The organism is Pseudomonas sp. efr-133-TYG-23 (assembly GCF_030209215.1).
Taxonomy (GTDB): domain Bacteria; phylum Pseudomonadota; class Gammaproteobacteria; order Pseudomonadales; family Pseudomonadaceae; genus Aquipseudomonas; species Aquipseudomonas rhodesiae.
This window is the reverse complement of record NZ_JARVSL010000051.1, coordinates 1-57,671: the sequence shown is the minus strand read 5'-3', so window position 1 is coordinate 57,671 and position 57,671 is coordinate 1. Positions and strand designations below refer to the sequence as shown.

Annotated in this window: 44 protein-coding genes (1 of these 44 running past the window's edge); 22 read left to right on the top strand and 22 right to left on the bottom strand. The window is 62.2% G+C overall.

Annotated features, from left to right (window positions below):
• Positions 1-145, top strand: the 3' end of a protein-coding gene (locus QRN41_RS25690; protein ID WP_034138640.1) for a DUF2242 domain-containing protein. Its footprint begins 668 nt before the window's first position; 145 of the gene's 813 nt are visible here — the last part of the coding sequence; its start codon lies beyond the left edge, outside the window; it ends in the stop codon at positions 143-145.
• A 313-nt stretch (positions 146-458) separates the two neighbouring features.
• On the opposite strand, the gene QRN41_RS25685 is transcribed toward QRN41_RS25690, so the two are convergent.
• Positions 459-1,493, bottom strand: coding sequence for an AraC family transcriptional regulator (locus QRN41_RS25685; protein WP_123479680.1), 1,035 nt, complete (start codon positions 1,491-1,493; stop codon positions 459-461).
• 4 nt (positions 1,494-1,497) lie between these two features.
• Positions 1,498-2,628, bottom strand: coding sequence for a carbon-nitrogen hydrolase family protein (locus tag QRN41_RS25680; protein ID WP_285422271.1), 1,131 nt, complete (start codon positions 2,626-2,628; stop codon positions 1,498-1,500).
• Positions 2,629-2,839: 211 nt separating this feature from the next.
• Between QRN41_RS25680 and QRN41_RS25675 the strand changes: the two genes are divergently transcribed.
• Positions 2,840-4,879, top strand: coding sequence for an NADPH-dependent 2,4-dienoyl-CoA reductase (locus tag QRN41_RS25675; protein WP_167417730.1), 2,040 nt, complete (start codon positions 2,840-2,842; stop codon positions 4,877-4,879).
• A 57-nt stretch (positions 4,880-4,936) separates the two neighbouring features.
• The gene (locus QRN41_RS25670; RefSeq protein ID WP_285422270.1) at positions 4,937-5,827 is read left to right on the top strand and encodes a 1-aminocyclopropane-1-carboxylate deaminase/D-cysteine desulfhydrase; all 891 of its coding nucleotides are present in this window, start codon (positions 4,937-4,939) and stop codon (positions 5,825-5,827) included.
• Here QRN41_RS25670 and QRN41_RS25665 read toward each other — a convergent pair.
• The 3 genes from QRN41_RS25665 to QRN41_RS25655 form a co-directional block, all read right to left on the bottom strand.
• Entirely contained in the window at positions 5,817-6,374 is a 558-nt protein-coding gene (locus QRN41_RS25665) for a cytochrome b (protein ID WP_034098839.1), read from the bottom strand. The genes QRN41_RS25670 and QRN41_RS25665 overlap by 11 nt on opposite strands.
• A 114-nt stretch (positions 6,375-6,488) precedes the next feature.
• Positions 6,489-7,316, bottom strand: coding sequence for a phosphonoacetaldehyde hydrolase (gene phnX / locus QRN41_RS25660; RefSeq protein ID WP_285422269.1), 828 nt, complete (start codon positions 7,314-7,316; stop codon positions 6,489-6,491).
• Complete coding sequence (locus QRN41_RS25655; protein ID WP_285422268.1) at positions 7,313-8,443, bottom strand: 2-aminoethylphosphonate--pyruvate transaminase; 1,131 nt, start codon at positions 8,441-8,443, stop codon at positions 7,313-7,315. The genes phnX and QRN41_RS25655 overlap by 4 nt, the downstream gene beginning before the upstream one ends.
• A gap of 110 nt (positions 8,444-8,553) precedes the next feature.
• On the opposite strand from QRN41_RS25655, the gene QRN41_RS25650 reads away from it, so the two are divergent.
• Both QRN41_RS25650 and QRN41_RS25645 read left to right on the top strand, forming a co-directional pair.
• Positions 8,554-9,411 carry a LysR substrate-binding domain-containing protein gene (locus QRN41_RS25650; protein ID WP_034098836.1) on the top strand — a complete coding sequence of 286 codons (858 nt, stop codon included), beginning with the start codon at positions 8,554-8,556 and terminating at the stop codon, positions 9,409-9,411.
• Between the two features lie 100 nt (positions 9,412-9,511).
• On the top strand, positions 9,512-10,219 hold the full coding sequence (locus QRN41_RS25645; protein WP_034098834.1) for a YebC/PmpR family DNA-binding transcriptional regulator: 708 nt from the start codon (positions 9,512-9,514) through the stop codon (positions 10,217-10,219).
• Positions 10,220-10,388: 169 nt separating this feature from the next.
• Here QRN41_RS25645 and QRN41_RS25640 read toward each other — a convergent pair whose 3' ends face one another.
• The 4 genes from QRN41_RS25640 to QRN41_RS25625 form a co-directional block, all read right to left on the bottom strand.
• On the bottom strand, positions 10,389-11,696 hold the full coding sequence (locus tag QRN41_RS25640) for a protein kinase (protein ID WP_285422267.1): 1,308 nt from the start codon (positions 11,694-11,696) through the stop codon (positions 10,389-10,391).
• Between the two features lie 39 nt (positions 11,697-11,735).
• A complete protein-coding gene (zapE, locus tag QRN41_RS25635; RefSeq protein WP_285422266.1) occupies positions 11,736-12,830 on the bottom strand; it encodes a cell division protein ZapE in 1,095 nt (364 codons plus the stop codon).
• Positions 12,831-12,938: 108 nt separating this feature from the next.
• Positions 12,939-13,676, bottom strand: coding sequence for an anti-sigma factor family protein (locus tag QRN41_RS25630; RefSeq protein WP_034098830.1), 738 nt, complete (start codon positions 13,674-13,676; stop codon positions 12,939-12,941).
• On the bottom strand, positions 13,673-14,179 hold the full coding sequence (locus QRN41_RS25625) for a sigma-70 family RNA polymerase sigma factor (protein WP_285422265.1): 507 nt from the start codon (positions 14,177-14,179) through the stop codon (positions 13,673-13,675). Before QRN41_RS25625 ends, QRN41_RS25630 begins: the two co-directional genes overlap by 4 nt.
• A gap of 193 nt (positions 14,180-14,372) precedes the next feature.
• Between QRN41_RS25625 and QRN41_RS25620 the strand changes: the two genes are divergently transcribed.
• The 4 genes from QRN41_RS25620 to QRN41_RS25605 all read left to right on the top strand — a co-directional run bounded on the left by QRN41_RS25620 (position 14,373) and on the right by QRN41_RS25605 (position 18,957).
• Complete coding sequence (locus tag QRN41_RS25620) at positions 14,373-15,953, top strand: amino acid adenylation domain-containing protein (protein WP_285422264.1); 1,581 nt, start codon at positions 14,373-14,375, stop codon at positions 15,951-15,953.
• Positions 15,946-17,223, top strand: a complete 1,278-nt coding sequence (locus QRN41_RS25615) for an FNR domain-containing protein (RefSeq protein WP_167417738.1) — start codon at positions 15,946-15,948, stop codon at positions 17,221-17,223. The genes QRN41_RS25620 and QRN41_RS25615 overlap by 8 nt, the downstream gene beginning before the upstream one ends.
• Before the next feature lie 115 nt (positions 17,224-17,338).
• Positions 17,339-18,421 carry a catalase family peroxidase gene (locus QRN41_RS25610; RefSeq protein ID WP_167417739.1) on the top strand — a complete coding sequence of 361 codons (1,083 nt, stop codon included), beginning with the start codon at positions 17,339-17,341 and terminating at the stop codon, positions 18,419-18,421.
• Positions 18,418-18,957, top strand: coding sequence for a cytochrome b (locus QRN41_RS25605; RefSeq protein WP_167417740.1), 540 nt, complete (start codon positions 18,418-18,420; stop codon positions 18,955-18,957). The genes QRN41_RS25610 and QRN41_RS25605 overlap by 4 nt, the downstream gene beginning before the upstream one ends.
• Before the next feature lie 18 nt (positions 18,958-18,975).
• Here the strand turns inward: QRN41_RS25605 and QRN41_RS25600 are convergent, their stop codons facing one another.
• Together QRN41_RS25600 and QRN41_RS25595 are read right to left on the bottom strand one after the other, a co-directional pair.
• The gene (locus QRN41_RS25600) at positions 18,976-20,127 is read right to left on the bottom strand and encodes a M14 family metallopeptidase (protein WP_034138627.1); all 1,152 of its coding nucleotides are present in this window, start codon (positions 20,125-20,127) and stop codon (positions 18,976-18,978) included.
• A gap of 465 nt (positions 20,128-20,592) precedes the next feature.
• Complete coding sequence (locus tag QRN41_RS25595; RefSeq protein WP_034098818.1) at positions 20,593-20,943, bottom strand: DUF6124 family protein; 351 nt, start codon at positions 20,941-20,943, stop codon at positions 20,593-20,595.
• Between the two features lie 131 nt (positions 20,944-21,074).
• On the opposite strand from QRN41_RS25595, the gene QRN41_RS25590 reads away from it, so the two are divergent.
• Positions 21,075-21,710 carry a LexA family protein gene (locus QRN41_RS25590; protein WP_123479692.1) on the top strand — a complete coding sequence of 212 codons (636 nt, stop codon included), beginning with the start codon at positions 21,075-21,077 and terminating at the stop codon, positions 21,708-21,710.
• Here QRN41_RS25590 and QRN41_RS25585 read toward each other — a convergent pair.
• The 4 genes from QRN41_RS25585 to QRN41_RS25570 are packed head-to-tail and all read right to left on the bottom strand — an operon-like array spanning position 21,707 to position 27,233.
• On the bottom strand, positions 21,707-23,632 hold the full coding sequence (locus QRN41_RS25585) for an acetyl/propionyl/methylcrotonyl-CoA carboxylase subunit alpha (protein WP_167417741.1): 1,926 nt from the start codon (positions 23,630-23,632) through the stop codon (positions 21,707-21,709). The genes QRN41_RS25590 and QRN41_RS25585 overlap by 4 nt on opposite strands.
• Positions 23,629-24,435 carry a gamma-carboxygeranoyl-CoA hydratase gene (locus QRN41_RS25580; protein ID WP_034114241.1) on the bottom strand — a complete coding sequence of 269 codons (807 nt, stop codon included), beginning with the start codon at positions 24,433-24,435 and terminating at the stop codon, positions 23,629-23,631. The genes QRN41_RS25585 and QRN41_RS25580 overlap by 4 nt, the downstream gene beginning before the upstream one ends.
• A 15-nt stretch (positions 24,436-24,450) precedes the next feature.
• A complete protein-coding gene (locus QRN41_RS25575) occupies positions 24,451-26,058 on the bottom strand; it encodes a carboxyl transferase domain-containing protein (protein ID WP_167417742.1) in 1,608 nt (535 codons plus the stop codon).
• An 11-nt stretch (positions 26,059-26,069) separates the two neighbouring features.
• Positions 26,070-27,233, bottom strand: a complete 1,164-nt coding sequence (locus tag QRN41_RS25570) for an isovaleryl-CoA dehydrogenase (RefSeq protein ID WP_167417743.1) — start codon at positions 27,231-27,233, stop codon at positions 26,070-26,072.
• A gap of 150 nt (positions 27,234-27,383) precedes the next feature.
• Between QRN41_RS25570 and QRN41_RS25565 the strand changes: the two genes are divergently transcribed.
• Positions 27,384-29,018, top strand: a complete 1,635-nt coding sequence (locus QRN41_RS25565; protein WP_167417744.1) for an AMP-binding protein — start codon at positions 27,384-27,386, stop codon at positions 29,016-29,018.
• Positions 29,019-29,099: 81 nt separating this feature from the next.
• Complete coding sequence (locus QRN41_RS25560; RefSeq protein WP_285422262.1) at positions 29,100-34,283, top strand: NEL-type E3 ubiquitin ligase domain-containing protein; 5,184 nt, start codon at positions 29,100-29,102, stop codon at positions 34,281-34,283.
• Positions 34,284-34,832: 549 nt separating this feature from the next.
• Here the strand turns inward: QRN41_RS25560 and QRN41_RS25555 are convergent.
• The 3 genes from QRN41_RS25555 to QRN41_RS25545 form a co-directional block, all read right to left on the bottom strand.
• Positions 34,833-35,732, bottom strand: coding sequence for a hydroxymethylglutaryl-CoA lyase (locus QRN41_RS25555; protein ID WP_034098805.1), 900 nt, complete (start codon positions 35,730-35,732; stop codon positions 34,833-34,835).
• A 16-nt stretch (positions 35,733-35,748) separates the two neighbouring features.
• Complete coding sequence (locus tag QRN41_RS25550; protein WP_034098804.1) at positions 35,749-36,141, bottom strand: MerR family transcriptional regulator; 393 nt, start codon at positions 36,139-36,141, stop codon at positions 35,749-35,751.
• A 135-nt stretch (positions 36,142-36,276) separates the two neighbouring features.
• Positions 36,277-37,212 (bottom strand): LysR family transcriptional regulator, encoded by a 936-nt coding sequence (locus tag QRN41_RS25545; protein WP_034098802.1) that lies wholly within the window; start codon positions 37,210-37,212, stop codon positions 36,277-36,279.
• A 151-nt stretch (positions 37,213-37,363) separates the two neighbouring features.
• Between QRN41_RS25545 and QRN41_RS25540 the strand changes: the two genes are divergently transcribed.
• Positions 37,364-38,593 carry an acyl-CoA dehydrogenase gene (locus QRN41_RS25540; protein ID WP_034114234.1) on the top strand — a complete coding sequence of 410 codons (1,230 nt, stop codon included), beginning with the start codon at positions 37,364-37,366 and terminating at the stop codon, positions 38,591-38,593.
• A 118-nt stretch (positions 38,594-38,711) separates the two neighbouring features.
• Here QRN41_RS25540 and QRN41_RS25535 read toward each other — a convergent pair whose 3' ends face one another.
• Both QRN41_RS25535 and xthA read right to left on the bottom strand, forming a co-directional pair.
• Positions 38,712-40,046, bottom strand: a complete 1,335-nt coding sequence (locus tag QRN41_RS25535) for a substrate-binding domain-containing protein (RefSeq protein WP_167417747.1) — start codon at positions 40,044-40,046, stop codon at positions 38,712-38,714.
• A 110-nt stretch (positions 40,047-40,156) separates the two neighbouring features.
• Positions 40,157-40,969 (bottom strand): exodeoxyribonuclease III, encoded by an 813-nt coding sequence (xthA, locus tag QRN41_RS25530; protein ID WP_034138620.1) that lies wholly within the window; start codon positions 40,967-40,969, stop codon positions 40,157-40,159.
• A 170-nt stretch (positions 40,970-41,139) separates the two neighbouring features.
• Here xthA and QRN41_RS25525 point away from each other — a divergent pair, with 170 nt between their 5' ends.
• The 7 genes from QRN41_RS25525 (at position 41,140) to QRN41_RS25495 (ending at position 52,702) form a co-directional block, all read left to right on the top strand.
• A complete protein-coding gene (locus QRN41_RS25525; protein WP_034098795.1) occupies positions 41,140-41,790 on the top strand; it encodes a GNAT family N-acetyltransferase in 651 nt (216 codons plus the stop codon).
• Positions 41,791-41,854: 64 nt separating this feature from the next.
• Entirely contained in the window at positions 41,855-43,582 is a 1,728-nt protein-coding gene (locus QRN41_RS25520; protein WP_285422261.1) for an autotransporter assembly complex protein TamA, read from the top strand.
• Positions 43,582-47,253 carry a translocation/assembly module TamB domain-containing protein gene (locus QRN41_RS25515; RefSeq protein ID WP_285422260.1) on the top strand — a complete coding sequence of 1,224 codons (3,672 nt, stop codon included), beginning with the start codon at positions 43,582-43,584 and terminating at the stop codon, positions 47,251-47,253. The genes QRN41_RS25520 and QRN41_RS25515 overlap by 1 nt, the downstream gene beginning before the upstream one ends.
• Positions 47,254-48,033: 780 nt before the next feature.
• Positions 48,034-48,507, top strand: a complete 474-nt coding sequence (locus QRN41_RS25510) for a MarR family winged helix-turn-helix transcriptional regulator (protein WP_034138617.1) — start codon at positions 48,034-48,036, stop codon at positions 48,505-48,507.
• On the top strand, positions 48,504-49,955 hold the full coding sequence (locus QRN41_RS25505) for an efflux transporter outer membrane subunit (protein ID WP_034098788.1): 1,452 nt from the start codon (positions 48,504-48,506) through the stop codon (positions 49,953-49,955). The genes QRN41_RS25510 and QRN41_RS25505 overlap by 4 nt, the downstream gene beginning before the upstream one ends.
• Positions 49,956-49,970: 15 nt before the next feature.
• Entirely contained in the window at positions 49,971-51,173 is a 1,203-nt protein-coding gene (locus tag QRN41_RS25500; RefSeq protein ID WP_285422259.1) for an HlyD family secretion protein, read from the top strand.
• Positions 51,173-52,702 (top strand): DHA2 family efflux MFS transporter permease subunit, encoded by a 1,530-nt coding sequence (locus tag QRN41_RS25495; protein WP_034098778.1) that lies wholly within the window; start codon positions 51,173-51,175, stop codon positions 52,700-52,702. Before QRN41_RS25500 ends, QRN41_RS25495 begins: the two co-directional genes overlap by 1 nt.
• 83 nt (positions 52,703-52,785) lie before the next feature.
• Here QRN41_RS25495 and lpxH read toward each other — a convergent pair whose 3' ends face one another.
• Complete coding sequence (gene lpxH / locus QRN41_RS25490) at positions 52,786-53,535, bottom strand: UDP-2,3-diacylglucosamine diphosphatase (protein WP_034138614.1); 750 nt, start codon at positions 53,533-53,535, stop codon at positions 52,786-52,788.
• Complete coding sequence (locus tag QRN41_RS25485) at positions 53,532-54,035, bottom strand: peptidylprolyl isomerase (RefSeq protein ID WP_167417751.1); 504 nt, start codon at positions 54,033-54,035, stop codon at positions 53,532-53,534. Before QRN41_RS25485 ends, lpxH begins: the two co-directional genes overlap by 4 nt.
• Before the next feature lie 249 nt (positions 54,036-54,284).
• Here QRN41_RS25485 and QRN41_RS25480 point away from each other — a divergent pair, with 249 nt between their 5' ends.
• Both QRN41_RS25480 and cysS read left to right on the top strand, forming a co-directional pair.
• Entirely contained in the window at positions 54,285-55,985 is a 1,701-nt protein-coding gene (locus QRN41_RS25480; RefSeq protein ID WP_285422258.1) for a glutamine--tRNA ligase/YqeY domain fusion protein, read from the top strand.
• A gap of 18 nt (positions 55,986-56,003) precedes the next feature.
• A complete protein-coding gene (cysS, locus tag QRN41_RS25475; protein ID WP_167417752.1) occupies positions 56,004-57,392 on the top strand; it encodes a cysteine--tRNA ligase in 1,389 nt (462 codons plus the stop codon).
• Positions 57,393-57,671: the final 279 nt, after the last annotated feature.

Below are 57,671 nucleotides of genomic sequence, written 5' to 3'. Positions count from 1 at the left end.
ACCGGCAGAACCCGCGCCGATTGCGCCTCAGGCGGCGCCCGAAGCAGTCCCCGCGCCAGAACCTACGCCGGCTCCCGCGCCGACCAATCCCGACCTGCCCGCGCCGACAGAAGCCATTCCCCCGCTGCCTACGCCTGCACAGTAATCAACACGCTACGGGATCGACGCTGATCCCGTAGCGGCGAGTGCCTCCACTGCCTCCCTGGGCTAAATCACCGACGTGCTGCTACGTTTAATCCTCAAGTGCAGAAACGTCATGGCGCTGACTTTTTTTCGTCATCACGGCACTTTAGGCTGAGTATGCGGGTCATTTGCTAAGGCCGCTCTACACCGGCTTTTCTCATCCAAAACAGGGAGCACACCATGGACGATTATCAAGAAGAGCTGTTGGAGTATCAGGCGTTTGAACTGGACCCTTTGGATCCGGCCGACGATGCCACCGAGCTGTAACACCGACCTTAGGCGGAATGCCGCTGACTGCGGCGAAACTCCCCAGGGGTCTGGTTGTTCCATCGCCTGAACGCGCGTTGAAAGGCCTGGGCTGAGGCAAACCCGAGCAAGTAGGCGATTTCGCCGAAGGCCAGTTCCGTATCGCGGATATAGGTCATGGCCAGGTCGCGGCGAGTGTCATTGAGAATCGCGCGAAACTGGGTGCCTTCTTCCGCCAGTTTGCGTCGCAGGGTCCAGGTCGGCAGCTTCAAGCGTGCCGCCACTTCTTCCAGGTCGGGTTCCCGACCGCCATTGAGCATCGGCCCGAGCAAACGGGTAATGCGCTCGCTCAGGCTGCGAGTGCGGGTCAACTGCTCCAACTCCCGTTCGCACAATTGCAGCAACAGGTGCCAGGTACTTGGGCAATGTTGCGGGTTGCGCAGGGCCAGGGTGGCTTGGCTCAGACGCAGTTGGTTCAGATCAGCACCGAATTGCACAGGGCTATCGCCCAGCAGGCTATAGCGTTCGCTGTAGTCGGGGGCTTGAAATTCGATCTCGATCCGCTGGGCCTGCACCGGTTGCTGGGCCAGGCTAGACAATTGATGCAGCCAGCCAGCGATGATCGAGTCGACCACAAAGCGGTTGTAGGCGTTATATGGGCTGATGGAGTAGAAGCGCAGCCAAGCGCCTTGGGCGTCCTCGTGAAAGCTCGATTGCCCGCGGTAGTTGGAGCCGTACAGCGGCTCAAAGCGCGTCAACGTGCGTGCGGCCTCGCGCACGGTGGGCGCTTGCGCGGCGGTGACACCGGCGAGTCCAGCCTGGCTCAGACGGCTGAGCTGGCCCATGCGCAGGCCCAGGGCAGGGTCGCCGGTGAGCTGTATGGCGGCGTGGCCCAGTCGCATATAGCGGGGGATCGACAACCGCGCGCCGGCTTCGGCCAATCGCGCCGGGTCGAGGCCGTATTGCAGCAGCAGGGGTTGCGGGTCCAGGCCATGGCTGTGCACCGCGTCGGCCAAGGTGTGCACGAAGCCCACCGACAAGTCCCCCAGACGCACTGGTTTCACAGCGTTACAGCCAGATATTCAGCATGCGCGCGCCACGGGCGTCGCCATCGGCGCTGATCTGCCCGTTGCTGCTGAGGAAGCTGTGCCCCGCAGTGCCCAGGTCCCAGAACTGCCCGCGTAGAAACACGCTCATGCCGGCGCTGGCCTGGCTGACGGGTTGCTGGCTGATCAGCGTGAGCCGGCGCCAAGCCTCGCCCTCACTGAGTTCCTCGGGCTTGAGGCTGACTTCCGGCGGCGTGGAAACGCTCTTGAAGCCGCGCCATGGCCGGTCCCAGGTCTCGCGGCCGAGCACGAATGCCGGCACGGCGATCAACTGGGCGCCACTGTCATTGAGTTTGCGGTAATTGTCCGGGTACCAGCTGTCGCTGCCCACCAATATGCCCAGGCGACCCGCCGGCGTGTCCACCACACTGACTACGTTTTCGTCACCTGGCTGGATAAATTCGCGCTCGTCGTAGATCGGGTAGAGCTGACGCTGGGGATCGCCGATGGGCAAGCCGTCGGCAGCGAATACCACGCTGGCGTTGTACAGGGCGCCGTGGCCGATCTGCAGTTGCCGTTGGCTGATGCTCGGGTTGGGTAGGGTGATGGAGCCGGCCACCAGGGTCACGCCGAACTCTTTGGCCAGCCCGCCGAACAGTACCTGATAGTCGCGAGCCATGGCGGGCGCTTTCATGCGCAGGTAGGCGTCGTCCATGCGGTCGGCGCCGGTGGCGCTGATCCAGGCGCGCAGGAACTGCACCGGGTTGCTGATCGACAGCCAGTTCATAGCCTCCTTGAGGTGCAGCGCTTGATAGACCTCGTTCTTTTCGCCGGTGAGCATCAGCCAGGTGCCGATGTGTTCGGGCAGCACCACAATGGTCTTGTCGTTGATCAAGCCTTGGTCGCGGGCGTTTTGCAGATACGCGGCGAGTTTCAGGTGCAGGCGTTCCAGGCTCTGGTAGTCGGCGGGAAACAACTCCGGCTGGATGCCTAGTAGGTTGCCTCGGTCGGCTGGTACGCCTTCGTTGACGGCCAGGGTGATGCGCAGGTCCGACAGGTAATGCGCCACAGGGCGCTCCTGGGTCCAGACCAGATACGCGGTGACGGCGGCAACCAGGGCCAGGGTGACGGTGAACGCTAGAAGTTTACGCATGGGCAACAGACAACAGACCGGGTGCTGGGTTCGGCGTCTAGGGTAGGGCCCATGCCTTGGCTTGCCAAGGGGCGCTGTACATTTGGATCAATAACTTGTCAGTTTCAGTCATTGAGCAGTCGGTAACCGCCTCTTAGTCTGTGGGACATAAACCGATGGTTGGCCATTCGAGCCGGCCACGTCCCGTGATGACCTGCCGTGGAGCTGTACCATGACCGCCGCTGCTTACCCGCACCTGCTGGCCCCGTTGGACCTGGGCTTTACCACCTTGCGCAACCGTACCCTGATGGGATCGATGCACACCGGCCTGGAAGAAAAACCCGGCGGTTTCGAGCGCATGGCCGCCTATTTCGCCGAGCGCGCCCGGGGTGGCGTAGGTTTGATGGTCACCGGCGGTATTGGCCCCAACGATGAGGGTGGTGTGTACGCCGGCGCGGCCAAGTTGACTACCGAGGAAGAAGCGCAGAAGCATAAAATCGTGACCCAAGCGGTGCATGCGGCGGGCGGTAAAATCTGCATGCAGATCCTCCACGCCGGGCGGTATGCCTACAGTCCCAAGCAAGTGGCACCGAGCGCGATCCAGGCGCCGATCAACCCGTTCAAGCCCAAGGAGTTGGACGAGGAAGGCATCGAAAAACAGATCCAGGATTTCGTCACTTGCTCGCGGCTGGCTCAGGTCGCCGAGTACGATGGCGTAGAAATCATGGGCTCTGAAGGCTACTTCATTAACCAGTTCCTCGCCGCGCACACCAACCACCGCACCGACCGTTGGGGCGGCAGCTACGAGAACCGCATGCGCCTGGCCGTGGAAATCGTGCGTCGTGTGCGCGAAGCGGTGGGGCCGAATTTCATTATTATCTTCCGCCTGTCGATGCTCGACCTGGTGGAAGGTGGCAGCACCTGGGAAGAAATCGTGCAACTGGCCAAGGCCATCGAGCAGGCCGGTGCGACCATCATCAACACCGGTATCGGCTGGCACGAAGCACGCATCCCGACCATTGCCACTAAAGTGCCGCGTGGCGCGTTCAGCAAAGTCACCGCCAAGTTGCGCGGCGCGGTACAGATCCCGCTGATCACCACCAACCGCATCAATACCCCGGAGATTGCCGAGCGCATCCTGGCCGAAGGCGATGCCGACATGGTGTCGATGGCGCGGCCGTTCCTTGCCGACCCCGAGTTCGTCAACAAGGCGGCCGCCGGGCGTGCCGATGAGATCAACACCTGCATCGGCTGCAACCAGGCGTGCCTGGATCACACCTTCGGCGGCAAGCTGACCACCTGCCTGGTCAACCCCCGTGCGTGTTACGAAACCGAGCTTAACTACCTGCCGGTAAAACAGATCAAGAAAATTGCCGTGGTCGGTGCCGGCCCCGCGGGTCTGGCGGCGGCGACGGTGGCCGCCGAGCGTGGGCACCAAGTGACCCTGTTCGATGCCGCCAGCGAGATCGGCGGTCAGTTCAATATCGCCAAACGCGTGCCAGGCAAAGAAGAATTCTTCGAAACCCTGCGCTACTTCAAACGCAAATTGCAGACCACCCATGTCGAGGTGTGCCTCAATACCCGCGTGGACGTGGCGCAACTGGCGGCCGGCGGCTATGACGAAATCATCCTGGCCACCGGCATTGCGCCGCGCACCCCGGCTATCCCAGGGATCGACAACCCCAAGGTGCTGAGCTACCTGGACGTGATCCTCGAACGCCAGCCGGTCGGCCAGCGCGTGGCGGTGATCGGCGCCGGCGGCATTGGCTTCGACGTATCGGAGTTCCTAGTGCATCAGGGCGTGTCCACCAGCCTCGACCGTGAGGCGTTCTGGAAGGAATGGGGTATCGACACCCAACTGCAGGCCCGTGGCGGTGTGGCCGGTATCAAGCCCCAGCCCCATGCGCCGGCGCGAGAAGTGTTCCTGCTGCAACGCAAGGCTTCCAAGGTCGGCGATGGCCTGGGCAAGACCACTGGTTGGATCCACCGCACCGGCTTGAAGAACAAGCAGGTGCAGATGCTTAACAGCGTCGAGTACCTGAAGATCGATGACCAAGGCCTGCATATCCGTATCGGTGCCGAGGGCGAGCCGCAGTTATTGGCAGTGGACAACGTTGTGATCTGCGCCGGGCAGGACCCGCTGCGCGACTTGCACGACGGCCTGGTCGCCGCTGGGCAGAACGTGCACCTGATCGGCGGCGCGGACGTGGCGGCCGAGCTGGACGCCAAGCGCGCTATCAACCAAGGCTCGCGCCTCGCCGCCGAGCTGTAAGACCTTGAGCGGGGCGGTGCTAGACTACCGCCCCGTTTTCCAAGCAGATCCACCCCCATGGGCCCCTTCGATTGGCTTCCCTTCGCTCCCCTTGAACCATTGCACCTCGATTGGCTGAACGGCATCGAGCTGGCTGTGCTGCGCCTGGACCGTATAGACCCCCTGATCAGCGGCAACAAGTGGTTCAAACTCACCGAGCATTTGAGGCAGGCAGAGCAGGCCGGTGCCCGTGGCATCATCAGCCTGGGCGGGGCTTACTCCAACCATTTGCATGCCTTGGCGGCAGCGGGTGAGCGCTTTGGTTTCGCCACTGTCGGCCTGTTGCGCGGCCATCCTCAAGACACCCCCACTGTCCTCGACCTGAAAGCCTTTGGCATGCACCTGCATTGGCTGGGCTACGCCGGCTATCGCGCGCGCCACGGGGCGGACTTCTGGCTGCCGTGGCGTGAGCAATACCCGCAGTTGTATCCGGTGCCCGAAGGCGGCGGCGGGCTCCCCGGTGCGCTGGGTTGCGCGGTGCTGGTGGAGCAGGTCCGTGGGCAATTGAGCAAGCTGGGTTGGGACGCTTACGACGCTTGGTGGCTGGCCGCCGGCACGGGGGCGACCCTGGCAGGTTTGGCCCTGGCGGAAGCGGGCGCGCACCCGGTGTACGGTGCGATGGCGGTGCCGGATGATCACGGCGTGGCCCAGAATGTGGGGGCGATTGTGGCCGGTGGCTACGAATTGCTGGCGGCCAGCCGCGGTGGGTTCGCCAAGGCCGACGCTGCATTGCTCGACTTTATGCAAACCACCGAACGGGCCACTGGCCTGCCGTTGGAGCCGCTCTATACCGGCAAGGCGCTGTTGGCGTTAAAGCAGCAGATCGAGGCCGGGCGGTTCTCGCCCGGCACGCGTCTGATTTTTGTGCACACCGGTGGCTTGCAGGGCCGTCGCGGGTTCACAGGTTAGCGCGCTTACCCGGCATCATCCGCAGCGCGGTGTTATCGCGAATCACATAGTGGTGCACGATTCCCGCCAGCGCATGCAGGCCGATCAGCCAGTAGCCGATTTTGCCGAACAGCACATGCCAACCTTCGATCTCTTTGGCCAACGCCTTGTTTTCAGCGATCAGCGGTGGCAGCTCAAGACCATAGAACATCACTGAATGCCCTTCGGCGCTGACGATCAGCCAACCGGCAATCGGCATGCCGATCATCAAGGCGTACAGCGCCCAGTGCATCAGTGTGGCCAGCAGGCTCTGCCATGGCGGCGGGGTGGGGATGATCTTTGGCGCGACCCCCAGGCTCCGGGCGAACAGGCGCAGCCACACCAGCACGAATACGGTGAGGCCGAACATAAAGTGCATTTCCACGATCAACGTGCGTGCGCCGCTGCCCTTGGGGAACTGCCCGCGTAGCTCAATGCAGGCGTAAACCACCGCCAGCAGCACCACCATCAACCAGTGCAGCGCAATCGACATGGTGCTGTAGCGCGTATCGGAATTTTTCCACGGCATCGCTGGGATCCTCATTGGTCAGGGCATGCCTTCGTTCTTTTGTGACGAAGTATTTCTACTGTAAGCCTGTTTCCAACGATTTGCCCGCTGCGATGGCCGTTGTTTTGACCTCAATCAGTGGCTTTGCGGCATTTCACCGCGGGCCAGGCGTTGATTGATGTCGGCGATGACCGCCGGCAGCTCGTTAATAGTGTCGATCAGGTAGTGGGGCCGCGAGCCTTCGAACATCGCTTCGATTCGCCTGCGTTCGCTGGCCAGCGTGGCGGCGTCGAGGGCGCGAAATTGCGCATAGGTCAGCCCCAGCGCATTGCCGGAGCAGGTCAGCGCCACGGTCCACATGCCGGCGCGGCGGCCTTCGAGGATGCCCGGTACGGTGTCGTCGACTTTTACGCACGCTGCCACGTCGTCAATGCCCAGGGCGATCACATTCGCCAGAGCCTGGGGGGGCCATGGACGGCCATTGGGTACTTCGTCAGTGGCGACCACATGGTCGGCGACGTAGCCGTTGCGCGCGGCCAGGGCGACCACTTTGTCCATCACCTGCTTGGGGTAGCCGGAGCAAGAGCCGATCTTGATGTTCTGGGCACGCAATGTGGCGATGGTGTCGAGCGCGCCGGGGATCAGCGCCGAATGCTCGGCGATCTTCTCGATCTGCAGGGGCATAAAGCGCTTGTAAATGGCCGTCACGTCGTCATCGGAGGGCGTGCGCCCGAATGCCTGGCGGTAGCGCTCGGCCACCTGCGGCTGATTGCACAGGGTGCGGATATGGTCCCACTTGCCCATGCCCATCGGGCCCCGGGCTTCGTCGATGGATACCTGCACGCCGAACTCGGCGAAGGCCTCGACAAAGATCTGCGTGGGCGCGAAGGAGCCGAAGTCGACCACGGTGCCGGCCCAATCCAGGATCACGGCCTGGAGTTTGGTGGGGTTTTGATAGTTCATGCGGGTACTCCGGACGCAGAGAGAAGAGGGATGTCCATGGCACGCAATACCTGGGCGATGGCGGTTACTGCTGCGCGCATGTCGGTAGCGTCGACATGGCCGATGCAGCCGACGCGAAAGGTTTCCACCTGGGTCAATTTGCCGGGGTAGAGGATGAAACCCTTGGCCTTGACCCGTTCGTAGAACTCCTTGAACTGGTAGCGCGGGTGTTGCGGGGCGTGGAAGGTGACGATGATCGGTGCTTGGATCGCCGCCGGTAGGAAGCTGCGCAGGCCCAGCTCGGCCATGCCCTCAAGCAGCGTCTGACAATTGTGCGCGTAGCGCTGATGGCGCGCGGGCTGGCCGCCTTCTTCGTGGTATTGCAGCAGCGCTTCGTGCAGGGCCGCCACCACATGGGTGGGCGGGGTGAAGCGCCATTGGCCGGTTTCGGCCATGTAACGATGCTGCTCGAAAAGGTCCATCGCCAGGGAGTGGCAGTTGCCTTGAGCAGCGGCCAGCGCCTGTTTATCGACAAAGACAAAACCCATGCCCGGCACGCCTTCCAGGCACTTGCCTGAGGCAGCTATCAGCGCGTCGAACGGCACTTCGCGGGCATCGATCGGCAGCGCACCGAAGGAACTCATGGCGTCGACGATCAAGCGCTTGCCGTGGCTTTTTACCACCTGGGCGATGGCCGGCAGCGGGTTGAGAATGCCGGTGCTGGTTTCGCAATGGATCAGCGCGACATGGCTAATCGACGGATCGGCGTGCAGCAGGTGGTCCACATCGGCGGCGGTGGTGGGTTCGTCCTCGGCGGTTGCAAAGGTGCTGAATGCACGGCCGAGCACTTCGCAGATCTTCGCCAGGCGTTTGCCGTAGGCGCCGTTGACCAGCACCAGCACCTTGCCATCCCGTGGCACCAAAGTGCCGATTGCTGCCTCGACGGCGAAGGTGCCGCTGCCCTGCAAGGGCACGCAGTGGTGGCTGTCGGCGCCATGAATGATTGCCAGCAACTGCGCGCGGACGCTGGCGGTGAGTTGGTTGAAGCGCTCATCCCAGGAACCCCAGTCCACCAGCATGGCCTGGCGGGTGCGGGCAGACGTGGTCAGGGGGCCTGGGGTCAACAGCATCGGCGCGGTAAGGAGCATCGTGGGTTCTCTTCAGCGTTGAGTTGAATCTACGGCGCTTACGTTGCGGTTTGGCGTGATATCAATCAAATTGTTTATTGTTATGCGAGCTATCAGCGAGGCCGATAAGCATGAACCTGTTTCAACTGCGTGCATTCGATGCCGTGGCCCGCGAGGGCAGTTTTACCCGTGCGGCGGCGCGGCTGTTTATCAGCCAGCCAGCGGTAACCGGGCATATCAAGGCCCTGGAGGAGCACTATCAGATTCCGCTGTTGCGCCGTACGGCGCGGCGGGTCGAGTTGACCGAGGAGGGCGCGCGGCTGGCGGCGATCACCCGGGCGATCTTCGGTCTGGTGGACGAGGCCCAGGCCCTGCTCGAAGCCAATCGCCAGTTACTCAGCGGGCGCCTGGAAGTGGCGGCGGACGGTCCGCACCTGGTCATGCCGATGATTGCCAGCCTGCGCGCGCGGTACCCGGGCATCACCGTCAACCTGCGGCTGGGCAATGCTCAGGAGACCTTGGCCGCGCTGTTGGCCGAGCATGCCGATGTGGCGGTGCTGACCGAGGTGGAACCCCGCCATGGCGTGCATTTGCAGCCCTTGGGCGAATCGCATATCTGCGCCTTGGTCCCGTCCAGCCACCCATGGACGGAACTGCCCAACGGCATCGAGCTGAAGCAACTCGACGAGGTGATCATGGTGCTGCGCGAGCCCAGTTCGATCACCCGCCGCACCTTTGATGCCGCCTGCCAAGCCGCCGCTGTGCAGCCCAAGGTGCTGCTGGAACTGGATAGCCGTGAGGCGGTGACCGAGGCGGTCGCCGCGCAATTGGGCGTCGGCGTGGTGTCGTCGATGGAGGTCAGCCAGGACCCGCGGGTGCGGGCGGTGCCGATCCGCGGCGCCGGGCTACTGAACCGGCACAGCCTCGGTTGCATGGAGCGACGTCGTTCCCTGCGCCTGATCCAAGCGTTTTTCGAGCTGGCGCCGTGACGGTTTTTTGGTGGAACGATGCGTTCTCGCGCTATAAACTCTGCCCCCAAAGCGCCGGCCAGTAGACGTTTCGGCGCGATGGACGAGAAGAGAGCGAGTCATGGGCGCACAGTGGAAAGTCAAACATAAAGAAGCGGCAGCCAATGCCAAGGGCAAAATCTTCGGCAAGCTGGTGAAAGAAATCACCATCGCCGCGCGCAACGGTGCCGACACCGCGACCAACGCCCACCTGCGTCTGGTGGTGGAGCAGGCCAAAAAAGCCTCGATGCCCAAGGAAACCCTGGACCGCGCCATCAAGAAAGGCGCCGGTCTGCTCGGCGAAACCGTGCAATACCACCGCGTGACCTACGAAGGGTTCGCGCCCCATCAGGTGCCGCTGATCGTCGAGTGTGTGACCGATAACATCAACCGCACCGTGGCGGAAATCCGCGTGGCATTCCGCAAAGGCCAACTGGGCGCTTCCGGTTCGGTAGCCTGGGACTTCAACCACGTCGGCCTGATCGAGGCCTCGCCGGACAGCCCGGACGCCGATCCTGAAATGGCCGCCATCGAAGCCGGCGCCCAGGATTTCGAGGACGGCGAAGAAGAGGGCACCACCCTGTTCATCACCGAAACCACCGACCTCGACGCCGTGCAGAAAGCCCTGCCGGAGCAAGGCTTCACCGTACTATCGGCCAAGCTGGGCTACATCTCGAAGAATCCGGTGAGTGGTTTGACCGACGAGCAGATGGCTGAAGTCGAAGCCTTCCTCGAAGGCTTGGACAACCACGACGACGTGCAGGACATGTTCGTCGGCCTGGCGGGCTGATCGACGGCTGAGCAAGGTGGGAGGGGGCCAGCCCCCTCCCACATTTTGATCCAGGCAGGCAGTGAATATCAAAGGCTGGATGGGCTTGCTCTAACACCCGCCAGCTAAGCGGGCACTGTGTAATTTTCTATCCGAGCTGTTTTGGAGCCCCTCTCTGACATTGCCTTAATTAGTCAAAGTTGCAGATGGCGTGCAGCAACGCCTCGATCTCTTCGAACCCCGGCCGCGCCAGCACGTCCGGCTGACAGCAGCGCGCCTGCAGCGCCACCAGTGCCGCATCTACGGGTTCCCCCTCGATCCGCTCCAGCAATTCCCCCAACAACACCCCGAAGGCCCGCACTTCGATGCGCTGCAATGCCCGGGTTTCCACGGTGTCCGCCACGGCGTGGAATGACGCCGCGCCAAAATCCCCCAGCAAACAATCGCCCGTCGCGTTCCACAGAATATTGTGGGCGTACAGGTCGCCATGGGTGATGCCGTGACGGTGTAGATGCGCCGCCACCGAAGCCATGCCTCGGGCTATGCGCAGTGCGACATCGGCGCTCAAGCGGGTGTCGGGCGCGTAGATATCGCGCGTGCAGGACGCCAGGCTGGGCAGGGCGGCCAGGTTGCGGTAGCTCGGTTCGATCAGGTCCATCACCAAGGCGGCCTGGTCATCGGGGTGGCCGACCACGCGACCTTGCACCTTGATCAGGTTGGGATGCCGCCCGGCGGCGATGCAGGCCTGCATTTCGTGCAGCGGTGAACCGTCGCTGGTGATCGTACCTTTGTAGAGCTTGACCGCCACCGGCAGGGCCTGGGGTTTCCACAAGGCTTTGTGGATCACGCCGGAAGCCCCTTCGCCAAGGACTTCGGCCAATGCCAATTCGGCCCAGGGAATATCCGGCGTGGTGTCGTCTGCCTGGACTTGCACTGCCATTTCCACCGGGTTTCCGGCATAAGCCAGCCAGGTCAGGCTTGGCAGTGACAGCAGCCAGTCCGGCAGGTGGGTGAGGCGATTGGAGGCGATTCGGATCAGCTCCAGGTTGTGGCACTGAGCCAAGCTGCGTGGCAGTTGCTCCAGTTGATTGCCGGCCAGCATCAGCTTTTGCAGCAATGGCCGTTCACCCAACGCCTCGGGCAACTGGCGGATGCAGTTGTCGGTGAGGATCAGCCAGCGCAGCTGCGGCGGTAGGGCGGCGGCGGGCACTTGGCTGATCCGGTTGGCCTTGAAGCCGATCATGCTCAATTTCGCGCACTGACCCAGGGAGGTCGGCAGTTCGGTGAAGGCGTTATCCGAGCAGAACAGCACGCGCAGGTGCGGCAGGCGATGCAGGTCGTCCGGCAAGCGGCTCAGGGCGTTACCGCTGAGGTTGAGGATTTCCAGGGTGTCGGCCAGTTCGAAGATTTCCCGAGGAAACTCGGTGAGCCCGCAGGAAAGATCCAGGCGCGTGATACCGGCCAATTGGCCGGCCTTGAGTTGGGCGAGGGTAGTCATGAACGGCGCAGTCACTCGGCAAGGGGGCGTAAAGGGCGCTCATGATACCGGGTCGGGCACGGGTTGCGGGTCGACCTGTTGCAATTGGCTCAGGCGGCTGGCGGTGCGGGCCAGGTCGATGGCCTCGCCCGCCAGGCAGTCGGCCAGGGGCTCGGTGCCGATCAGGGTCAGGTGTTTGTCGCGGTCGTAGAGCACGTCCACCAGATTGATGAAGCGTTGTTGTACGGCAATCGGGCACTGCGCCAGGTGGGGCAGGCCGTCGATGATCCAGTGATCGAACGTCTCGCACAGCAAGAGGTAGTCCATCACCGCCGTCAATTGCTCGCAAAGATCGGCGAAGGTGAAGACGATGGTGCGCGCTTGGTGGTGGCGACACACCAGTTGCCGATTGCCCACCTGCAACTGCTGCGCTGGGCCTTGAGTCGCCGGCAGGCCGAGGGCCGCACGCTGCGCGGCCGTGCCTGGCCACAGGTAGACGCCAGCGGTAAAGCGCTGCGTGGCATGGGCCTGGGGCAGGCTGCGAAAGTCCTGTGGCGAGCTGACTTCGAGCACGTCCATGCGCGCGGCGATCAGGTCGATCACTGGCTTGAAGCGCTCGTGGTACAGCGGGTTGGGCAGCAGTCCTTCGGGCGCGTAGTTGGACGTGACCAGCACCAGAATGCCGCGCTGGAACAGCGATTTGAACAATCGGCTGATAAGCATGGCATCGCCGATATCGTGGACGTGGAACTCGTCGAAGCACAGCACCCGGCAGTCTGCCAACAGCTCATCGAGGGTCACGCCCAGCGCGTCATCCTGTTCACGGTGCTGGAACATGCCCCGGTGCAGACGCGCGAAGAAATCGTGGAAATGCACCCGCTGTTTCTCGGCCAGCGGCAGCGCCTGGAAAAAGCCGTCCAACAGCCAGCTCTTACCGCGCCCCACCGGCCCGTGCAGGTACAGGCCACGGGTGGCTTGGCCGTCGAGCAGGTGGCCGGTCTCGCGGGCCATGGCGGCAATCGCTCGGGTTTGCCCGGCGCTGAGGGTGTAGCCCTGCTGTTGGGCTTTGTGCGCAAAAAACTCGGGGATGGAGGCGTCGCTGCGTGGCGCGCGTTGTTTACCAAGCAGGCGACGGATCAAAGTCGGCACGGCCACTGCGGATCACTCTGTGGGTCAAAGGTCGCTCACTTTAGGATGCTCTTCAGGTTTTGACCAATCGCGAAGGCGCGCATCGGCCATCTCGAAAACGCATGGCCCCCACGACTAGAAGGTCTGCAGCGGCGCCACCGGATGATCCACCGGGCTGACCACCGCGTAGTTATAGCCGCCACCGGACCAGTACTGCGCTTGTAGCCCATCGGCGGTGCGGCTGCCACGGGGCAGGAAGCCGTTGTCCGGGCCCGGCGGGCGGATGTAGAAACTGATACGCCGCCCTTGCGCGTCCTGGTACAGCACCATGGCAGCGGCGCCTTGATCGGTGGTGAGCAGACGCCCGCTGACCGGCGTGAAGCCCGACTGGCTCAAGTCCGGCAAGCGCTGGGCCTGTTGGAAATAGCGGTCGAGCCAGGCTTGCATGGTGCCGCTGTCCTGAGCACGGTAGTCGGCGGGCAGGATGCCGTCCTGGGCGAACAGGCGGAACGCCTGCATGGCATCGGCCATGGGTTGCAGCGGCGGTTGAGTCGCCTCGCGGGCCTGCCAGCCGCCCCAGCCGCCGAGGCTCACCGCCACCAGCAACAGCGCTGCCGTAGCCAAGTGGCGACGCGTATTGTGCCGGACGCGCTGGCGGATCAGCGCGGGGTCCAACTGCGGGTTGGCGGGTTGCTGCAGGGCGCCACCCAAGGCTGCGCGCAATGCGTGTGCGTCCTGTTGCCAGGCCTGCACTTGGGCCGCCACCTCCGGGTGGGTCGCCAGCCAGGTGTCCAGGGCACGCCGGTCATTCTCGCAAAGCTGATGATCGACGTAGGCATGTAAGTCATGTTCGTTGGGAGGCAGGCTGATCATTTGAGTATCCGCAGAGAAGGGCTGGCAATTTCGCCATCGCTGAGTTGACGCAGGGCCTGGCGCGCCCGTGACAACCGCGACATCACGGTGCCGAGGGGGACGTCGAGAATCTCGGCGACTTCTTTGTAGCTCAAACCTTCCACGGACACCCACAGCAGCAGCGCGCGTTGCTCGGTGTTCAATTGATCGAAGGCTTGCAGGGTCGACTGGGCCATCACGGTGCGTTCGACCGAGGGCTGCACGTCTTCGCGTCCGGTAAAAAAGTCGAGCATGCGCGCATAACGGCGGGTACGGCGCTGGGCATCGAGAAACTGCCGGTAGAGGATCGAGAACAGCCACGCGCGCAGGTCGCCTTCCGGGCGTTTGTCGCCCCAGCGGTTGATTGCACGCTCCAAGGTGGCCTGCACCAGATCGTCGGCGCTGCTGGTGTTGCGCGTCAGGGACACGGCAAAGCGCCGCAGCCGGGGCAGGAGTTCGCGTAGCGGTTCGTCGAGTTCATGCATGGTGGGTCAGTCTAGCCAGTTGTGAGAGTAGACGTTCGCCCGCGTAGGTTATTCCATGCCTAACTGAAAGAAATGTTGCCCTTGTGGGTGCTCCCTCTCTGGATAGCCCACAGGCCTGTAATGCCCCACGCCCACCTCAATCCAGCTTCGTGACTGCCGGTACAGGATCGGCAGCAATGGCGAGGGCGTATTGATGGCATTACTGACAGGCAAAGCATCTTATTTGCGGCCGGAACTGGCGCACTTGCCGGCGGCGCAGCAAGTGATTTTCGAGCAATGGGGCTGCGGCGCCATTGTTCAGCCGGAATACGGCTGCATTCATCTGGCGATCGAAGCGCACGCCGCTAGGGCGCCTCAGGCTATCGCGGCGGAGTGGGCGGGGCAGCGGATCAGTTATGAACAACTCAACCGCCAGGCCAATCGGCTGGCCGCGCGGTTGGTTGAGCGCGGGGTCAAGCAGGGCGATACCGTGGCGTTGTTCGTCGAGCGGTCCATTCCCATGCTGGTGGGCTTGCTGGCGGTATTGAAGGTGGGGGCCGCCTATGTGCCGCAGGATGCGCGGATTGTACCGCCTGTGCAGTTGGCGATGATCCTCGACTCACTGAGTAGTCCGGTGATTCTGACCCTGTCGAACCTGGCCGAACGCATCCCCGCAGAAGCGGCTCACCGGTGCCTGTGGCTGGACGCATTCCTGGCGGAGGAAGCCGAAGTTGCCCAGGACAACCAACAGGCATTCGCGGTGGTAGAGCCTGACGACCTATGCTTTGTGCTGTTTACGTCCGGCACCACCGGGCGTCCCAATGGCGTGCGCGTCAGTCACCGCAACCTGTGCAATATCCTGTTGACCGAGCCCGGCCGCATGGGCATGGCCCCGGGCCGCAAGGTCGGGCAGGTTCTCAATATCGGCTTTGACATGGCTGCCTGGGAAATCCTCGGTTGCCTGGCCCACGGTGCCACGCTGTTGATCCGTGGCAAGGACATCCCACAGACCGCCGCGCGCTGTCATGTGTTGATTGCCACACCCTCAATCCTGGCGACCTTGAGTCCTCACCAATGCCCCGACCTGCAGACGGTCGCGGTGGCCGGCGAGCCCTGCACGCAGGCCTTGGCCGATCAGTGGGCGGCGCACTGCACGTTCTACAACGGTTGTGGGCCCACCGAAACCACCATCGTCAATACCTTGCACCGGCATGAGCCTGGCGCCTTGCTGACCATCGGCCGGCCAACCCCGAACAACACGGTGTATGTGCTCGACGAACAAGGGCGCGCCTGTGAGCTGGGCCAACCTGGGGAAATGTGGGCCGGTGGGTTGGGCGTCACGGCCGGCTACTTGAACAACCCGGCGTTGACCCAAGAGCGATATCGCCCCGATCCGTTCCTGGGCGGCGACAACCTGATGTTCCGCACCCGCGACCTGGGACGCTGGACGGCGGACGGCCAGCTCGAACACCTGGGGCGCGTGGATGACCAGGTCAAGGTGCGTGGGTTTCGTGTAGAGCTGGATGCAGTGTCCTCAGCCATCGAGGCCGGCGAAGGATGCACGCGGGCTGTCACCCTCAAGCTCGACAGCCGAAGCCTGGTGGCGTTCGTGTCGCCGGCCAGCGCCGATATCGAATCCTGCCGACAGGCGTGTGCGCAACGGCTGGCGTATTACTGCGTGCCGTCGCTGATCGTTGCCTTGGAGCATTTTCCGCTGACCGCCAGGGGCAAGGTCGACAAGGCGTTGCTGTTGCAGTGGGCCGTGGAACGGCAAGGGGGAGCCAGCCATGCTTGATGCCCTGAGCCGTACCGTGGTTCCGCCCAAGCCCGCGCTATGGCGACGCTGGCGGGCGTTGCCGCTGTTTTCCTATTACAACCGTCTCGCCGGGTTGGTGTTGCTGGGTAACGGGACGTTCTTGTGGTGGTGGCCGCGTATTGACGTGCAGGTGCTTTCGCAAATGGTGCTGATCAACCTGTCCCTGGCGACCCTGATTCGTCAGCAGTACGTGATCAATGCCCTGTTCTGGCTGGCGACGCGGGTGCCGATCACTTGGCCACTGCGCATCCGGCGCAGCGCGGCGAAGGTGTATCACCTGGGCGGGTTGCACAGTGGTGCGGCCCTGGCGGCCACGGCTTGGTTTGCGGCGATGATGCAGGCGCAGTGGGCGCAGGCCGAGGCGGTTGCGTCGAGCGCATTATGGCTGGGCAGCGCGCTGCTGGGATTGCTGGTGGTGATGGTGATCATGGCCCAGCCGTGGGTGCGTAGCCGGTTTCACAACGCTTTCGAGCGGGTGCACCGCTTTGCGGGCTGGTCCGCATTGGGATTGTTTTGGGCGCTGACGCTGATGGCTTCCTCAGAACGCCCCACCGATCTGTTGCACAATGGCGCGTTCTGGCTATTGGGGCTGGTGAGTATCAGTATCGTGCTGCCATGGTTGCGCTTGCGCAAAGTCGCGGTGGAGCACATACGGCCTTCGTCCCATGCGGTGATTACGCGGTTCGCCCACACCACGCCGTTTGCCGGTTCATCCACTGCTATCAGCCGGCACCCGCTGTTGGAATGGCACGCGTTTGCCAATATTCCGGCCCCGGGGGAGGCGGGGTTTCGTTTGGTCATCTCCCGGGCCGGGGATTGGACGGGCCGCTTTATCGACGCGTTACCCCGTCATGTGTGGGTCAAGGGCATTACCACCGCGGGAGTGGCCAATGTGGAAACCCTGTTCAAGTCGGTGGTGTACGTCGCCACTGGCAGCGGGATCGGCCCGGTGATGCCGCACGTGTTGGCGCGCAAAGTGCCGATCCAGTTGATCTGGTCGACCCGCAGCCCACGAGCGACCTATGGCGATGCCCTGGTCGACGAGATTCTGCGGGCTCACCCCCAGGCGTTGATCTGGGACACCGCCGAACGCGGCAAACCCGACTTGGTACAACTGGCCTATGGCGCCGTGCAGGCCTGCGGGGCGGAGGCGGTGATCTGTATAGCCAACCAGGCATTGACGCGCCATGTGGTGCAAGAGCTTGAAGCCAGGGGCATTGCGGCCTATGGCGCGATTTGGGATTCCTGAAGCGCGGCATGTGAGGTCGTACCGCTGAAAAAAACTACAGTGAAGTGGGAATAAGCCTACGTGGGATTCGTCTCATAGCACTTTCCCCCTGCGGCTCTTGGCCCTGGAGTTTTTTATGCTGGATCACCCATCACCGCCCCGTCCTGCCTTGAGTACCGCAAGCCTGGTGGCGCGTCTTGCTGCCATCGGTGTTGTGGTGGCCGGTTTGGCCGCGGCGTTTGCCTACGTCAATGGCACACTTGACCCGCAGCGGCTGCGGCCTAAAACCTTGGTCAATGCCCTGGAAACCAACAACGGCGTGCACCCTGGCTATCGGCGCAACCACGCCAAAGGCGTGTGCGTGGCGGGTTACTTCCAAAGCTCTGCCGAGGCGCGCGCCTATTCGAGCGCCGAGGTGTTCAGCGAGGCCAAAACCCCGTTGATCGGCCGCTTCGCCTTGCCCAGCGGCAACCCGTACGCGCCTGATAGCAGCGTGCCGATCCGCAGTTTTGCCGTGCAGTTCAGCCAGGCCAACGGCCAGCAATGGCGCACCGGCATGAACAGCATGCCGGTGTTCCCGGTGGGCACGCCCGAGGCGTTCTATCAGTTGCTCAAGGCGGGCGCGCCGGACCCGGCCACCGGCAAGCCGAACCCGGCGAACATGCCGGCCTTTTTTGCCGCCCATCCGGAGGCCGCACCGTTCCTGGCATGGGTCAAGACCGCCAAACCGTCGGCCAGTTACGCGACCGAAACCTATAACGGCATCAATGCGTTTTATCTGGTGAACGCCGAGGGCAAGCGTCAAGCCGTGCGCTGGGCGGTGGTGCCCCAAAGCCAAGACGCGGTGGGTGAGACCATCGTCGATGGTGCGGACTTCCTGGAGAAAGACCTGGTGCAGCGCCTGGCCGCCGGGCCGCTGCGCTGGCAGTTGAACATGACCCTGGCCAACCCCGGCGACGTGCTGGACGATGCCAGTAAACCCTGGTCCGGCCCCCATACGGTGCTGAACGCCGGTACCCTGGTGGTGCAAAGCAGCCAGCCCCAGGCCGACGGCGACTGCCGCGATATCAACTTCGATCCGTTGATTCTGCCCAGCGGTATTCAAGCCTCCAATGACCCCTTGCTGGCGGCCCGCTCGGCGGCATACGCCAGTTCTTACCTGCGCCGCGCCGGCGAGGTCAGCCCCTTGCACCATGCTCCACAGGAGTCGAAACCATGAAGGCCTCTCCACAATTCTTCGCGCCCTTGGCGCGCCTGCTGCACTGGCTGATGGCGCTGATGGTCATCGCCATGCTGTTTATCGGCGCGGGCTTGGCGGCCTCTGTGTCGGAGCGGCATGCCTGGCTGATCCAACTGCATAAACCGTTAGGTATTGCGATTCTGGTGCTGGTTATCGTCAGGCTGGCGGTGCGCTTTTCCACGCAGCAACCGCCTCTGCCCCAGGACTTGCCGCAGTGGCAAGTGTTGGCAGCAAAGGCATCGCACCTGATGTTGTATGGTTTGATGCTGGCATTGCCGCTGCTGGGCTGGGCGATGATTTCAGCGGCGGGCGACCCGGTGATGCTCAGCAGCTCCGTACGACTACCGGCGCTAGTGGAGGCGAACGCACCGTTGTTCGCGCTGCTGCGTAAGGCCCACGGGTACCTGGCGTACCTGCTGTTTCTCACGGTGTTGGTGCACCTGGCGGCGGCGTTGTTTCATGGGCTGATCCGACGCGATGGTGTATTGCAGAGCATGACCGGCACCAAGGACTGATGCCGGGGCGCGTTGCTGTCAGCGCAACAGGCCGACGATATCGGCGACGCTGCTCAGTACATCCTTGCCCAGCTGTTTCGAGCGCTCGCCCGACCAGCCAGTTTTCGGGTTGGGCGCGTCGTTGTTGTCCTTGAAGGGCATTTCCAAGGTCAGCGACAGGCAATCGTACTTTTGGCCGACCGCATTGCAGGCCAACGTCATGTTGGCTTCGCCCGGCAGGTCGCGGGTGTAGCCATGAGTGGTCTGGAAGTCACGGGTCAAGCCGCTGAGGTGGCTGCGAAAGTGTTTTTCCAGGGCTTCGATGCGCGGCGTGTAGCCTGGGTTGCCTTCGCAGGCAGCGGCGAATACATAGGGGATTTCTTCGTCACCGTGGATATCCAGGAACAGGTCCACGCCGTACTGTTCCATCTGCTGTTGCACGAACAGTACTTCCGGGCTGAGGTCCTGGCTCGCGCTCTGCCACGCGCGGTTGAGGTCCTGGCCCATGGCGTTGGTGCGCAGGTGCCCGTGGAAGGCGCCGTCCGGATTCATATTCGGCACCAGGTACAGGTCAGCCACCGCCAGCAGTTTTTTCAGCTCGGCATCGCCGTCCTGTTGCAAGCGTTCGATGATCCCTTCCATAAACCATTCGGCCATGTGTTCGCCCGGATGTTGCTGGGCGATGATCCATACGTTGCGTCGTCCTTCGCCGCCTTTGCCCCGACGCAGCAACTGAATGTCGCGGCCTTCGACACTCTTGCCGGTGGCCAGCAATTGGGTGCCGGTGTGTTTGAGCGCCTGCTCGATCAAGCCATCATGACGTTCGCGGCTGTAGGGTTCGAAGTAGGCGAACCAGGCGTGCTTCTCGCGAGTCTCCAGGCTGATGTGCAGGATTTCGCCATCGAAGCGTGTCGGCACGCGGAACCAGTTGACGTGGTCGTAGGAGGCTACGGCGTTGTAGCCGCTCCAGGCATGGGGATATGAAGAGCGCCCGGCATTGCTCAAGCGGAAGGTGTGGGTATGGCCCACATGCATACCCTCGGCCTTGAAGTGAAACCACTGGAAATGCTGGCTGCGTGTGTCGGGTTTGATCGCCAGCAGCAATTGATAGGCATCGCTGGCGTCCAGCACCTGGATATTGCCACTGTCGAAGTCGGTACTGATTCTGATGGAGGTCAAGGCCACTGTCATAGTCTGGTTGCCTGATTATGAGTATTGTGGCGGCTATATTACACAGGAGTCCGGTAAAGCCTGGATGCAAAATTGTTGCGCAGGGAGGGGGGCATCATCCTTGACGCCGCCGCAGCTTAGAATTTATGAGATTGATTCTCAAGCGCTATTTCCCAAAGATGTGAGCCAGAGCCTTTGGGTAGCTTTCATTCGGCGATGGTCTTTTGCTACCATGCGCGCCATCACGCAACACACAGTCTTCATTAGCCTGAAGCCATGCCAGGGAAACTGGCAAAAAAAAGACCCGGCCAAAGAGCCGGGTCAAAAACCGTGATTAGCCTGATGAGGAGATATTCCAAGAGTCCGACCTAAGGTCTCTTGGTTTATCGACTGATCTCGCGATCAGCTGGGTTCAATAATAATCATTATCATTTGCAAGTCAAATGTTTTTATCCGTGGGATAGAAATATTTTTCCTTTGCGCCGATCAGCTGTCCGCCTGCGCTTCGCGCACCTGCAACGACCGCTCGACCATCGCCTTCGCCATATCGATCAAATACACCACTGAAAACGCCAGGTCCCGCTGATTACCCTGGTGGTTGCTCGCGGATTCATACGCAGTGGCCGCCGCGCTGCGCAGCAGGTCCGAGGCATGTATCAAGGCTTCTTCCTGACTGATACCCGCTTTGATGGCGAACAACGCCTCGTTCGCCACCGGCGTCGACATCTCTTCTTTCAGGTAGAAATCCAGCGCGCGCTGGGCGGCGCCGCTGCTGCGCAGGTCTTGCAGCTCATCGTTTTCAGCGGGTTCAGGCAGGAGGTACGGGCTCGTCGTCATAAGGGGCAGTACTCTGGGTGGGTGTTGAAAACCTTATGCCTGATAATAGTACGTATCGTATTTATGTCGTTTTATGGATTACTACAAACTGTTTATTGCCCTGAAAAATACCTGACGTATTGTCTGGCCCCATGGATAAATGGATCGCGTTGGTCAGGGCCAACATGAAAGACCGCAAGGTCACGCAAGGTGAACTGGCTGAGCGCTTGGGCATGTCCCAGGGGGGCGTCGGTCATTGGCTCAACAAGCGTCGCGTGCCGAGCCTGGAGGACATGAACCGGGTGCTGGAAGCATTGGGTCTGGGTGATCTGGAAGTGGTGCAGGAAGTGCGCGAGCGTCGCGCCGAACCGGCAGTGCCGACGCCACGGCACACGGCGTTTTTCCGCTACCCCGTCAACGAATGGAGAGGCCTGTGCGAAGCCCGCGAGGAGCGCCCGGCCTATGCTGGCGCGCGCTATGAAACCACGGATTATCATGCCAGGGGCGACGCCTTCTGGCTGCCGGTCACGGGCGATGCCATGACCGCGCCCAGCGGCTTGAGCATCGGCGCAGGCATGATGATCCTGGTAGACCCGGCCGTCAGTGCCGGCCCCGGTAAACTGGTGGTCGCGCAATGGGCCGACAACCCTCACGCGACCTTCCGCCAGTTACGGGAGGAGAGCGGCCAGCTCTACCTGGTGCCGCTCAACCCCACGTACCCTAAACAGCTGTTCACCGAGGCGTGTCGCATCCTCGGTGTAGTGGTGCAGGCCATGGCGAGGTTCTAGTCCGCCGTTTCCAGCTCCACCAGCGTGCAGCCTTCGGCGACCATTTCGCCTTCCTGACAGAACAGCGCCTTGACCACCCCGGCTTCGGGAGCACGGATGCTGTGTTCCATCTTCATCGCTTCGAGCACCACCAGTTGCGTACCGGCCTCGACCGCCTGGCCGGCTTGCACCAGCACCCGCACAATGCTGCCGTTCATGGGCGCCGTCAGGCCACCCTGATGGGATTGGTTGGCCTCCACGGCGGCAATCGGGTCGAACAGACTGACCCCATGCATTTCACCGTCCCAGCGTACAAACACGCCGCCATCGTGCCGGACCGCCAGATAGCTGCGACGCACGCCATCGCGCTCGATGCTCAACTGCTCGCCGTGCAACTGCGTAATGTCCGGCGCCAGGGTCACCAGTCGGTCCTGCCCGTTGCAGCTCAAGTGCAACGAAACCTCAGCGGGCAACCCCGCGCGAAAGCCACGGGTGTCTGCCCACGGGCCGTCGCCGGCGGGCAGGCTGTGCATCAGCGCGGCACCTGCGGCCTGCCAGAGATCATCACTCAGCGCGCCGGTCGGCGGCAGCAATTGTTCCTGATAGCGCGGAATAAACCCGGTATCCAGTTCGGCTGCGGCGAATGCCGGGTGCCCAATAATGCGCCGCAGGAAGCCCAGGTTGGTCTTCAGCCCGCCCACGGCGAATTCGTCGAGCATGCTCAGCAAGCGCAGGCGCGCCTGTTCACGGTCCTCGCCCCAGGCAATCAACTTGCCCAACATCGGATCGTAGAAGGGCGAAACGCTGTCCCCCTCACTCACGCCGCTGTCCACGCGGCGCCCAGGGCCGGGAGCGGATTCGCGGTACAGCGCCAGGTGCCCGGTGGCGGGCAGAAAATCATTGGCCGGGTCCTCGGCATACAGACGCACTTCGATGGCATGCCCGATCAAGGGCACCTGTGCCTGGGTGATCGGCAGCGCCTGGCCCTGGGCCACGCGGATCTGCCAGGCCACCAGGTCCAGACCGGTAATCGCTTCGGTGACCGGGTGTTCGACCTGCAACCGCGTATTCATCTCCATAAAGAAGAACTCGCCGCGCGCGTCGAGCAAAAACTCCACGGTGCCGGCGCCGACATAGCCGATCGCCTGGGCCGCCCGCACGGCAGCCTCGCCCATGGCACGGCGCTGTTCAGCGCTCAAACCGGGGGCCGGAGCTTCCTCCACGACCTTCTGATGACGGCGCTGAATCGAGCAATCCCGTTCATTCAGGTACAGGCAGTGCCCGTGCTGGTCGGCGAAAACCTGGATTTCCACATGACGGGGCTTGAGCAGGTATTTCTCCACCAGCATCTGGGCGTTGCCAAATGACGACAACGCCTCGCGCTGGGCAGAGGCCAGGGCGTCGGCCAATTGGCTGACATCCTCGACCACTTTCATGCCTTTGCCGCCGCCGCCGGCCGTGGCCTTGAGCAGCACCGGGTAACCGATGCGGGCACAGGCGTCGCGGAAAGTCTCCAGGTCTTGGGCCTCGCCGTGGTAACCCGGTACCAGGGGCACGCCGGCGGTTTCCATCAACGCTTTGGCTGCGGATTTGCTGCCCATGGCGTCGATGGCAGAGGCGGGCGGGCCGAGGAAGATCAAACCGGCGGCTTCGATGGCGCGGGCGAACCCGGCGTTTTCCGAGAGAAACCCGTAGCCCGGATGAATCGCCTGGGCGCCGCTGGCCTGGGCGGCAGCGATCAGTTTGTCGATTTGCAGGTAACTGTCGCTGGCCTTGCTGCCCCCCAGGTCGACGCAGATATCCGCTTCGCGGCAATGGCGCGCGTCGCGGTCGATGGCGCTGTGCACGGCCACCGTGGTCAGCCCCATGGCCTTGGCGGTGCGCATCACGCGACAGGCGATTTCACCCCGGTTGGCCACCAGTATGCGGGTCAAAGTACTCATGAACGCGGCTCCTGCGCTTGCCAGCTCGGTGGACGTTTTTGCAGGAAGGCGCGCAAGCCTTCCTGGCCCTCGGGGCTGACGCGGATGCGGGCGATGGCGTTTTCGCAGTAGCGGCGCAACGCCGGGGTGAGGGCGCCGTTGCCGACTTCACGCAGCAGATCCTTGCTGGCGCGCATCGCCGCCGGGCTGTTATGCAGCAGGTTGGCTATCCAGTGTTCGACGTGAATCTCCAGCTCGTCCGCCGGGTAGCTTTCAGCCAACAGGCCGATCTCCCGCGCGCGCTGGCCGCCGAAGCGCTCGGCGGTGAGGGCGTAGCGCCGTGCCGCGCGTTCGCCGATGGCTTGCACCACGAACGGGCTGATCACCGCCGGCGCCAGGCCGATGCGCACTTCCGACAGGCAGAACTGCGCATCGTCGGCGCCGATGGCCATGTCGCAGCAACTGATCAAGCCCAGGGCGCCGCCGTAGGCTGCACCTTGCACCACCGCCAGGGTGGGGATTTTCAGCTTGGCCAGGTTGTACATCAGTTCCGCCAGTTCGCGGGCGTCGTCGAGATTGGTGTGGTAATCCAGCTCGGCCGATTGCTGCATCCAGGCCAGGTCGGCCCCGGCGCTGAAATGCTTACCGCGCCCGCGCAGCACCAGGAACCGCAGGGAAGCATCGCCCTGCACCTGGTCGAGGGCGATGATCAGCTCGCGGATCATCTCGGCATTGAACGCGTTGTTCTTGGCTTCACGACTGAGCCACAGCGTGGCAAAGCCACGGCGGTCGGCGATCAGTTCGAGGGTGTTGAAATCGCTCATGGGGTGCTGCTCCATTTACATGCGGAACACGCCGAAGCGGCTCGGCTCGATGGGGGCGTTCAAGGCTGCGGACAGGGCCAGGGCCAGCACGTCGCGGGTCTGCAACGGATCGATCACGCCGTCATCCCACAGGCGCGCGCTGGAATAGTAGGGGTGCCCCTGGGTTTCGTACTGGTCGAGGATCGGCTGCTTGATCGCCGCTTCCTCCTCGGCACTGAACCCGGCGCCCGCGCGTTCGGCCTGCTCGCGCTTGACCTGCACCAGCACGCCGGCCGCCTGTTCGGCGCCCATCACGCCGATACGCGCGTTCGGCCACATCCACAAAAAGCGCGGGTCATAGGCGCGACCGCACATGCCGTAGTTACCGGCACCAAAGCTGCCGCCGATGATCACGGTAAATTTGGGCACCTTGGCGCAGGCCACTGCCGTCACCAGTTTGGCGCCGTGCTTGGCAATGCCGCCGGCCTCGTATTTCTGTCCGACCATAAAGCCGGTGATGTTCTGCAGGAACAGCAGGGGGATGCCGCGCTGGCAGGCCAGTTCAATAAAGTGCGCGCCTTTCTGCGCGGCTTCGGCGAACAAGATTCCGTTGTTGGCCAGGATCGCAATCGGGTAGCCGTGCAGATGGGCGAAACCGCACACCAGCGTGGTGCCGAACAGCGCCTTGAACTCATCGAACACCGAACCGTCCACCAGTCGCGCGATCACTTCGCGTACTTCGAACGGCTGTTTAGGGTCGGCCGGAATCACGCCGTACAACTCTTCGCCGCTGTACAGCGGTGCCACCGGCGTACGTTGCAGCAACTGGCCCTGTTTGTGCCAATTGAGGTTGGCCACGCTGCGGCGGGCCAGGGCCAGGGCGTGTTCATCGCTGTCGGCATAGTGGTCGGCCACGCCCGAAATTTTGCAATGCACATCCGCGCCGCCAAGGTCTTCGGCGCTGACCACTTCCCCGGTGGCGGCCTTCACCAACGGCGGGCCGGCCAGAAAGATCGTGGCCTGCTGGCGCACCATGATGGCTTCGTCGGCCATGGCCGGCACATAGGCGCCGCCGGCGGTGCATGAGCCCATCACCACGGCGATCTGCGGGATGCCTTGGGCGCTCATATTGGCTTGGTTGAAAAAGATCCGCCCAAAGTGCTCGCGGTCGGGAAACACCTCGTCCTGACGCGGCAGGTTGGCGCCGCCGGAGTCCACCAGGTAGATGCACGGCAGGCGATTCTGCTCGGCGATGGTCTGGGCGCGCAGGTGTTTTTTCACGGTCAGCGGGTAGTAGGAACCGCCTTTGACCGTGGCGTCATTGGCCACAATCATGCACTCCACGCCTTCGACGCGACCGATTCCGGCGATGACGCCGGCCGCGGGCACGTCTTCGCCGTAGACCTGATAGGCGGCGAGTTGGCTGAGTTCAAGAAACGGCGAGCCCGGATCGAGTAGGCGATTGATGCGTTCGCGCGGCAACAGTTTGCCCCGTGAGGTGTGCCGCTCTTGAGCCTTGGCGCCGCCGCCTTGCTGCACGTGAGCGAGCAGAGTGTGCAGGGCGTCGACCTGTTGGCGCATCGCCGCGGTGTTGGCGGCGAACTCCGCCGAGCGCGGGTTGAGCTGGGTGTGCAAGGTGGCCATGGCGCGTGCCCTCAGCGAGTTTCGTTGAACAGTTCGCGACCGATCAGCATCCGCCGGATTTCACTGGTGCCGGCGCCGATTTCATACAGCTTGGCATCGCGCAACAGGCGCCCGGCGGGGAATTCGTTGATGTAGCCGTTGCCACCGAGAATCTGGATCGCATCCAGGGCCATTTGCGTGGCCCGTTCGGCGCTGTAGAGGATCACCCCGGCGGCGTCCTTGCGCGTGGTCTCGCCACGTTCGCAGGCCTGGGCCACCGCATACAGATAGGCACGGCTGGCGTTGAGTTGGGTGTACATATCGGCGACTTTGCCCTGGATCAACTGGAACTCGCCGATGCTTTGGCCGAATTGCTTGCGGTCGTGGATGTACGGCACGATCAGGTCCATGCACGCCTGCATGATCCCGGTGGGGCCGCCGGAGAGCACCACGCGCTCATAGTCCAGGCCGCTCATCAACACTTTCACGCCGCCATTGAGCACGCCGAGGATGTTGTCTTCGGGCACTTCGACGTCATCGAAAAACAGCTCGCAGGTGTTGGAGCCGCGCATGCCCAATTTGTCGAACTTGTTGCTACGGCTGAAGCCCTTCCAGTCGCGCTCGACAATAAACGCGGTGATGCCATGTGGGCCTTTTTCCAAGTCAGTCTTGGCGTAAATCACATAGGTGTTGGCATCGGGACCGTTGGTGATCCAGGTCTTGCTGCCGTTGAGCACATAGTGGTCGCCGCGCTTGTCGGCGCGCAGCTTCATCGAGACCACATCGGAGCCGGCGTTCGGCTCGCTCATGGCCAAGGCGCCGACGTGTTCGCCGCTGATCAGTTTGGGCAGGTATTTGAGCTTCTGTGCGTGGTTACCGTTGCGGTTGATCTGATTCACACAGAGATTGGAGTGAGCGCCGTAGGACAACGCCACCGATGCCGAGCCACGGCTGATTTCTTCCATGGCCACCACATGCGCCAGGTAACCCAGGCCGGCGCCGCCGTACTCTTCCGGTACGGTGATGCCGAGCAGGCCCATGTCCCCGAATTTGCGCCACAGGTCGGCGGGGAACAGGTTGTCGCTGTCGATTTGCGCCGCGCGCGGTGCGATCTCTTTGGCCACGAAGGACTGCACCTGGTCGCGCAGCATGTCGATGGTTTCGCCGAGGGCGAAGTTCAGGGACGGGTAACTCATGGACAGGCACCTTAATGTGAGCTTTGTTGTTGTGTGGTCGGCGCGCCAGGGGAGGGCGCTCACCTTTACGTTAACGTAAGCTTGCGTTGTGACGCTGTCAATCGTAGTTTACGTTTACGTCAACCTACAAAAAAGATAACAGGGGTCGTTATGGATCAACCGCATCAGAGCTACAGCCGTGGCTCCCAGGACAAAGCCTTACTGGCCATGACCATCGGCCAGGCCTTCGATCGCACAGTGGCGCAATTCCCCGATGGCGAAGCGCTGGTGGTGCGTCATCAGTCACGGCGCTATACCTGGCGGCAACTGGCCGATACCGTCGACCTGCACGCCCGCGCATTCCTCGCCTTGGGCCTGCAGACCGGCGACCGCTTGGGCATCTGGGCGCCGAACTGCGCCGAGTGGTTGATCAGCCAGATTGCCAGCGCCAAGCTCGGCGTGATCCTGGTCAATATCAACCCGGCGTACCGCACCAGCGAGCTGGACTACGTGCTCAAACAGTCCGGTTGTCAGTGGCTGGTGTGCGCCGGGGCGTTCAAGGGTTCCGATTACCACGGAATGCTCCAGGACCTGCAACCCGACCTGCGCGGCGTCATCAGCCTTGATCCCAGCCCGCCGGCAGGCTTTATGCCCTGGTCGACGCTGGCCGCCCTCGGCGCCGAGGTAACGCCCGAGCAACTGCACCAGCGCCAGGCCAGCCTGCACTTCGACCAAGCCGTTAATATCCAGTACACCTCCGGCACCACCGGGTTCCCCAAGGGGGCCACGCTCAGTCATCACAATATTCTCAATAACGGCTACATGGTCGGTGAGAGCCTGGGCCTGACCGCCCAGGATCGCTTGGTGATCCCGGTGCCGCTGTATCACTGCTTTGGCATGGTGATGGGCAACCTGGGCTGTATCACCCATGGCACCGCCATGATCTACCCGAACGACGGCTTCGACCCATTGCTGACCCTCAGCGCCGTCGCCGAAGAACGCGCCACTGGCCTGTATGGCGTGCCCACCATGTTTATCGCGTTACTTGATCACCCGCAGCGCGGTGAGTTTGAGCTGTCCAGCCTGCGCACCGGCATCATGGCCGGCGCCACGTGCCCCATCGAAGTGATGCGCCGCGTGATCAGCGAGTTGCACATGGGTGAAGTGCAGATCGCCTACGGTATGACCGAAACCAGCCCAGTGTCGTTGCAGACTGGGCCGCAGGATGATCTGGAGCGCCGGGTCACCACCGTCGGCCGCACCCAACCGCAGTTGGAAACCAAGATCATCGACATCGATGGCAACACCGTCGCGCGCGGTGAAATCGGCGAGCTGTGCACCCGAGGCTACAGCGTCATGCTCGGCTACTGGAATAATCCCGAGGCAACCCGCGAGGCCATCGACGAGGCCGGCTGGATGCACACCGGCGATCTGGCAAGCATGGATGAGCACGGCTATGTGCGCATCGCTGGACGCAATAAGGACATGATCATTCGCGGCGGCGAGAACGTGTACCCGCGCGAGCTGGAGGAGTTTTTCTTCACCCACCCGGCGGTGGCCGATGTGCAGGTGATCGGCATTCCGGATGCGCGCTACGGCGAAGAAATCGTCGCCTGGATCAAACTCCATCCGGGCCACGCGACCGATGAGCTGGATTTGCAGGGCTGGTGCAAGGGTCGCATTGCGCACTTCAAGACGCCTAAGCACTTCAAGTTCGTGGATGAGTTTCCGATGACCGTCACGGGCAAGATCCAGAAGTTTCGCATGCGCGAGATCAGCCTCCAGGAATTGAGCACCGAGCGCTGAAACGGGGTGCTGGGCTACCGCGTTCGGCCTGCGCCAGCTGCCTAGAGTGGCGGATTATTCCGCTACTCGAAGGCGATGCCCATGACCGATCTGCTCACTGATCCGCTTGCCCTGCCCGATGTCGATGAGCCAAGCCCCCATGTGGGGCCCATTCAGGACAACACCCCCGCTTGGTATACCGATGCGCTGGCAGCGCGCAAGACCGAATTGGCCAACCTCAAGCTGGTTATCCCGTCCTGGTACACCAACGCCGACTCAACAGCGAAAAACCGATTGAAGGCGGTCCACGACCGCAGCCGGACGTCGTTAAACCAGCTGGATCAATGGTTCAGCCAACTCAAAAGCCCCGCCGACTATGCCGAACCCTTGCTGGTGGCGGCCATTGAAGAGAAGTTCGGCCTGCGCCTCGACGTCACGAGCGTGTTCTACGCGCGCAAGATGGAGCAGAGATCGTGCAGCACCGATTCGGAAGAACTGTCGACCACCACCGTGTCGTCAGCGTCGTCGCCGCTGTATTTCTACAAGGGCGTCAGCCTGCTTGAAGCGGCCTTGATGAATTTCACCGAGGACGACGCAAGCAAGCCGATCTGCTTGGATTGTCGTTTGATCACCCGCTATAACTTCCACCAATATTCCAGCGCAAAGAAGCATGCACCTGCGAGTGTCAAGTCGTTCAAACTGTCGATCAAAGCCCACGAATTTGCCGCCCTGTGCCGGACGCTGGACCTGGGGCAGTCCTACTACGAGCATGTGCGCGGCATCATCAATGCCCCGATTCTGGCCAAGCCCCCCGGCGCCCTGACCGGCAAGCTGTACAGCACGTTGATCACCGCGCACCGCAATCAGTTGGAATTGGCCGCCGAAATTGCCCTGATGCAGGGCCATATCCAGCCCCAGGACCATCGCTTGATCCAGGCGATTCTGATTCAACAGACCGGGCACACATGGGCAGAGGATGACGTCAGCTTTTCGCCCTTGCAGTTGTGCACGGTCGTGATCGAGCAGGTGCTGATCATCGGGCCGGTGGTGTGGCAGCCCCATCTGCGAAATGCCACGGTCCTGCCGCGACCGTGCATGGTCTACATCCCCGGCGATCCGCTGCACCCGCTCAAGGCTTACGACAACCTCACCGCCTTCGTCGACCACCTGACCACGCGCCTGTGCCGTGCTGACTACCGTACCTTCTTCAGCCAGTTCGTCCCGCTTTCCCGGCAAGAAGTGTTTTTTACCAAGCTCAAGGCACTACTGGACCCCGACGAGGTTTACACCGCCACGCAGGATTTCGACCCGGCGCTCAAAGCCCGGCTTCACCGCCAGGGCACCTACGCACCGCCTTGGCGTGACGTGTGGATCGACAGCGCGCAACAGCGGGTTCGCTCGATCATGGAAAACGCTCAGGCGAGCGCCGTGTCCACGCAAGAGGCTACGGACCATGCGGAGAAAGCCTGGCTGTGGTCGTGGGGCAAAAAAATACTGGATGTGCTGAACGTGGCGGCATTTGTGGTGCCGTACCTTGGCGAAGTGATGCTGATAGTTGCGGCGGTGCAAATGGTCGACGACGTGGCAGAAGGCATACAGGCGTGGTCCGAGGGCGATGCGCGCGCGGTCTGGGCGCACTTCTCGGCGGTGGGTCTGAACTTGGCGGGGCTGGCGGTGCCCGCCGCGCTGGCAGCGTTCAAAGAGACCGCTTTTATCAAGCGTTTGGTGCATGTCGACTTCGGCGGGCGCAGCCGTTTATTTGACTTCGATCCGACGCGGTACACCCACTCGATCAGCCTACCCGCTGAGCTGAAGCCGAACAGCCTGGGCTTGTATGAGCATCAAGGCGCCACGTACCTGCCGTCGACCCACGGCGGTCACTACAAGGTGCAAGCCATCGCCGAGGGAGAATTCAGGCTCGTCCACCCCGATGGCGACGCCCGTTACTGGCCCAGGGTACGCCACAACGGGGCGGGTGCCTGGGTGCATGAATTCGAACAACCCCTGACGTGGGATCGCAAGACCCTGTTGCGACGTCTCGGCCCCAGCGTCGACGCTTTCAGCGACGCTCAATTGGAGCACGTCCGAGCGCTGAGTGGGGTCACGGATGAGCAATTGCGCCGGGTTTACGTCGATCAGCAATTGCCGCCGCCGCTGTTCAGAGAAGCGCTGCGGCGCTTCGAATCTGCCCGTCGCTACCAAGGCTTCATTGACCGCCTGAGCAGTACCGACCCTGCCGTCTTTGGGCGTGTCGACTGGAACTTGCAAATGAGGTTGTTGCTCGACAGCGGCAAGTGGCCTGAAGCCAGGGTGCTGGTCGCCTTGGATGCCGACGGCGATATCGTCTGGCGTTCGGCCGCTGTCGCCCAACGCAGTCAGGTGGTCAAGCTCGATCTGGCCCAAGCGGCGACCCGGGATGGCGTGATTCTGCCGTCGCTGCTGAGCCAATTGAGCGAAGAGCAGATCCGGCACCTGTTGGACGAGCCGGCCGTCGAGCGAGCGCTGCGTTATGAACTGATGCTGACCGGCAGAATTGATTCCGACTTTCTGGCGACGGCCGCCGATAAGGCGTACGCGGATCGCTTGGTTGAACGCATGATGAGCGAGCAGCGCACACCCCAGGCGAGGGCGCTGCGTTACCGCGACCGATTGCGCGAGTTGGCGCAGGACAGCAAAGCCAGGTTGTTTGGCCTTGAAATCGCGGCCGGGGACGTGTCCAGTGAGGCGAATGTGCAACTGCTCCAGCGCGACTTTCCAGGCTTGCCCAAACTGATTGCCGAAGACCTGCTGGCCCACGCCACCGACCAGGAGTTGTCGCGTATGGGCGAAACCTCCCGTGTGCCGTTGCGTCTGGCTGAAGAGGCGCGCCGCTATGGGCAGAAGGTCCGAGCCCTGCGCGCCCATACCGATCTGTTGTTCGATAACGAACTCACCCCGGACAGTGTGCGTCTGGCGCTGCACAAGCTGGCGACGCTGCCGGGTCGTCTTGACGGCGTGGGTCTTGAGTTACGCGCTAACACCTATGACGGTGAATTATTGGACCGTGTCGGGCGTGCTGACGCGCCCAGGCAGTTACGCCTCGTGCGCATCAGCCTCAACGAGTGGAAGCTGTTCAGCGGTCCCGATGATCTGGAGTATTGGCGCTCGGACAAAGATGCGTTCTACACCGCGCTCTGGCGGGTGGGTTACAGCGGGCGCACGGATTGGCGGCAACTGAAAGCCTCCACCCAGGCGTTGAAGGAGCAGCTCGCACAACAGCCCTTGAGCGAAGAGGCCACGCGCCAGGCCCTTGGCTTGCAAGCCATCAAACCGGGGTTCAAGTCGCCTATGCGCCTGGCGGACGGGCGGTTTGGGTACCCGCTTAGCCCGGTGGGCGGCGCGGGGCGGCGGCCGTTTATCTGCACCATGAAAGCCATGTATCTGTACCCGTCGAAGTCACTTGAAGAAGTCGAAGCCCTGTATGGGCTTCAAGGTTTGACTGATGCCCAGGTTCTAGCCCGCCTCAGCAGCCTCGAAGAGGAATACAACCAGCTGAAGCAGACGCTGGACGCCTGGCATCAGGACGCAGAGCCGGGCCACAGCCAAATTCGTCGCAGGGTCGCGGGGACGATTATGGCCGCGTGGCAACGCCAGTCGCCGCAAGCGTATGCGGCGGATCAAACACCGATTGGCCACATTCTGGATTTATCGGACGAACTGGTGGGTGAACTGCCGCCGATAACGGCGAATATGGATCATGTGGGCAGCCTGGATTTAGGCCGAATGGGGCTGTCGGACGGCTCGCTCCCCTTTCTCAACGCATTCGGCCGCCTGCGCTGGCTGAATATGCGCGAAAACAACCTCACGCAACTGCCGGAGTTCACCCATGGCGGGGCGGGGCTGACCAAGCTCAACCTGAGTCGCAATGACCTGCAACTGACCGACGCCAGTCGTGCGCGCCTCGAAGGGATGCGAGACCTGAAAATCCTCGATCTGTCCGACAATCGCCGCTTGGGCTGGACCGCCGATCTGCGGGGCATGCGCAGCCTCAATCAACTTTATCTGGCCGACACCGGCACCACGACCTTTCCGATGGGGGCCGAGCAATTGACGTCCTTGGCCAGGATCGACCTGCACTCGAACCAGATCACAACCTTGCCCGACTATGCGTATCAGCACTTGGACCGGATCAACGTGCACGAGAACCCGCTGTCGGCGGCCACCCGCGAACGCCTTGGCCTGGAGGCGCCGGTGGATCCGGCGCAGTGGGCCGACCACGTCACGTTGGACGAGGCTCGGACCCTGTGGTTGCGAGAGGTGCCTGCCGCCGCACAGACGCACCGCGCCCGGCTGTGGGACGACGTGAAGGCTTGCCCTGATTCGGCCGCCCTGTTCACGGTCCTGGCTGACACTACCCGTAGCGCCGAATACGCCTCGCCGGTCACCCGCGCCGCATTGACCCAGCGGGTGTGGGACTTGTTGGAGGCCGCCAGTCAAAGCCAGGCCATTCGCGAGTCGCTGTTTGGCATCGCCGATGATCGTGTCACCTGCGGGGATGGCAGTACGGTGGAGTTCATGAACCTCGAGAGTGAGCTGTTGGCGTTGAAGGCGCTTGAGCAGGCGGGGGAAGCTGACAGCGAAGGCTCACTGATCAGCATCGCCCGCCAGTTGTTCCGTCTGACGCTGGTGGACGCCGTGGCTGAACAGGACGTTGCTTCCCGCGGGCCGGGTTTTACCGAGCAGGTCGAAGTGATCCTGGCCTACCGGATCGGGCTGGCGGACAGGCTGGGGCTGCCGATAAACACCCGTGAGATGCTGTTTCCCCAGCAGGCCAATGTGAGCCAGCAAGCCCTCGACAGTGCTTATCGGCAAGTGCTCAGGAACGAAAGTGTTACCGCTGACGAGAGCGCTTTTTTCGTGGGACGTGAATTCTGGGAGAAACACCTGCGCAGCCGATACCCGCAGGAGCTCCAGGCATTGATGGGCCCGGGTATTGAATTGATCGAGGAAAAAAGCTCGGCGTTGTTCGAGCTTTCGGATGTGCAAGGCGAGCAAGACACGGGGGCGGACCTGGCGGCGCAAGCGGACTGGCAGAGCCGTCATGATGCGGCGGTCGACAGGCTGGCGCGCCTGTTGGGCAAAAGCAAAGACGACATTCTGGTCGATGGCGCCATGCCCAGTGCGTTCTTCGACGGGGAACTCAAGCAACTGGCGGCGGCGCGACAGCAAGAGCAAACACAGGCATTGCAGCGTCTGACTCGAAAGGTGCTGAACAATTTCATGGCCAGCGAAGGCACATCGGTGTGAGGAGCCGAACGCCCACAACACGAAGGGGACCCGAAGGTCCCCTTTAATGTGCGTTGCCTGCTCTTTTTTTATTATTGAGGGGCGGTCTATTGTTGTTTTTGGCAACCGTTACCCTTTACCGCTGTTTTTGGCGATCCCCATCCGGGATCAAGAGCAAACGTATTTTTTTGAGCGCTGATCTGCTTCTTCGCAAGCGATCCAACCAGTGGGTAGCTACCTGAAGGTAGTTTTATTTTTCTCTATCCGGTTGCGGGTCTCGGCACGCCGTACCCTGCGAAGCACATCTTCTCCAAAAAAATCTGTTAGCTGCGTCTCTGCCGTGTTGTTTTTGTTATGTCAGAGTCGTTTCGTCTTATTTTTATTAGGTTTGGCGCTTTTTATTCTTGTTATGCCATAGAGATAGCAGAAGCCGTGCCAACTTTTAAAATGTCTTTAAAATCAAGGAGTTGATTTTTGTGTAGGAAATGACCGGGGGCAAATACGACAAAATATGTTCCCGTGTTACTCGATGTGTAGGGCTTGGGTAACACATTGTCACAGGCGTGCTACTCACACAGCGTTACGCGCCTTGGCCACCCGCGAACCGCTGGGGCGCCCCAGCACCTGACTGATCTGCCGGCCTGCGAGGATCAAGGCGTCCAAGTCGACCCCGGTGTGAATGCCCAGGCCATTGAGCAGGTACAGCACGTCTTCGGTCGCGACGTTACCGCTGGCGCCCTTGGCATACGGGCAGCCGCCAAGCCCGGCAATAGAGCTGTCGAACACCTGGATGCCTTCCAGCAGCCCGGCGTACACGTTGGCGATGGCCTGGCCATAGGTGTCGTGGAAATGCCCGGCCAACTTGTCCCGTGGCACCTGCGCGCCGACCACTTCAAACAGGCGGCGGGTGGCGCCCGCCGTGCCGGTGCCGATAGTGTCGCCCAACGACACTTCATAACAGCCCATGGCATACAACTCCCGCGCCACTACCGCCACCTGTTCGGCGGCGATCTCGCCTTCATAGGGGCAGCCCAATACACAGGACACATAGCCGCGCACACTGACTCCGTGTTGCTGGGCTGCGGCCATGATGGGCGCGAAACGTTCCAGGCTTTCGCTGATGGAACAGTTGATATTGCGCTGGGAAAACGCCTCGGACGCGGCCGCGAACACCGCCACTTCCTTGACCCCGGCGGCCAGCGCGTCTTCGAAACCGCGCAGGTTCGGTGCCAATGCGCCATAGGTCACGCCGGGTTTGCGCTGGATCTGGGCGAACACTTCGGCGGAGCCGGCCATTTGCGGCACCCACTTGGGCGAAACAAAACTGCCGACTTCGATATAGCTCAAGCCGGCGGCGCTGAGGGCGTCGACCAATTGAACCTTGTCCGCGACGCTGATGGGGTTGGCTTCGTTCTGCAAACCGTCGCGCGGGCCGACTTCAACCAGGCGGACGTGGGAGGGGAGGGTCATGGCGGTCACCTTCTGATCAATCGCCGGCCTGGCGCATGGTTTGGGCCAGGGCCTGGGTGCAACGCTCTTCGGCGGTGTCCAGTTCCAGCTTCATCTGTTCGATATCCAGCAGTTGCTGTTCCAACTGCTCACGGCGCTCGGCGATCTTGGCCAGCATGCTGTTGAGCTGGATGTGGTTGCCGCTGCTGGGGTCATAGAGTTCGATCAATTCGCGGCACTCGGCCAGGGAAAAGCCGATGCGCTTGCCGCGCAGGATCAGCTTGAGGCTGACCTTGTCCCGCGCGCTGTAAATGCGCTCCTGGCCACGCCGCTCAGGGGCCAGCAGGCCCTGTTCTTCATAGAAACGAATGGCGCGGGTGGTGATATCCAGCTCGCGGGCGAGGTCGGAAATACTGTAGGTAGTGCTCATGGCGGCGCTCAAGAAAGTTCTGGCGCTAAGCTAAAGGTAGGTTGACGTGAACGTCAAGGTCCGCTGCGCGGACCATCGGGGGCGAGCCCCCTCCCACAAAGGGCTCCTTGGTAGTCCATTGCACGGGAGGGGCGCTCAAGCTTGTTGTTTGTCGAGCTTCTTTTCGTGGGCGGTGACTTGTTGGCACAGCTCGATCATCTGCTCGCGCATCCAGCGGTTGGCCGGGTCTTGGTCGGTGCTTTCGTGCCAGTACAAGTGGGTTTCCACCGGCGGTACGTCGTTGACCGGCAAGTTGAACCAGTGCAGTTCATGGCGTCGGGCAAAGCGCTCGGGCACGGTCATCACCATGTCGGTCTGCTGCAGCACTTGCGAGGCCATCAGGTAATGCTGGGAGCGCAGGGCGATCTTGCGCTGGATGCCCATTTTGCCCAGCGCCAGGTCGACGTGGCCCAGACCATTGCGACGGCTGGAGATATGGATATGGGTCAGCGACAGGTAGTCGTCCAAGGTGAATTTGTCCTTGCCCGCCATCGGGTGGCCCTTGCGCATGGCGCAGACGTAGCGGTCCTCCATCAGCTTGACGTGACGCACCTGCGGGTCGGTATTGAGCGGCGCGTCCACGGCAAAGTCCAGGCGCCCGGCGGCCAGTTCCTTGGTGGTTTCGCGGCGCTTGGACAGGAAACTCTCGATCACCACCGTGGGCGCCAGGCGGCGCAGGCGCTGGAACAGCGGCGGCAGGATCACCGCCTCGGTAAGGTCGGTCATGCTGATGCGGTAGGTTTTGGCCGCCTGTTGCGGGTTGAAGATGCGGCTTTCCTGCACCGACACCCGCAGCAGCGACAGCGCATTGCGCACCGGGCCGATGATGTTCTGCGCCATCGGCGTGGGCACCATGCCTTGGGCGGTGCGCACGAACAGCGGGTCGTTGAAGGTCTCGCGCAGGCGGGCCAGAGCGTTGGACACCGCCGGTTGGGTGATGCCGACAATCTGCCCGGCGCGGGTCAGGTTGGCTTCGGTGTAGATCGCGTCAAAGACGATGAAGAGGTTGAGGTCGACCTTGCTCAGATTCATTTCGTTGCGCTCTTATTGTTAGGTGTTCATACGCCGATCATATATCGGTGATGAATGTTAATACACGCCGAGAATAGGCTAGGTAAATTATCAACGCTGTTCTAGCATCGATTGCATGACCTAAACAACCTCTCCAAGAAGGGAGCTGCTCATGGATTTCGCCTATTCGCCCAAGGTTCAGGAACTGCGTGAACGCGTCACTGCGTTCATGGACGCTTACGTTTACCCCGCCGAGCCGGTGTTTGAACGCCAGGTCAGCGAAGGCGACCGTTGGCAGCCCACTGCGATCATGGAAGAACTCAAAGCCAAAGCTAAAGCCGAGGGCCTGTGGAATTTGTTCTTGCCCGAGTCCGAACTGGGCGCTGGCCTGACCAACCTCGAATACGCGCCCCTGGCGGAAATCATGGGCCGTTCGCTGCTGGGGCCGGAGCCGTTCAACTGCTCGGCGCCGGATACCGGCAATATGGAAGTGCTGGTGCGCTACGCCAATGCCGAACAGAAACAGCGCTGGCTCGAACCACTGCTGCGCGGCGAGATCCGCTCGGCATTCGCCATGACCGAACCGGACGTGGCTTCCTCGGACGCCACCAACATGGCCGCCCGCGCCGAACGCCAGGGCGACGAGTGGGTGATCAACGGCAAGAAATGGTGGACTTCCGGCGCCTGCGATCCACGCTGCAAGATCCTGATCTTTATGGGCCTGAGCAACCCCGATGCGCCGCGTCACCAGCAGCATTCGATGATCCTAGTGCCGGTGGACACCCCCGGGGTGAAAATCCTGCGGCCGCTGCCGGTGTTCGGTTACGACGACGCGCCCCACGGCCATGCCGAAGTGCTGTTCGACAACGTGCGCGTACCTTACGAAAACGTGTTGTTGGGTGAAGGGCGTGGCTTCGAGATAGCCCAGGGGCGCCTTGGCCCGGGCCGTATCCACCACTGCATGCGCTCGATCGGCATGGCCGAGCGCGCGCTGGAATTGATGTGCAAGCGCTCGGTCAGCCGTACCGCATTCGGCAAACCGTTGGCGCGGTTGGGCGGCAATATCGACAAGATCGCCGACTCACGCATGGAAATCGACATGGCGCGCCTGCTGACCCTGAAGGCGGCGTACATGATGGACACCGTGGGTAACAAAGTGGCGAAAAGCGAAATCGCCCAGATCAAAGTGGTGGCGCCGAACGTCGCCCTGAAGGTGATCGACCGCGCGATCCAGATCCACGGCGGTGCCGGGGTGTCCAACGACTTCCCCTTGGCCTACATGTACGCCATGCAGCGCACCCTGCGCCTGGCCGACGGCCCGGACGAAGTGCACCGCGCGGCGATCGGCAAGTTCGAGATCGGCAAGTACGTGCCTCGGGAGTTGATGCGCGGCGGGCAGTAAGAACGCGGCGCCTGCATCGGGGGCAAGCCCCCTCCCACCTGTGATCGTGTGCTTCCAGTCAGTGTGGGAGGGGGCTTGCCCCCGATAAGGCCAGTGCCAGCAACCCAACACCCAAGCCTCAATACACCCACACCTCCACCCGCCGATTCTTGATCCGCCCCTCATCCGCCGTATTCGCCGCTACCGGCATCTGCGCCCCGAACCCACGGATATCGCGCAGCACCACGCCGCTGCGAACCAGCTCGCGCCGCACCGCCATGGCACGCAGCTTGGACAGTAATGCTGCGCGTTGCGGGTCATTCTTGGCGTCGCCAAAGCCCACTAGCGTGACCTGCTTATTGAGCTTGCCGTGACTTTTCAGGTACGCCACCACCCGTTGCAGGTCCTGGCGTGCCTTGCTGTCGAGGCTGGCGCTGCCTTCTTCGAAGCGAAAATTCACGCTCAAGCGCTGGGCGTCGCGGGCTATTGCCTGGTAGTCGTCGGGCATCGTGGGGCGCGGTGTCACGGCCATGGCTTGCACCTGCTGCGCGATAAAGCCGTTGGCCGCCACAATCGCCTGGCCCTTGGGGCTCTGGGTAAAGTCCACCAGCGCATCGGCCCAGGGGTTGCGGTTCGACGGTGGCAAGTAAAAGTACAAACGGCGTGACAGCGGGTAATCCTCGGTGGCGATCAGGCTGTTCAACGGCAGCATCGGTTGCGAATCCCCGTCGACAACCGCCACCGCCTTGGCCTGGCGCACGTAGGGCAGGCCGATAAAGCCGATGCCTTGGGGATCGCCGCTGACCGCGTCGGACAACTGCTCGCTGGATTCGAAACGCTGGGCGCTCGCCACCAACGGCTTACCGCGCAGGCGCAGCACCAGCTCTTTGAAGGTGTCGTAGGTGCCCGACTGATCATCCCGCGCATACACATGGATCGGCCCGCCGACCCCGCCCAACGCCTCCCAGGTGCTGATCTCGCCGTTGAAGATCTGCGCCAGTTGCACGGTGTTCAACGTCGTTAGCGGGTTGCGTGGGTTAAGGATGATGGCCAGGCCATCGATGGCGATCACCTGTTCGGCGTCTGGGCTTTTCAGGTCGCCCAGGGGTTCGAGGTCCACCAGTTCGCTGTCCTTGATGGGTCGGGACGAGGCGGCCAAGTCCGCGCTGGTTTTTTTAAGCGCTGCAAAACCGGTGCTGGAACCATGGGCCGCCACCTCGACGGTCACCGTCTTGCCTTGGCGCGTTTTGCCGACGATCCGCTGTTCATTGGCTCCGTCGGCCGGCTCGCTGTGTACGTCTTGCAAACCCTGCTGCGCCATCAACCCCTTGACCAGTGCCGGGCCCAATGCCGCGCCAATGGTGTTGGAGCCTTGGATGCGCAACGCCGGACCATGATCGGGGGCGGGCAGGGGGACGGCCACGGCGGCGAGGGGCAATAGGCAACACAACAGGAACAGAACGCGCAGCGTCATGCCGGCACCTTCTCAAGCCAAAGGGAGTGCCGCGAGATTAAGTCAGTCAGGTTGCATAAATATGACTGACTGGCGGCCACGCCCACATCTGATCGAGCCCCGACAACCCGTCAGCTCAATTCAAGCCAGATCGGCGCATGGTCCGAGGGTTTTTCCAAACCACGCAATTCGTAATCCACCCCCGCATCCTTGACCCGATGCAGCAAGCCCGTGGAGGCCATGATCACGTCGATGCGCAGGCCGCGCTTGGGCTCATCTTCAAAGCCGCGGCTGCGGTAGTCGAACCAGCTGAAACGGTCGGTCACGTCCGGATTCAGGTGCCGGAAACTGTCCACCAGGCCCCAGTTTTTCAGGCGCGCCATCCACTCGCGCTCCTCGGGCAGAAAGCTGCATTTGCCGGTCTTGAGCCAACGTTTGGCGTTGTCGGCGCCGATACCGATGTCGCAGTCTTCCGGGGAAATATTCACGTCGCCCATCACCACCAGTGCCTGGTCATTGCTGAACTGGCTTTCCAGCAATTGCTGCAGGTCTTCGTAGAAGCGCTGCTTGGCCGGAAATTTGGTGGGGTGGTCGCGGCTTTCGCCTTGGGGGAAGTAGCCATTCATGATGGTGACCGGCTGGCCGTTCTCGTCGGCAAAGGTGCCCCAGATAAAGCGGCGCTGGGCGTCTTCTTCATCGCTGGCAAAGCCTTTATGCACGCTCAACGCTGGCTGACGCGAGAGCAGGGCCACGCCGTAGTGGCCTTTCTGACCGTGGTAATACACGTGATACCCAAGGGCTTGCACTTCAGCGAGGGGGAACTGGTCGTCGTGGACCTTGGTTTCCTGCAGGCCGATCACATCCGGTTGATGCTTTTCAATCAGCGCCGCCAACTGATGAGGGCGGGCGCGCAGCCCGTTGATATTGAAGGAGACGATTTTCATGGTCGGCAGTCCGGTCTTGGCAAAAAGGGCGATGCTAGCCGACAAGTCAGACGGGGGCCAGCGTGGCGGTAGGGCAGATGCGCTGCTAATGTCTGGGAACGACTGGTGCTGCGTAGGTTCGTACCCATAAGAACGCCATCCTTTGAGTGGCGCCCACTGAGATTGACTGTATGCCTGAGACTTCGACTGCCATCGCCGACATCCGTGTGCTCAACAGCGGCTATTCCCGCGAAGCCCGTTCCCTGTTGTACCAGGCTTACCGCCACGAACCGACATTCGCCTACATCTTTGAGGCCGAGCGTCCTGGCTATGAACAGCGGGTGCGCGCCACCGTGCGTGAGCTGGTCAAGCAGCACTTCTTCCAGAAGCTGCCGGCCATTGGCCTGTTTGTGAATGACCGTCTGATCGGCATCGCGCTGATCGCGCCCCCGCAACGGCGCCTGGGAATCACCGAGAGCTGGGCCTGGCAATTGCGCATGTGGCTGAGCACCGGGGTGCGCGGCACGCGGCGTTATCTGGATTATCACCATGCCGTGCTGGCGTGCTTGCCCAGCGAGTCGGTGCATATGCTGCCGCTGCTGGGGATTCATCCGCAGTTCCAGGGCAAGCATTACGGTGAGCAGTTGTTGCAGGCGGTGCATAACTGGTGCGCCGAAGACCCGCATTCGTCCGGCGTGGTGCTCGACACGGGCAATTCGCGTTACCTGGAGTTTTATAAACGCCAGGGTTATGAGGAAATCGGTGAAGTGGCAGTGGGGCCGGTGTTGGAGCATGTTTTTTTTCACCCCAACCCTCAGGTATTGCAGGCCGCCACGGCGTGATGCAGATTTTTTCAGAACTTTCCGAGTTCTACGTTTCTCGCCCGCTCGTGTAGCATCCGCGCCTATGAAGTTTCCAGGAAGATTCACCAGCAGCTTGATTCTGCTGTTTACAAGCTGCGGCGCGCTGGCACAAAGCGAATTGGACGTGCGCATCAAACCCGCCAACGACGCGTTGAAAGCCAATATCGAAGGCTATATCGGCGGCGTTGGCGATCGTGATGAAGAGGCCCTGCTGCGGTTCAGCCGTGGCGCCGAGGAGCAGGCGCGCAAAGCCGCCCAGGCGCTGGGCTTTTATCAACCGCGCATCGACAGCGACGTGCAGGGAGGCAAGAACCCGCGCCTGATCCTCAACATCGACCCTGGCGAACCGGTGCACTTGCGTGATGTAACCATTCGGGTCGACGGCCCGGCGGCGAACCTCAAAGCGTTTCGCATACCCGCCAGCGACGACCTTAAATCCGGCGCCATTCTCAACCACGGTCATTACGAAGACGCCAAGCGTCTGATCCAGAACCAGGCCTCGCGCTACGGCTTTTTCAGCGGGCGCTTTACCCGGCAGACCCTCGCGGTGGACCCCCAGGCCGGCGTCGCCGATATCGAACTGGTGTATGACAGCGGCCCGCGCTACACCCTCGGCAAGGTCAGTTTTGCCGGCGATACGCCGTTCGACGAAGACCTGCTGCACCGCATGGTGCCGTTCAAAAGCGGCGACCCCTACGACTCCGAGCTTATTGCCGAACTCAACCAGAACTTGCAGGCCAGCGGGTTTTTCGAAGGCGTGCGCGTGGACGCCGCGCCCGCCGCCGCCGCCAATGATGTGATCCCGGTGGCCGTGCAGTTGGACACACGCAAGCCGCGCACCATGGGCCTGGGCCTGGGTTACTCCACCGACGTCGGCCCGCGCGGCAAAGCCAACTGGACGCGACATTGGGTCAACCCTCAGGGCCATAGCTATGGCTGGGAAGCCGAGCTGTCGGCGCCGCGGCAGAACGTCGGCCTGTGGTACGACATTCCCCTCGACCCGCCGCTCACCGACAAACTGCGCTTTGCCGGCGGCTACCAGAACGAAGAAATCGCCAACACCGACACCCTGAGTAAATTGCTCACCCTTGGCCCGGAATGGCACAGCAAGCTGCCCAGCGGCTGGACGCGGGTGATCTCGCTCAAATGGCAGCGCGAAGAGTACCGCCTGGGTGACGATTCGGGTCTGAGCAACCTGTTGATGCCGGGCGTCAGTTATTCCTACCTGCGCAGTGACAATCGCATCGACCCGCACCATGGCTATCGCCTGCAATTGGACACCAAGGTGGCCAAGGAAGGGTTGGGTTCAGACACCAATTTGCTGTACGGCACGGCGATGGTCAAAGGCCTGACCACCCTGTGGGACAACCATCGCTTCCTCGCCCGTGCCCAAGTGGGCGGCAGTGCCACCAATGGCTATAAATCAGTGCCGCCGTCGCTGCGTTTTTTTGCCGGTGGCGACCAAAGCGTGCGCGGCTACGAGTACCAGACGTTGTCCCCCGAAAACGACCGCGGCGATCGCATCGGTGGGCGCTACATGGTGGCGCTGAGTGCCGAGTATCAATATTCCATCGCCGAAAAATGGCGGATCGCGACCTTTATCGACCAGGGCAACTCCTTCAACAATCTGGAGCTGCCCAGCCTGAAGACCGGCGTCGGCGTCGGCATCCGCTGGGTCTCGCCGGTCGGGCCGATTCGTCTGGACCTGGCCCATGCCCTGGAAGATCCGGGCGGCGTTCGTTTGCACTTTTCCATGGGGCCTGAGTTGTGATGCGTGGGGTGAAAATAGCCGGGCTGGCCGTGGTGGCCGTCCTCGCCATAGGGGTGCTGACGGGTTGGGCGATACTCGGCACCCAGGCCGGCAGCCGTTGGGCGCTGGCGCGTGTGCCGGGGTTGAGCGTGGAGAATTTCCAGGGCCGTTTGGGCGGCCAATGGCGCGCCGACCATCTGCTCTGGGAGCAGGGCAGCAGCCGCGTCGAACTCCAGGCGCCGACGTTTGCCTGGTCGCCGGCTTGCTTGCTGCGCATGACCTTGTGCATCGACCGACTGGAGGTGGAACAGGTCAGCCTGCAATTTCCCCCCAGTGGCGACGAGAGCAGCGGGCCGGTCCAACTGCCGGACTTGAAACTACCGGTAGCCCTGCAATTGGGCGAGGTTCGCGTCGGTCGCCTGTTGTTCAACGGCAGCGAGGAACTCAAGGGCCTGCAACTGGCGGCGCACTGGACGGCGGCGGGCATGCAGATCGACGCCGTGCACCTGCAGCGCGACGATCTGGTACTGGACCTGAGCGGCCTGTTGCAGCCCAGCGGTGATTGGCCGTTGACCGCCAGCGGCAACCTGAGCCTGCCTTACGCACCCGGCGGTGCGCCGTGGACAGTGGCGCTGAAGGTCGACGGCGACCTGCTCAAAACCCTCAAACTCGACGCCGACAGCAGCGGCTACCTGCCGGCCAAGCTCAGCGGCGAACTGCAACCCCTGGCGGAAAACCTGCCCGCCCAATTACACATCACCGCCGATGGCTTCAAGCCCAGCGCTGATTTGCCCGACACCCTGCAGCTCAATCAACTGGACCTTACTGCCAAGGGCGACCTGAGCCGTGGCTACCAACTGCAAGGCAAGGCCGTGTTGCCGGCGGAAAAAGGCCCGGTCGATCTGTTGCTGCAAGGCAAAGTAGACGCCAAAGGCGCGCAGATCGCCGGCCTGGACGTAAATGCCGGCGACAAACAAAGCCTGAAACTCAGCGCCAACCTGGACTGGCAGCAAGGCTTCAGCGCCGATGCCAAAATCGCCTGGCTGGATTTCCCGTGGCATCGCCTGTACCCGCTGATCGACGAGCCCCAGGTGACGTTACGTACCTTCAATGGCGAGGTTGCTTATAAAGATGGTAATTACCTCGGCAACCTCACGGCCGACCTCGATGGCCCGGCCGGCCCATTTTCGGTGGTCACGCCGTTCAGCGGCGACCTTACGCAGGTGTTCCTGCCGGAGCTGAAACTGAGCGCCGGCCAGGGCAAGGCCGAAGGTCACTTGAACCTGCAATTCGCCGATGGCATCGCCTGGGACACTGCGCTGGACCTGTCGGCGCTGAACCCTGCGTACTGGGTGGCGGAGTTGCCCGGCACCCTGGCCGGCCCGCTACGCAGCAAGGGCGAATTCAAGAACGAGCAGCTCAAACTCAACGCCGACCTCGACCTCAAAGGCCGCCTGCGCGGGCAAACCGCCGTGCTGGCGGCCAAGGCCGATGGCGCCGGCGAGCAGTGGACCCTGGCCAATCTCGACTTGCGCCTGGGCGACAACCGCATCCAGGGCAGCGGCAGCCTGCAGCAGCGTCTGGCCGGGCAGATCGATATCAAGCTCGCACGCCTGGCCCAGTTGTGGCCGCAGTTGCGCGGTCAGATCAACGGCCGGCTCGACGTGGCCGGTACGCTCAAGGCACCCCAGGGCAAGCTCGGCCTCAAGGGCCAGCAACTGGCGTTCGCCGACAACCGCCTGCAAACCCTCAGCCTCGATGCCAGGTTGGATAGCGCCCAGCGCGCGAAAATCGACCTCAAGGGCAGCGGCATCCAGAGCGGTGACACCCAGGTCGGCACGCTTACCGCCAGCGCCCAGGGCGACATCCGCCAGCAAAAGGTCCAGCTCGACCTGGCCGGGCCCCTGGTCAAATTGGCTCTGGCCCTGGACGGCACTCTCGACAAGGGCAACTGGCGCGGGCGTCTGGCCAGCGGCGATGTGCAGGCCGGTGGCCAGGACTGGCGGCTGCAGTCCCCGGCCAAAATCGAACGCCTGGCCGATGGCCGACTGACATTTGCGGCGCACTGCTGGGTCTCCGGCGCCTCGAGCCTGTGTGGCGAAGACCAGCGTCTGATGCCCGAGCCGAAGTTGCGCTACCACCTCAAGCAGTTCCCCATCGACAGCCTGGCGGCGTTTTTGCCCAAGGATTTCGCCTGGCAGGGCCGACTCAACGCCGACCTGCAACTGGACCTGCCCGCCAGTGGCCCCAAAGGGGTGGTGTCGGTGGATGCCAGCGGTGGCACCTTGCGCGTCAAGGACAAGGCCCAGTGGTTGGACTTTCCCTACGACACCCTCAAGCTGGAAACCACCCTCAACCCCCGGCGCATCGACACGCAGCTGAACTTCCATGGCGGTAAACTCGGTGAGTTGCTGTTGCAGGCGCAGATCAATCCATTGCCGAAAAACAAGCCGATCACCGGCCAGTTCAGCCTCATGGGGCTGGATCTGGCCGTGGCGCGGCCATTCGTGCCAATGGTGGAAAAACTCAGCGGCAAGCTCAACGGCAACGGCCGCATCAGCGGTGGCCTGCTGGCACCGCAGGTCAACGGCAGCGTCAACCTGGTGGGCGGCGAAGTGTCCGGGCCCGAACTGCCCATCAGCCTCGAAGGGCTGAATGTGCAGGCGCTGATCGCCGGTGAAAGTGTGCAGTTGAATGGCGGCTGGCGCAGCGGTAAAGCCGGGCAGGGCAGCCTTAAGGGGCAGATCGACTGGGGCCAGGCCCTGGCGGTGGACCTGCACCTGCAAGGCGCGCAACTGCCGGTCACCGTCGAACCCTATGCCGAGCTGGAAGTGGCGCCCGACTTGACGATCAGCCTCAAGAACGACCGGCTGGCCATCGCCGGCAAGGTGCAGATTCCGCGCGGCGATATCACCGTGCGTGAACTGCCGCCGTCGACGGTCAAAGTGTCGGATGACACTGTGATCATTGGCAGCCAGACCGAGGAGGGCAAGCCGCCGTTGGCCATGGCCATGGATATCGACGTGGTGGTGGGTGAAGACCGGCTGAATTTCTCCGGCTTTGGCCTTACCGCCAAGGTGCAGGGCCAGGTACATATCGGCGATAACCTGGACACTCGGGGCGAGCTATGGCTCAACGACGGCCGCTACCGCGCCTATGGGCAGAAGCTCGACGTGCGGCGTGCACGCCTACTGTTCGCCGGGCCGCTGGACCAGCCGTACCTGGACATCGAGGCGATCCGCAAGACCGACGACGTGACCGCCGGTATTCGCCTGAGCGGTAGCGCCGAGCAACCTACGACGCAGATTTTCTCGGAACCGGCCATGAGCCAGGAACAGGCGCTGTCCTATCTGGTGCTGGGGCGTCCGCTGAGCACCACCGGCGAAGACAACAATATGCTCGCCCAAGCCGCCCTGGGCCTGGGCCTGATGGGTAGCGCCGGGGTGACCTCGGACATCGCCAACAAGCTCGGCATCCGCGACTTCGACCTCGACACCCAAGGCAGCGGCAACAACACCGCCGTGGTCGCCAGCGGCAAAATCACCGAGAAACTCAGCCTGCGCTATGGGGTTGGGGTATTCGAACCGGCCAACACCATCGCCTTGCGCTACCTGCTGAGCAAAAAGGTCTACCTGGAAGTGGCCAGCGGCGTGGCCAGTTCCTTGGATATCTTCTACAAGCGCGATTTCTAAACCCAACGGGGATAGAAATGTAGGAGCGAGCTTGCTGTGGTGAGCGATTTTTCTGTAGTGAGCGGGCTTGCTGTGGTGAGCGGGCTTGCCCCGCGCTGGGCTGCGAAGCAGACCCAAACCCAAGCACCTCGGTGTATCAGCTAAACCACATCGCCTGGAATGGGGCCGCTTCGCGGCCCAGCGCAGGGCAAGCCTGCTCAAAACAGCGCTATATCTCAGCCTTTATGATTTGCTTAGATATCTACACATCTGCGGTGAAAACAAAACCCAAGAAAATGAGGTTTCTGTGGTGAGCGGGCTTGCCCCGCGCTGGGCTGCGAAGCAGACCCAAACCCAAGCACCTCGGTGTATCAGCTAAACCACATCGCCTGGAATGGGGCCGCTTCGCGGCCCAGCGCAGGGCAAGCCTGCTCACAACAGCGCTATATCTCAGCCTTTATGATTTGCTTAGATATCTACACATCTGCGGTGAAAACAAAACCCAAGAAAATGAGGTTTCTGTGGTGAGCGGGCTTGCCCCGCGCTGGGCTGCGAAGCAGACCCAAACCCAGGCGCCTCGGTGTATCAGCTAAAACCACATCGCGTGGAATGGGGCCGCTTCGCAGCCCAGCGCGGGGCAAGCCCGCTCACCACGGCAAGCCCGCTCACACATTAAGTCTGTCTTTCACCCACCCATCGGCAAACTACCAAGCAACCTAACTATTCCATTTGACTTTCGCTGCCTAGGCAGTAATATCTCGTCACACATTCACTGCCTAGGCAGTAATAAGGTGACTTTCTATGCCGCACTTCACCCCTGACAACTTCCACAACTGCCACCTTGGCCTGTTGCTGGGCCGCGCCGCGATTCTCAAGGACCGCATCATCGACACCCATATGGAACCCCACGGCATCACCGCCGCGCAGTTCAAGGTGTTGATCATCATGGCCCAGTTCGGTGTCGACACCCCCGCGGAGCTATGCCGCAACCTGTCCCTGGATAGCGGCTCGATGACGCGCATGCTCGATCGCCTGGAGCAGAAAGGCTTGCTGTGCCGGCAGCGCTCCGAACAGGACCGGCGCCAGGTGCAACTGGTCCTCACCGCCGACGGCCAGCGCTTGGCGGACATGCTGCCGCACATCGGCGCCGCTGCGCTGAATCAGCTGGCCGGTGTGCTCGAACCGGGCGAGCTGGAAACCCTGGAAAGCATCCTCAAGAAAATTCTGATAGCCGCAGGTGACCCCATCACCCTGCAGCGGGTAGGTAAAGCATGAACACACGCGCCCTATGCCTGGTGCTCATGGCCATGAGCATGGCCGGCTGCGCCAACTACAGCGGCCTCGACACCCAGGGCCAGCGCCTCGATGCCAATACGTTGCAAACCGGCAAGTCCTTGAGTGGGGTGACCCTCTCCAGCGCTGCCTGGCCGAGCGCCGATTGGTGGAAAAGCCTCGGCGACCCGCAGCTCGACGGCCTGATCAACGAAGCCCTGCAAAACAGCCCAGATATGCAAGTAGCCAGCGCCCGTGCGCATCAGGCTCAAGCGGCTGCCTACGCCGCCGACGCCGCGCGCATGCCGACCCTGGATGCCAGCGCCGGTGTGAGCCGTTCGCGCCTGGCCAAAGACCAGGACCCGCGCGGGGAGGGCGATGCCTACTCGACGGTGCGCAACATCGGCGCCAGCTTCAATTACACCTTTGACCTCTGGGGTGGCCAGCGCGCCGCCTGGGAGGCCGCGTTGGGCCAGGCGCGTGCCGCCCAAGTCGATCAACAGGCCGCGCGCCTGACCCTGGCCGCCGATGTGGCCAAGGCCTACAGCGATCTGGGCCAGGCCCATATCGTGCGTGACCTCGCCGAAGAAGACCTCAAGCGCACCCGGCAGATGCTCGAACTGAGCCAGCGTCGCCTGGATTCGGGCATCGACAGCCACTACCAGTACCAGCAAACCGAAAGCCTGGCGGCGAGTTCCGAGTCGCAGTTGATCGATGCGCAAAAACAACTGCAGAGCGCCAAGATCGCCCTGGCGGTGTTGCTCGGTAAAGGCCCGGACCGTGGCGGCGAACTGGCACGCCCGGCCGTGCTCAAGCCCGCCGCTGTGGCGGTGCCTGCGGTGCTGCCCGCCGAGCTGCTGGGCCGGCGCCCCGATCTGATCGCCGCGCGCTGGCGCGTGGAGGCGGCGGGTCGCAATATCGATGCGAGCAAAACCCGCTTCTACCCCAACCTTAATCTCAGCGCCAGCGCCGGCGCCGAGTCGTTGCTGGGCGATGCCATGTTCGGTTCGGCCAGCCGCTTCTTCAATATTGCGCCGACGGTCTCGTTGCCGATCTTCGACGGCGGCCGCCTGCGTGCCGACCTTGACGCCCGCGACGCTGACTACGACCTGGCCGTGGCGCAATACAACAAAACCCTGGTGCAAGCCCTGGGCGATATCGGCAACACCTTGTCGCAACTGCGCGACACCGGTCGGCAGATCCAGGCCCAGCAACACGCTACGGACATTGCCCAGCAGTCCTACGACACGGTGGTCCAGCGCTACGGCTCCGGCATCGGCAGCTACCTGGACGTGCTCAGCATCGAGCAGCAACTGCTGCAGGCCCAGCGTCAGCTGGCGACCCTCAATGCCGGGCAAATCACCCTGTCGATCCAATTGATGCAGGCCCTGGGCGGCGGTTACAGCGCCAGTAATGTCGCGTCGACCACCCCTGCCACCCGCACGGAATAATTCGAGGTATTTGTTATGGCCACTGCCGAACACTCCAACGCCACACCGCAACCGAACACCAACAACAACCCGCGCAAGCGCAAAGTCATGCTGATCGGCCTCGCCTTGATCGTCATCCTGGGCGTGGTCGGCGTGTGGGGTTGGTACGAACTGTACGGGCGCTTCAATGAAAGCACCGACGATGCCTATGTGAATGGCAACGTGGTGGAAATCACTCCGCTGGTCACCGGCACCGTGGTCAGCATCGGCGCCGATGATGGCGACCTGGTGCATGCCGGCCAGGTGCTGGTCAATTTCGACCCGAACGACGCCGCTGTCGGCCTGCAAAGTGCCCAGGCCAATTTGGCGCGCACCGTGCGCCAGGTACGTGGCTTGTACAGCAACGTTGACGGCATGAAAGCCCAGGTCAATGCGCAGAAAGCCGACGTGCAGACTGCTCAGGACAACTACAACCGCCGTAAGACCCTGGCCCAGGGCGGGGCGATTTCCCAGGAAGAACTGTCCCACGCCCGTGACAGCCTGACCGCAGCCAAGAACGCCCTGACCAACCTTGAACAGCAACTCAAAACCACCAACGCCCTGGTGGACGACACGGTGATCAGCTCGCACCCCGACGTGCAGGCCGCCGCCGCGCAACTGCGCCAGGCTTACCTGACCAACGCGCGCAGCACCTTGATCGCGCCGGTCACCGGCTACGTGGCCAAGCGCAGCGTGCAATTGGGCCAGCGCGTGCAACCAGGCACGGCGTTGATGGCGGTGATCCCACTGGACCAGCTGTGGATCGACGCCAACTTCAAGGAAACCCAACTGCGCGATATGCGCATCGGCCAGCCGGTGGACATTGAGTCGGACATCTACGGCAGCGACGTTAAATACAGCGGCACCGTCGACAGCCTCGGCGCCGGAACCGGCAGCGCATTCGCCTTGCTGCCGGCGCAGAACGCTACCGGTAACTGGATCAAAATCGTGCAGCGTGTGCCGGTGCGCATCCACATCAACGCCGAAGAACTGGCCAAGCACCCGCTGCGCGTGGGCTTGAGCACGGTGGTCAGCGTCGACCTGCATGACCAGAGCGGCCCGGTGCTGGCGCAACAACCGCCGCAGAAGGCGTCGTTCACCACCACGGTGTATGACCAGCAACTGGCCGAGGCCGATGCCATGATCACGCAACTGATCCATGCCAACAGCGTCGCCGCTCCCAAGGCTGCGCAACGCTGATGAGCAAGGAAGCCTCGTTCACGCCGCCCAGCCTGTTGATGGCCACTATTGGCCTGTCGCTGGCGACCTTTATGCAGGTGCTCGACACCACCATCGCCAACGTGGCGTTGCCGACTATCTCCGGCAACCTGGGCGTGAGTTCGGAGCAGGGCACCTGGGTGATCACCTCGTTTGCGGTGAGCAACGCGATTGCCTTGCCGCTCACCGGTTGGTTAAGCCGGCGCTTTGGCGAGGTGAAGCTGTTCCTGTGGGCGACCATGTTGTTTGTATTGGCGTCGTTCCTCTGCGGGATTTCCACCTCGATGCCCGAATTGATCGGGTTTCGGGTACTGCAAGGCCTGGTGGCCGGGCCGTTGTACCCGATGACCCAGACGCTGCTGATCGCGGTGTACCCGCCGGCCAAGCGCGGCATGGCCTTGGCGCTGCTGGCGATGGTCACGGTGGTGGCGCCGATTGCCGGGCCGATCCTCGGCGGTTGGATCACTGACAGTTACAGCTGGCCGTGGATCTTCTTTATCAACGTACCCATCGGCATCTTTGCGGTGATGGTGGTGCGCTCGCAGTTGAAGAAACGCCCGGTGCACACCAGTTACCAACCCATGGATTACGTCGGGTTGCTCAGCTTGATCGTCGGGGTCGGCGCGTTGCAGATCATCCTCGACAAGGGCAATGACCTGGATTGGTTCGAATCTAATTTCATCATTATCGGTGCGGCGATCTCGGCGATTGCCCTGGCGGTGTTTGTGATCTGGGAAATGACCGACGAGCATCCGGTGGTCAACCTGCGGCTGTTCGCTTACCGTAACTTCCGCATTGGCACCATCGTGTTGATCCTCGGCTATGCCGGTTTCTTCGGCATCAACCTGATCCTGCCGCAGTGGTTGCAGACCCAGATGGGCTACACCGCCACCTGGGCCGGGCTGGCGGTGGCGCCGATCGGTATTCTGCCGGTGCTGATGTCGCCGTTCGTGGGCAAGTACGCGCACAAGTTCGACTTGCGTCTGCTGGCGGGCCTGGCGTTCCTGGCGATTGGCCTGAGCTGCTTTATGCGCGCGGGCTTCACCAATGAAGTGGACTTTACCCATATCGCCCTGGTGCAACTGTTTATGGGGATCGGCGTGGCATTGTTCTTCATGCCGACCCTGAGCATCCTGATGTCCGACCTGCCTCCGCAGCAGATCGCCGACGGTGCCGGGCTCGCCACGTTCCTGCGTACCCTGGGCGGTAGCTTTGCGGCGTCGCTGACCACTTGGATCTGGATCCGCCGCGCCGACCAGCACCATGCGTACATGAGCGAAAGCATGACGCCCTATGACTCGGCCACCCGCGATGCCCTGCAGGCGCTGGGCGGAGCGGGGCAGAAGGCTTATACGCAGTTGGATCACATCCTCACCAGCCAGGCGTACATGATGTCCACCGTGGATTACTTCACGTTGCTGGGCTGGATGTTCATGGCGTTGATGTTGCTGGTGTGGCTGGCCAAGCCGCCGTTTGGTGCCAAGGCAGGGCCGGAAGCGTCCGGCCACTGATTGGCAAAGACTCAAATGCAATCAATTGTGGGAGGGGGCTTGCCCCCCCTCCACATTTTGATCTCTATCAGTGAGTTTGAGGATCAGGCGCCAGGCAATGCGAGTTGCGGGTTGACGAAGTCAAACGCCGCCAACTGAAAGCCTTGCTCATCCACCTGCAACGCCCAACCCTGCTTGTCCCAATCCCCGAGCACAATGCGCCGGGCAGCCTGGTCGCCGATCTGCAGCTTGTGGATCGCCGGGCGGTGGGTATGGCCGTGCACGAGTGTGCGCACGCCGAAGTGCTGCATGACCCGCGGCACTTCCTCGGGGGTGACATCCACAATGTCATTGGCCTTCATGCGCGTTTGCGCCCGGCTCTCGCTGCGCAGCTTACGCGCCAGCTTGTGGCGGCTGCCCAAGGGCAGATGGCGCAGGATAAACAGCACAATGGGGTTGCGCAGGATGCGCCGCAACTTCATATAGCCAAGGTCGCGGGTGCACAGGCTGTCGCCGTGCATCAGCAGCACGGGCTCACCGTGCAGTTGCACCACGCTCGGGTCTTTAAGCAGGGTGGCGCCGGCGGCTTTGCAGAACGCCTTGCCAAGCAGGAAATCGCGGTTGCCGTGCATGATGAAAATCGCGGTGCCGCTGTCGCTCAGTTCACGCAGGTGCGCGCAAATCGAGCGTTGGAATTCGGTCATCCCATCGTCGCCAATCCAGGCTTCGAAGAAGTCCCCCAGAATGTACAACGCCTGGGCACCACGGGCGCGGCCGTGGAGCAGATCCAGAAACGCCCGGGTGATGTCCGGGCGCTCCTCTTCCAGATGCAAATCTGAAATCAGCAATATCACCCAACGATCTCGGCTTTCTCGATGATCACGTCGTCTGCAGGCACGTCCTGATGGCCGGCCTTGGAGGTGGTGGACACGCCTTTGATCTTGTCGACTACATCGGTGCCTTCGGTGACTTTACCGAACACCGCATAACCCCAGCCCTGCACGTTCTTGCCGCTGTGGTTGAGGAAGGTGTTGTCGGCCACGTTGATGAAGAACTGCGCGGAGGCCGAATGCGGCTCCATGGTACGGGCCATGGCGACGGTGTACTTGTCGTTGGAGAGGCCGTTGTCCGCTTCGTTCTGGATGCTTGGGCGCTTGTCTTTCTTTTCTTTCATGCCTGGCTCGAAACCGCCGCCCTGGATCATGAAGTTGCCGATGACACGGTGGAAAACGGTGTTTTCGTAGTGGCCGGCTTTAACGTATTCGATGAAGTTGGCGACGGTGATCGGCGCTTTCTCGGCGTTCAGCTCGATGACGATGTCACCGTGGTTGGTGGTCAATTTGACTTGAGTCATGTGCACTACTCTTTTCAGGGAATTCGTGGGTTTGGGCGCGCAGAGCGCCTGACCTGTCTGGCTAAACGGCGGCCAAGGCGCGCAGTTTAGCGTGCCCGGCGGGAATTTCGAGGTGGTTTTTTACCGCCCGTGCATTAAATGCAGCAGTTTTGGGCCACGCTCTGTCAGCGGCTTGACCGCTTCGGCTATGATAAGCCCTTTGTTTTATCTGGCCGCAAACGGCCACGAACCTGTCTGTTCAAGGATCCTATGAGCAAGCCCACTGTCGACCCTACCTCGAATTCCAAGGCCGGACCTGCCGTCCCGGTCAATTTCCTGCGCCCGATCATCCAGGCGGACCTGGATTCGGGCAAGCACACGCAGATCGTCACCCGTTTCCCGCCTGAGCCCAACGGCTACCTGCACATCGGTCACGCCAAGTCGATCTGTGTGAACTTCGGCCTGGCCCAGGAATTCGGCGGCGTCACGCACCTGCGTTTCGACGACACCAACCCGGCCAAGGAAGACCAGGAATACATCGACGCCATCGAAAGCGACGTGAAGTGGCTGGGTTTCGAATGGTCCGGTGAAGTGCGCTATGCCTCGCAGTACTTCGACCAGTTGCACGACTGGGCCGTGGAGTTGATCAAGGCCGGCAAGGCCTACGTCGACGATCTGAGCCCGGAGCAAGCCAAGGAATACCGTGGCACGCTGACCGAACCGGGCAAGAACAGCCCGTTCCGCGACCGTTCGGTGCAAGAGAACCTGGACTGGTTCGCCCGCATGCGCGCCGGTGAGTTCCCGGACGGTGCCCGCGTACTGCGCGCCAAGATCGACATGGCCTCGCCGAACATGAACCTGCGCGACCCGATCATGTACCGCATCCGTCACGCCCATCACCACCAGACCGGCGACAAGTGGTGCATCTACCCCAACTACGACTTCACCCACGGCCAGTCGGACGCCATCGAAGGCATCACTCATTCGATCTGCACCCTTGAGTTCGAGAGCCATCGTCCGCTGTATGAGTGGTTCCTGGACAACCTGCCGGTGCCGGCCCATCCGCGCCAGTACGAGTTCAGCCGCCTGAACCTGAACTACACCATCACCAGCAAGCGCAAGCTCAAGCAGTTGGTGGACGAACAGCACGTCAACGGCTGGGACGATCCGCGTATGTCCACGCTGTCGGGCTTCCGCCGTCGTGGCTACACGCCGGCTTCGATCCGTAACTTCTGCGAAATGGTCGGCACCAACCGCTCCGACGGCGTGGTGGACTACGGCATGCTCGAATTCAGCATCCGCCAGGACCTCGACGCCAACGCGCCGCGCGCCATGTGCGTACTGCGTCCGTTGAAAGTGGTGATTACCAACTACCCGGAAGACAAGGTCGACCACCTCGAACTGCCGCGTCATCCGCAGAACGAAGCCCTCGGCGTGCGCAAGCTGTCGTTCGCCCGTGAAATCTACATCGACCGTGACGACTTCATGGAAGAGCCGCCAAAAGGCTACAAGCGCCTGGAGCCGAACGGCGAAGTGCGCCTGCGCGGCAGCTACGTGATCCGTGCCGACGAAGCGATCAAGGACGCCGACGGCAACATCGTCGAACTGCGTTGCTCGTACGACCCGGACACCCTGGGCAAGAACCCTGAAGGCCGCAAGGTCAAGGGCGTGATCCACTGGGTGCCGGCCGCCGCCAGCGTCGAGTGCGAAGTGCGTCTGTACGATCGTCTGTTCCGCTCGCCGAATCCCGAGAAGGCCGAAGACAGCGCCAGTTTCCTCGACAACATCAACCCTGACTCCCTGCAAGTACTCACTGGTTGTCGTGCCGAGCCATCGCTTGGTGACGCACAGCCGGAAGACCGTTTCCAGTTCGAGCGCGAAGGCTACTTCTGCGCGGATATCAAGGACTCGAAACCTGGTGCTCCGGTATTCAACCGTACCGTGACCCTGCGCGATTCGTGGGGCCAGTGATTCTCTAAGGAAGCCGTTGTGCTAACGATCTACAACACACTCAGCAAGACCAAAGAAGTCTTCAAGCCGCTCGATGGCAACAAGGTGCGCATGTACGTGTGCGGCATGACCGTGTACGACTACTGCCACATCGGCCACGGCCGCAGCATGGTGGCCTTCGACCTGGTCACCCGCTGGCTGCGTTTCAGCGGCTATGACCTGACCTACGTGCGTAACATCACCGACATCGACGACAAGATCATCAATCGCGCCAACGAAAACGGCGAGTCGTTCGACGCGTTGACCGAGCGCATGATCGCCGCGATGCACGAAGACGAGGCGCGCCTCAACATCCTCAAACCGGACATGGAACCGCGCGCCACCGACCACATCGCCGGCATGCACGCAATGATCCAGGCCCTGATCGACAAGGGTTACGCCTACGCGCCGGGCAATGGCGACGTGTACTACCGCGTGGCCAAGTTCATGGGCTACGGCAAGCTGTCGCGCAAGAAAATCGAAGACCTGCGCATCGGCGCGCGCATCGAAGTCGACGAGGCCAAGCAAGACCCGCTGGACTTCGTGCTGTGGAAAGCCACCAAGCCCGGCGAGCCGAGCTGGGAGTCGCCGTGGGGCGCAGGCCGCCCGGGCTGGCACATCGAATGCTCGGTGATGTCGACCTGCTGCCTGGGCGAGACCTTCGACATTCACGGCGGCGGTAGCGACCTGGAGTTCCCGCACCACGAAAACGAAATCGCCCAGAGCGAAGCCGCCACCGGCAAGACCTACGCCAACGCCTGGATGCACTGCGGCATGATCCGCATCAATGGCGAGAAGATGTCCAAGTCCTTGAACAACTTCTTCACCATCCGCGACGTGCTGGAAAAGTACCACCCGGAAGTGGTGCGTTACCTGCTGGTGTCCAGCCACTACCGCAGCGCCATCAACTACTCGGAAGACAACCTCAAGGACGCCAAGGGCGCTCTGGAGCGTTTCTACCACGCGTTGAAAGGCTTGCCCGCCGTTGCACCTGCCGGTGGCGAAGCCTTCGTGGCACGCTTTACCGAAGTCATGAACGACGACTTCGGCACGCCGGAAGCCTGCGCGGTGCTGTTCGAAATGGTGCGCGAGATCAACCGCCTGCGCGAGAGCGACCTCGACGCGGCGGCAGGCCTGGCGGCACGCTTGAAAGAACTGGCGAGCGTGTTGGGCGTGCTGCAGATGGAAGCCGACGACTTCCTGCAAGCCGGCGCCGAAGGGCGTGTGGATGCGTCTGAAGTCGATGCGCTGATCCAGGCGCGTCTGGCTGCGCGGGCCAACAAGGACTGGGCGGAATCCGACCGTATCCGTGACCAACTGACCGCGATGGGTGTGGTGTTGGAAGACGGCAAAGGCGGCACGACCTGGCGGTTGGCTGATCAAGCTTGACCGTTGATTGCTGAATAAAAAACGCCCCGACTGGTTCGGGGCTTTTTTTGCATACCGTTTTAGTGAGCGGCTCATCCGATCCCGTGTGGGAGGGGCGGCGCGACGATTCGACTTGCCCCCGATAGCGGTGGCTCAGCCAACATACCTGCCAACAATGCCGCCGCCTTCGAAGCCTCGCTAAAGCTCGACATCTCCCACAGGGAATTGGCGGTATCCTTGAGATCTACAGCCGGGCTGCTTTCTACCTGTCGACAACGATCAAGTGTGGGAGTGGGCTTG

Excerpts from the sequence above, each read along its gene's own strand:
- QRN41_RS25680 (WP_285422271.1), bottom strand. The coding sequence starts at position 2,628 with ATGCGTAAACTTCTAGCGTTCACCGTCACCCTGGCCCTGGTTGCCGCC.
- QRN41_RS25675 (WP_167417730.1), top strand. The coding sequence starts at position 2,840 with ATGACCGCCGCTGCTTACCCGCACCTGCTGGCCCCGTTGGACCTGGGC.
- QRN41_RS25670 (WP_285422270.1), top strand. The coding sequence starts at position 4,937 with ATGGGCCCCTTCGATTGGCTTCCCTTCGCTCCCCTTGAACCATTGCAC.
- QRN41_RS25665 (WP_034098839.1), bottom strand. The coding sequence starts at position 6,374 with ATGCCGTGGAAAAATTCCGATACGCGCTACAGCACCATGTCGATTGCG.
- phnX (WP_285422269.1), bottom strand. The coding sequence starts at position 7,316 with ATGAACTATCAAAACCCCACCAAACTCCAGGCCGTGATCCTGGATTGG.
- QRN41_RS25655 (WP_285422268.1), bottom strand. The coding sequence starts at position 8,443 with ATGCTCCTTACCGCGCCGATGCTGTTGACCCCAGGCCCCCTGACCACG.
- QRN41_RS25650 (WP_034098836.1), top strand. The coding sequence starts at position 8,554 with ATGAACCTGTTTCAACTGCGTGCATTCGATGCCGTGGCCCGCGAGGGC.
- QRN41_RS25645 (WP_034098834.1), top strand. The coding sequence starts at position 9,512 with ATGGGCGCACAGTGGAAAGTCAAACATAAAGAAGCGGCAGCCAATGCC.
- QRN41_RS25640 (WP_285422267.1), bottom strand. The coding sequence starts at position 11,696 with ATGACTACCCTCGCCCAACTCAAGGCCGGCCAATTGGCCGGTATCACG.
- QRN41_RS25630 (WP_034098830.1), bottom strand. The coding sequence starts at position 13,676 with ATGATCAGCCTGCCTCCCAACGAACATGACTTACATGCCTACGTCGAT.
- QRN41_RS25625 (WP_285422265.1), bottom strand. The coding sequence starts at position 14,179 with ATGCATGAACTCGACGAACCGCTACGCGAACTCCTGCCCCGGCTGCGG.
- QRN41_RS25620 (WP_285422264.1), top strand. The coding sequence starts at position 14,373 with ATGGCATTACTGACAGGCAAAGCATCTTATTTGCGGCCGGAACTGGCG.
- QRN41_RS25615 (WP_167417738.1), top strand. The coding sequence starts at position 15,946 with ATGCTTGATGCCCTGAGCCGTACCGTGGTTCCGCCCAAGCCCGCGCTA.
- QRN41_RS25610 (WP_167417739.1), top strand. The coding sequence starts at position 17,339 with ATGCTGGATCACCCATCACCGCCCCGTCCTGCCTTGAGTACCGCAAGC.
- QRN41_RS25605 (WP_167417740.1), top strand. The coding sequence starts at position 18,418 with ATGAAGGCCTCTCCACAATTCTTCGCGCCCTTGGCGCGCCTGCTGCAC.
- QRN41_RS25600 (WP_034138627.1), bottom strand. The coding sequence starts at position 20,127 with ATGACAGTGGCCTTGACCTCCATCAGAATCAGTACCGACTTCGACAGT.
- QRN41_RS25595 (WP_034098818.1), bottom strand. The coding sequence starts at position 20,943 with ATGACGACGAGCCCGTACCTCCTGCCTGAACCCGCTGAAAACGATGAG.
- QRN41_RS25590 (WP_123479692.1), top strand. The coding sequence starts at position 21,075 with ATGGATAAATGGATCGCGTTGGTCAGGGCCAACATGAAAGACCGCAAG.
- QRN41_RS25585 (WP_167417741.1), bottom strand. The coding sequence starts at position 23,632 with ATGAGTACTTTGACCCGCATACTGGTGGCCAACCGGGGTGAAATCGCC.
- QRN41_RS25580 (WP_034114241.1), bottom strand. The coding sequence starts at position 24,435 with ATGAGCGATTTCAACACCCTCGAACTGATCGCCGACCGCCGTGGCTTT.
- QRN41_RS25575 (WP_167417742.1), bottom strand. The coding sequence starts at position 26,058 with ATGGCCACCTTGCACACCCAGCTCAACCCGCGCTCGGCGGAGTTCGCC.
- QRN41_RS25570 (WP_167417743.1), bottom strand. The coding sequence starts at position 27,233 with ATGAGTTACCCGTCCCTGAACTTCGCCCTCGGCGAAACCATCGACATG.
- QRN41_RS25565 (WP_167417744.1), top strand. The coding sequence starts at position 27,384 with ATGGATCAACCGCATCAGAGCTACAGCCGTGGCTCCCAGGACAAAGCC.
- QRN41_RS25560 (WP_285422262.1), top strand. The coding sequence starts at position 29,100 with ATGACCGATCTGCTCACTGATCCGCTTGCCCTGCCCGATGTCGATGAG.
- QRN41_RS25555 (WP_034098805.1), bottom strand. The coding sequence starts at position 35,732 with ATGACCCTCCCCTCCCACGTCCGCCTGGTTGAAGTCGGCCCGCGCGAC.
- QRN41_RS25550 (WP_034098804.1), bottom strand. The coding sequence starts at position 36,141 with ATGAGCACTACCTACAGTATTTCCGACCTCGCCCGCGAGCTGGATATC.
- QRN41_RS25545 (WP_034098802.1), bottom strand. The coding sequence starts at position 37,212 with ATGAATCTGAGCAAGGTCGACCTCAACCTCTTCATCGTCTTTGACGCG.
- QRN41_RS25540 (WP_034114234.1), top strand. The coding sequence starts at position 37,364 with ATGGATTTCGCCTATTCGCCCAAGGTTCAGGAACTGCGTGAACGCGTC.
- QRN41_RS25535 (WP_167417747.1), bottom strand. The coding sequence starts at position 40,046 with ATGACGCTGCGCGTTCTGTTCCTGTTGTGTTGCCTATTGCCCCTCGCC.
- xthA (WP_034138620.1), bottom strand. The coding sequence starts at position 40,969 with ATGAAAATCGTCTCCTTCAATATCAACGGGCTGCGCGCCCGCCCTCAT.
- QRN41_RS25525 (WP_034098795.1), top strand. The coding sequence starts at position 41,140 with ATGCCTGAGACTTCGACTGCCATCGCCGACATCCGTGTGCTCAACAGC.
- QRN41_RS25520 (WP_285422261.1), top strand. The coding sequence starts at position 41,855 with ATGAAGTTTCCAGGAAGATTCACCAGCAGCTTGATTCTGCTGTTTACA.
- QRN41_RS25515 (WP_285422260.1), top strand. The coding sequence starts at position 43,582 with ATGCGTGGGGTGAAAATAGCCGGGCTGGCCGTGGTGGCCGTCCTCGCC.
- QRN41_RS25510 (WP_034138617.1), top strand. The coding sequence starts at position 48,034 with ATGCCGCACTTCACCCCTGACAACTTCCACAACTGCCACCTTGGCCTG.
- QRN41_RS25505 (WP_034098788.1), top strand. The coding sequence starts at position 48,504 with ATGAACACACGCGCCCTATGCCTGGTGCTCATGGCCATGAGCATGGCC.
- QRN41_RS25500 (WP_285422259.1), top strand. The coding sequence starts at position 49,971 with ATGGCCACTGCCGAACACTCCAACGCCACACCGCAACCGAACACCAAC.
- QRN41_RS25495 (WP_034098778.1), top strand. The coding sequence starts at position 51,173 with ATGAGCAAGGAAGCCTCGTTCACGCCGCCCAGCCTGTTGATGGCCACT.
- QRN41_RS25485 (WP_167417751.1), bottom strand. The coding sequence starts at position 54,035 with ATGACTCAAGTCAAATTGACCACCAACCACGGTGACATCGTCATCGAG.
- QRN41_RS25480 (WP_285422258.1), top strand. The coding sequence starts at position 54,285 with ATGAGCAAGCCCACTGTCGACCCTACCTCGAATTCCAAGGCCGGACCT.